We start from the raw sequence: 57066 nt of genomic DNA, 5'->3' as shown, positions 1-57066 counted from the left end.
ACGCCCCGCGAGCCACCGCCGATGACCAGCAGGTCGCCTTCCCGGTCAGCGGCCCGCACCAACAGCGGGCCCGGCAGACCGCGGGCCACCAAGGGGGCGCAGGAGGCGCAGTCGTGCTGATCGTCGAGGACGCTGTCGCAGATGCAGGTCAGACGGTGCCTGGCAGCGCTGGCGAGTTCGCGTTCCAGGTCCGGGTCCGGCGGCCAGAGCATGTCGATGTAGTCGCCCTGCGGTGAGGAGTAGATCATCACCGGGCACAGTTGTGCCTGGTGGCGGCGTGCCTCGTCGGCGGCCCGCCGCAGTGCGCGGGAGCTCCCGGCCGAGCCGTTGACGCCGACCACCACGCGGCGCACCGCAGTCATCGTGTTGTTCATCGTCGGCAGTCCTTCCTCGTCCCTTGCGAGTCCGTGGCGAGTCCGTTGCAAGTTCCTGGCTCGCCGCGTTCCACGATAGGAACGGCTCGACCCCGCGCGGATCGGCCGAGTGGGCCATCGGACGGTCGACGGCCCCTCCCCCGTCCAGCTTTTGTGATCACCATGGCCGACGGTTACGTTGTGCTTCGAGTGCTTGTTTCCGGTTTCCGCACCTGACGGGAGTGGACTCCATGGAGACCGAATCCGGTACGCCGGTGACCGTGGTGATCGCCGACGACCATCCCGTCTACCTCCAGGGACTCGCCCGGGGATTCCAACTCAGCGGACAGATCGACGTGGTGGCCGAGTGCGCGGACGGCGAGTCGGCTCTCCAGGCCATCCGGGACTTGGGTCCTCAGGTTGCCGTGCTGGACTACCGGCTGCCGCGGATGGACGGCATCGCGGTCATCCACGCCATGACCCGGGACGGGCTGCCCACCCGGGCGCTGCTGCTGACCGCCACCACGGACAGCGCGGTCGTGTACCGGGCGGTGGAACAGGGTGCGTACGGCTATCTCGCCAAGGACGCGCCGCGCTCGCGGATCGTGGATGCGGTGGTGAAGGTCGCCCAAGGTGGTCATGTGATCTCGGAGGACGTGTCCGGGGGGCTGGCCGAGGAGATCAGGATGCGGGCCGACCACGACGCGCCGGTGCTGTCCGAGCGGGAGCGGCAGGTGTTGCGCGGTTTCGCCGAGGGCAAGAGCATCCCGCAGCTGGCCGCGGAACTGTACCTGGGAGCGAGCACCGTCAAGACCCATACCCAGCGGCTGTACGAGAAGCTGGGCGTCTCCGACCGGGCAGCCGCCGTGGCCGAGGCGATGCGGCGACATCTGCTTGAGTGACTGCCCCAGGCAGAGCTCTCGCGGCGTTCTCGCGGAGGGCGGCCGCCCCGGGCCGAAGCGGGCCGATCCAGACCGATCCGGCGTCGAGATGAGCCCGCAGACCTGCGCCCGTACGGTGAAATCATGGCCCGAGCCAGGCAGGAAGCATGGGTGACGCGGCAGTCCGGTCAGTCGGACCGGATGCCGTTTGTGCTGGTGACGGCGGGTTTCTGGTCCGCGTTCGACCGGTTCGCCATGACGGCGGTACTGGTGGCCATCGCCGCCGGTTTCCATGTCAGGCTGTCTGCGGCGGTGGCGGTGGCCAGCGCCTATTTCTTGGCCTATGGCTGTCTGCAACCTGTCTGGGGCGTGCTGTCCGACCGGTTCGGCCGGGTCCGGGTGCTGCGTTTCGCGCTGGCGGGCGCCCTGGTCGGTGGGGTGGTGTCGACGGCCGCCCCGTCCCTGACCGTTCTGCTGGTGGCGCGCGCACTGAGCGGTGCCTGTTACGGCGGCGTCAATCCCACCTCGGTCACCTACGTCGGGGACCTCGTCCCTGCGGACGCGGTCAAGCGTGCGCTGTCGCCGTTCTACGCGGCGGGTGGGTTGGGCGTCGCCGCCGGTATCGCCCTGGGCGGCGTCATCGTGAGCGCGGCCGGCTGGCGCTATGTCTTCGCCGTGCCCGCGGTCGCGGCATCGGTCCTGGTCGTGGCGGTGCGACGGCTGCCGGAGCCGGATCGTTCCCCGCCCGGCAGGCCGCTGGCTCAGATGGCCTTGGTGGCGCGTTCCCGGCAGGCCATGCTGGTGGTCCTGTGCGGGTTCCTGGCGGGCGCGGTGGTGCTGGGCTGTGTGACGTTCCTGCCCGCGCTGCTGCAACACCACGGCGCCTCGGCCTCCGTTGCCGGTCTGATCTCGGCCGTCTTCGGACTCGCCGGCCTGGTCTGGTCGCTGGTCTACGGCAGGCTGGCCCGGCGCGTGCCGCGGTGGGGACTGACCACCATCGGCGGTGTCCTGGCCATCGCTGCTTTGCTCGTCGCCGCGACCGGGGGCCGGCTGTCCACGGTCGTGGTGGCCGCAGCCCTGCTCGGTGGCGGGTGGATGTTCACCAATTCCTCGCTCGCCTCCCGGGCGGCCACCGTGCTGCCGAAGGTGCGGGGAACGATGGTGTCACTGTATGTGACCGGCATGTTCGTCGGCGGCGGAGTCGCTCCCGCCCTCGCCACGGACTTGGCCGACCGCGGTGCCTACTCCGTCATCTTTCTCATCGGAGCGGGCGTTGCGGTGCTGGTCACGTTGCTGGCCGGCCTGAGCGATCTGCCTCAACGCAACCACGGGGAGGCCGGAAGGCCCGGGGGACGCCGGCCGGTGTCCGAGCGGCGGTGAGCCATGCCCGGCAAGGCGCCTTCCAGGAGATGTCGCGGCTGTGCTCGTACCGTGGTGCCGTGGTGATCCGCTCGCGAGTTCGCGCGGTGTCGGACGCGGTCGCCGAACTGCTGCGCCCCGAGGGACGGCCGCGGTACGCGGACGGGGTCGCCGCCGGGGTGGCGTTGGCCGGCCCGCTCGCGGTGGGTGCCTGGGCCGGTCATGCGGCCACGGGGGCGTCTGTCGCCGTCCCCGCGGTGCTGGTGGCGATGCCCTTCCCGGCCGGAGCGAGCCGCGCCGAACGGGCTCGCTGCCTGGCGGTCCGTACGGTCGGCGTGACCCTGGCCGGGATCTATGTGGCCCTGGCGGGGAGCGGGGTGGCGGCTCTGGCGCCTGGGGTGGCGGTGGCGGCCTTCATCGGCGCGCTGGTGCCCCGGATGGGGACCACGGCTGCCTTGGCCGTGCTGCTGGTGGGTATCACCGGTGACCGTGGCCATCCCGTGCTGCTGCCGGGGCTGCCCCAGCTGGTGGGATGTCTGTGGACGACCGCACTGCTGTTGCCCCTGCGGCCGGAGGCGGCCCGGAGCGACGCTCCCGGCCAGGCCCATGCGGTCGGCTCGTCAGCCGTCGCCGTCCGCCATGCCGGTCGACTGGCGCTGCTGAGTGGGGCTGCCACGGTGGCCACCGGTTGGCAGGGTTCGCTGTGGGGCGAGGGCCACTGGCTGGTGACCTCGCTGTTGTTGTCGTTGCAGCCCACCCCCGAGGGCACCCGTACCAAGTCCGAGAAGCGGGTGCTGGGCAACAGCCTGGGCGGGGTCGTCGCCGCCGTACTGCTGCTGGCCCGCCCAGGCGCGTACGCGGTGGCGGCCGTCGTCGGCATCTCCGGCGCGCTGGCCTACGCCTTCCGACCTGCCAACTACGCCTACTGGGCACTGGCCTCGCCCGTGCTGCTCCTGCTGCTGAGCGACTTCGACAAGCCGATGCCCTGGTACGCGGCGGTGGTGCGGGTGGTGCTCAACCTGCTGGGCGGTCTGCTGGCCGTGCTGGCGCATCGCTGGCTGTGGCCCGCCGCGAGCCGCGCCGGATGACCGGCACGGTTCGCGGCGGCCTGCGGCCGGCAGCGGGCCCGGTCAACCTGGTGCGGGCAGGCCGGGGACCCGCGCCTCCACCGATCAGCGGACCGCCTGGCCGCCGCTCTCCTCCCTTCGGTCCCCCGCTGGACCCGCCACACGGCCGACACCCGAGCGCCGTCCGTTTTGTACCGTTGACAGGGCAGACCGGTCGACAAACGGAATCCCCCTTGATCCCAGGTGAGGAGCTTGTTGCCATGGATCGCACATCCGCCGTGCTGCACCGCGCCCTTTCATCCCTGCGACTGGCGGCCCAGCACATCGACGAGCGGACCGCCGCCCCACCACAGGACTGCAACTGTCTGCGGGCCGCAGCCATGATCTGGACCGACGAGCTGGCCGCACTCAGCGGAATGAGTGCGCAGCTCGCGGTGGCCCACCCGCGCGGTGTGCAGCTCATCCACCACGTCTTCCGACCCGACAACAGTCCCCAACGACTGGCCACCGGTGACGTACTGCCGCACGACTCCGCGGCCGCGCGAGTGCTGACCGCACCGCACGACGGGCGCTGCGCTTTCGTACGCCAACCGAACTCGCACATCGCCGAGTTGGCGACCGTCGTGCCCTGCCCGGAAGCGCCGCAGTGCGCCGCCGCACTGAGCGTGACCGGGCCGGACGACCTCCTGGACCCGGCTGCTCCCGGATCCATCCGCTACCGCCACCTGCTGCGCCGGACCGCGGCATCGATCCGATCGAGCGTGGTCGCCGGAACGCCCACCCGGGCCTGAGCGGGCCGGCGGACGTCAGTCTCCAGCGCCCTTCCCATGTTCCTGCCGCCGCTCGAAGCGGGCCCGAGCGGCGTCATGGGCGACGCGCAGCAGTTGCGCAACCGTGTCCGCTGTCCTCTCACCGGGACTGACGACACAGACCCAGCCGAGCTCGCCGTATACCGGGTGCGGCAGCACGGTGTCGGTGCTTGCGTGGTCGCGCTGGAGGGTGAGCCGGCGCGGCTGCTCCCCGGTGAGTTCCGCGAACGTCGCGCGGTCGACGTGGAGGTTGACCCGCCAGCGGTCCGGAGCGTCCAGGCCGGACGCGTCGTCGCCGGGGTAGTTCTTGGTGACGATCGTCCCGTAGGGCTGGACGTTACGGGGGACCTGTCCGTCCGGTGCGTAGTAGAAGAACGCGTCTCCCCACACCAGCTCCGGGAAGGCGCCTCCCGGCTCGGCGACGACCACGAGTGCACCGTCGAAGCCTCGTACGGTCGCGATGATCTGTTCCATACTCATGGTTCAAGCATCACCTTCAAGTGCTTATGTGGGGTTGGCGTTGGACGAGCGGATGAGTGGTGCCCAACAGGCACCGCTCCGCACGGTGGATGTCGCGGGCGCGTCGGGGTACTCGCTGCAACAGGTGCGCGACCTGGAGCGACTGGGGGTCATTCCCCCAGCCGCCCGGTCGAGGAACGGCTACCGGTCCTACGCGCCCCTTCACGTGCAAGCCCTTCGCGCCTATCGAGGACTCGCACGTGCCGTCGGCCCCGTCGCGGCCAGGCAGCTGCTGACGGAGTTGCGGACCGCGACGATCGCGGAGGCAGCCTCGGCGGTCAGCGCGGTCCATGTCCGCCTCGCACAGGAACGCGACGAGGCCCTGCGCGCCCAGCAGGCACTGCACGCGATACGGGCAGAAGGGCACGCGCCCACGTTCCGGTCGGCGAGTGACGCGGCCAGTACCGCGGAGCGCGACACGATGACGATCACGCAGCTCGCCGGTGCGCTCGGCGTCCGTCCCTCGACCCTGCGGTTCTGGGAGCAGGAGGGGCTGGTCAGTCCCGAAAGAGTGACCTCACTGCGAGCGCGTCGCTACGGACTTTCCGACATCAGGGCGGCCCGTATCGTCGCGGCGCTGCGCAATGCCGGTTACGGCATTCCCGCGGTGCGCGAGATCATCGGCGGTCTGCGCAGGCTCGACGGCCTGGGAGAGACCGAACGCGTCCTGCAGCAACGCCTGGACCAGATCGCGGCGCGGACCGTGGCACTGCTCGAAGCAGGCACGGACCTGGCGGCCGTCGTCAGGTCCGCCCAACGCCCGCCAGCCGCTGGGTAGTTGACCCAGCCCGCCGCCTCGCCCCCCGCCTCAGGGCAGGTGAGGGGGCCGGTTTCAGGAACGGAAGGCTTGACGAAGCCGCTCGGCGAACTCAGCGGGGTGTGTGGTCGTGCCGGTGTGCCCGCCCGGGAAGTGCAGCAGCGGCGCACCGAGACGCTCGGCCAGGGCAGCGGCCGTGCGGTACGGCAGCTCACCGCGCGAGTCCTGGCCGCCGCCGATCACGAGCCGGTCCGACAGTGCCTGCAGCCGGTCGATGTCCGGGGAATAGGGCATGAAGCTGGGCACGATGCGACTGACGAAGAACGGCAGGTTGGCCATCGTCTGCTCGGCCCGTGCCGCTGCCTGCGGCGGAAGCTTGAGCTCTGCCTCCGGCTCCGGTCCAGTGGTCTCCGCGCCCCCTTTCGTCAACCCCGCGGCGAACACGGCCATCGCCGGCATGAGCCCCTCGGTGCGGAACGTCTCCTGCACGTGGGCGACGAGCGCGCGGTGTTCGGCAGCGTCCGGCAGGACCTCCACCACCGGCGGCTCGTGTGCGACGAGACGTTCGATGCGTTCGGGGTAGGTGGTGAGCAGATGGAGGGCGGTGATCGCGCCCGAGCTGGCGCCGAACACCCGGGCAGGCTCGTCGGGCGACAGCAGTTCCAGCATCCGCGACGCATCGTCGGCGTGCACGGCCACGCGCTGCTCGGCATGGGGGTCGTCCAGCGTGCTGCGGGACATGCCGCGCGGGTCGTAGGTCGCGACGGTGTGTTCGGCGGCCAGGTCGTCGACGATGCCGTCGAAGGCGGCGGCGCCACCCGCCCCTCCCGGTATCAGCAGCAACAGCGGTCCGCGGCCGCGTACTTGGTAGTGCAGGGTCGCGCCGCGCACAGGCAGGCTACCGATGGTCGGGGCGGTCATGAGGGCTCTCCTTCTCGGGACGGGGGCCAGTGCTCCAGGAGGTTGTGCAGGGCGTCGAGGGCACGGACCCAGGACCGCTGCGGCGTACGCTGGTGCGCGAATCCGCCGACGGCCTCCAGGGCGACGAACCCGTGGAAGGTGCTGCGCAGCAGTCGGACCGCGTCCGTCAGGTCGGGTTCGGTCAGTCCGTAGCCACGCAGCATGCCGTAGGTCAGCTCGATAGCGCGCCGCGGTCCGGGTGCCTGTGCGGCCAGCTCGGGGTCGATCTGGATCGGTGTCTGCGTCGCGGTGTAGCGGCCGGGGTGCTCGTGGGCGTAGTCGCGCCAGGCGTTGGCGAACGCGACCAGTGCGTCCTTGCCTGCCCGTCCGGCGGTTGCCTCGGCGATACGGATGGTCTTCTCATCCGCCGCCAGCAGGGCGATCCGTCCGCGCAGGTCCGCCAGATTCCGCACGTGCGAGTAGAGACTCGCGTCCTTCACACCGAGCCGCCGTGCCACCTGCGACATGGTCACCTGGTCAAGCCCGACCTCGTCCGCCAGTTCGGCACCCGCGATCGTCACCCGCTCCGCCGTCAGCCCGGCCCGCGCCATACGTCCTCCCGCAATCCCCTAGGGGCTCTAGTTATAACCTAGGAGCCTTAGGAATGCCAGTCATTTGCGGCGCAGGCCGGCCCGGGACGGACATGTCGTGATGGGGTGGCCGGCGTGAGGTGGCTGAGCGACTGCTCCCCCGAGGCACTTGCGGATGCATTGCGGGTCGTCGCGCCGGAGTTGAGCGTGCGCCCGATCGCGATGCGCCCGCTGGTCGGCGGCAAGGACGACACGCTCTGGCGGTCGTCGAGCGCGGTCGTCGACGGGCGGTTCGTGGTGAAGTCCGCCTGGTCGCGTGACTTGTTGGGGGCTCGCTCAGAGGGGGCGGGTGAAGGTGACGCGGTCGAGGGAGGGGCCGTCGTAGTGAGGGATCGGGGTGGAGTTGGTGAAGCCCATGGCGTTGTGGAAGGCGATGGAGCGGGCGTTCTGGGGGGAGGTGATGGCCTTGACGAGCGTGCGGCCCTCGGCGCGGGCCATGTTGAAGAAGCGTTCGTAGAGGTGGCGGCCGAGGCCGGAGCGGCGCCAGGCGGGGGCGACGCCGCTGAAGTGGATGTACGCCTCGTCGGGCTCGGACGGTGAGAGGAAGCCGATGACGAAGCCGGCCAGTTCACCGTCGCGCTCGGCGATCAGGCTGGTCGCGAAGAAGTGGTTGACGAAGACGCGCGTCAGGGCGCGGGAGGCGGGGCGGCCCCACCAGTCGTCGACCACTTCGACGATGGCGTCGAAGTCCTCGGGCTTCGCGCGGCGGGTCGTGAAGGGCGGCAGCGCGTTGCCCTGGGGCGAGGCGCCGAGTTTCCTGCGGAAGACGACGCGGTGCTGGCCGGGACCGTCGTAGTCGCGGTGGACGGGCAGGCCGTCGGACTCGTGGTCGCCGGCGTACGGCTCGAAGCCCATGGCCCGGTGGAAGGCGATCGAGCCGGTGTTCCGCGGTGCGGTGATGGCACGTACCTCGGTGCGGCCGGCCGCTGCGGCGCGGTCGAAGAACAGGCTGTAGAGCCTGCGGGCGATGCCCTGTTGACGCAGTTGCGGGTCGACGCCGACGAAGTGGATGTACGCCTGGTGGTTGTCGTCGGCCGAGTGGAACCCGATCAGAAACGCGCGGATGCCGGTCTCGTCCTCCAGTACCAGGCTGGTCGCGGCGAAGTGCTGGAGGAACAGCCGCGGCAGAAGAAGTGACAGCTCACGTGCCTGTTCGGGGGTGCGGGAGTCACCCCACCACTGCTGGACACACTCCACGAGAGTGGGGTGATCGGCCGCGCGGGCCCGGCGTATGTGGTGCATGCCTTGCCTTCCGTTGGTTCGGTTGCTGCCGTGCTTGTTGTCAAGGCTGTCGAGGTTGTCGTGGATGTTGTGGATGCCGCGGTTGGTGTCGGCAGCCGTTCCGCCCGGGTGGCTGTGCCTATCGGCTCTCGACGGCTGCGGCGAGGCCGGCGAGCAGGCAGTTCAGGCCGAATGCGAAGCGAGCGTCGGCGTCAGGGTCCTCCGCTTCCAGGATGCGCCGGTTGAAGTGGGGGTATCGCCCGGAGTCCACCACCTGCTGGACATAGGCGCCGACAGACGCCCGCCACTGCTCCTCGGTCATGCCTGTGCTGTGGTGGGCCTCCAGTTCGGCCAGTTCGGTGGAGACCGCGCCGAGTACGTAGGTGTTGACTGCGTTGACGATCATCCCGGCGAGAGTGGCGTCCTCGGTGGCCTTGCCTGCCACGGCGAGCGCCCGGTCGCTGCGTTCGATGACGTTGGGGCCGAGGGCGGGCCGGCGGGATGCCTGCTGCGCCAGCCACGGGTGCCTGAGCAGTGCGGCACGAAAGCGGCGGGCCTCCTCGGTCAGCCCCGCACGCCAGTCGTCGCCGGGTGGTTCCAACGGTGGCTCCTCGCCGTACACCGTGTCCACCATCAACTCGATCAGCTCGTCCTTACCGGCGATGTGGCGGTACAACGACGTTGTGCCGGAGCCCAGTTGGGACGCGATGCGCCGCATGGACAGGGCTTCGATGCCTTCGGCGTCGGCGATGTCGATCGCGCAGCGGACGATTCTCTCCTCGCTGAGCGCCGGCCGACTGCCGGGCCGGCGGTCGCGCATCCAGATCAGCGTCGCGGGCTGTGACTGAGACGGCATAGGCACAGTGTACGTGTTCCCGTACAGTGTTCCCGAAGTGGGAACACTGTTCCCACTTCCTTCCGCACGGCATTTCCCGTGCGGTGCACAGACATGCGTGAAAGAGACATGCGTAAGGGGGAGGAAACCATGTCCAAAGTCCCGGTTCTGATCGTCGGTGGGGGCACCATCGGCCTGGCGACTGCGGTGTTCCTGGGCCACCACGGGATTTCGTCGCTCGTCGTCGAGCGCCGCCCTGAGCCGTCGATCCACCCTCGTGCGCTCGGGTTGAGCCTGCGCACCCTGGAGTTCTTCCGCGAGGTGGGGCTGCGGAAGAAGTTGGCGGATGTCGCCGTGCGCTCGGCCGGTCTGTGGCGGGTCGACGCACGCACCGTCGCCGATATCGACCGCAGCCGCCCCGCACCGGCACAGAACCCGTCCGTCCCCTCCGGCGCCTCTCCCGAGACGGCGGACGGGCACTACCCGCAAGACCGGATCGACGCCCTGCTCCTCCCGGCCGCACGCGAGCGCGGGGCCACCGTCGAGTTCGGCGTCGAGGCGATCGGGGTCGAGCAGGACGCCGAGAAGGTGACGGTGACGCTGTCCGACGGACGCACCGTCAGCACGGACTATCTCGTAGCCGCCGACGGCGTGAACAGCTCGGTGCGCGGCATGTTGGGAATCGGCACGACGGGCCCGGGCGCCATCGGCGATGTCACCTTGAACATCCTGTTCACCGCCGATCTCATCGACCGCTTCGGGTCGGTGCCCGCCATGACACAGATCCATCATCCCGACGTGGCAGGCATCCTGCTGGCCGTGGGCGAGCGGCGCTGGGTACTGCACACCCGTCCGTTCTCCGACGGAAGCCGGTCAGTGGAACACTGCAGGGAAGCGGTGCACACGGCGATCGGAGCAACCGACATACCGGTGGAGATCCTCAGCGTGCTGCCGTGGCGCGGGACCCTGCGGATGGCGGACCGCTTCCGTTCCGGGCGGGCCTTCCTGGTCGGTGACGCCGCACGGGCCGTGACTCCCCTGGGAGCGTTCGGTCTGAACACCGGGATGGCCGACGCCCACAACCTGGCCTGGAAGTTGGCCATGGTGCTGGCCGGCCAGGCGGGCGACCGTCTGCTGGACAGCTACCACGAAGAGCGTCACGCGGTCGCCGAACTGGTGACGCGTCAGGCATGGCTGCGCTGGGAGAATCCTCGGCTGCACTGGGACCCGTCGGCCGCGGACGAGCGCCGGGCCGCAGGCGCATGGAACGCCCCGATGGTCACCATGGGCTACCGGTACGACTCCTCAGCGGTGCACGGCCCGGTCGCGGACGTTCCGTCGACTGAAGATGTCACGGCGAGCCTCGACGGAGCGCCGGGGTCGCGCGTTCCGCACCGTTGGCTGAACGGCTCGGACGTCTCCACCGTGGACCTCAACGCCTCCCGCTTCGCGGTACTGGCCGGACCTGCGGGGGAAGACTGGTGCGCAGCCGCACAGAAGCTCGGCGCCTCGCGCGGCATCGATCTGCGTGCGACACGCCTCGACGCACAAAGTGCCACGGCGATGGGACTTGACGACACGGGCGCGGTCCTCGTACGGCCCGACGGCTTCATCGCCTGGCGCTCCCAGACAGGCGGGGACCCCACCATTCTGGAGGACGTCCTGACCTCGATCACAGGCGCCGGAACGGGAACGGAGCGTTCGTAGCGGACCGATCGGCGCTGCCCGAATCCCCGTTCCCAAAGCGGACGTTCGGCCGCCTGCGCCGCTTCCGCCGCCTGGGAACCGCTGGGAGAAGCACACCGCCCCCATCGACAGTGGACGATGGGAGGAAAGGAAGGGCCCTACCAAGATCAAGATATAGCGCACCGGGGGGCTTGCGGCAAGGCCCGGGTCGTGCCGCAGAATCGCCGACCGAAGCCAAGTACGCAAGGGCAGGGGAGTCGGGAAATGCGTGTGTTGTTGTTGGCGTACGGGTCGCGTGGGGACGTCGAACCCATGGTGGGACTCGCGGTGAGTCTGCGCGCACTCGGCGCGGAGGTGCAGATGTGCGCGCCGCCGGACTTCGCGGAGCTACTCGACGGTTTCGGCCTCCCGTTGGTGCCGCTCGGCCAGTCTGTGCGTGAGATGGCGACCAAGGCGGTGACCGGGGCGACGAAGTCGGCGCCGGCGGTGGGCCTGTCCGAGCGTGCGGCCCAGATGGTCGCCGCGACGTACGAACAGATCGCCACGGTGGCCGAGGGATGCGACGCGGTGGTGGCGACCGGCTTGATCCCGGCAGCGGCCGCCGCGCGATCGGCCGCCGAGAAGCTCGGCATCCCCTACATATTCGTGGCGTACTTCCCGACCTATCTGCCGTCGCCGCACCACCCGCCGCTCGTGTGGCCGGGCCGGCCGCTCCCGCCGGACGTGACAGACAACCGAGAGCTGTGGGATCTCAACACGGAGAACATGAATGCCCTGTTCGGCGAGGCGATCAACACCCACCGCGCATCGATCGACCTGCCCCCGGTGGCCAACGTCCGCGACCACATCTTCACCGACCGCCCGTGGCTGGCGGCAGACCCCAACCTGGGACCTTGGCTGCAACCGGCGGACCTTGACGTAGTGCAGACCGGCGCGTGGATCCGCCTGGACGAACGCCCGCTCCCGGCCGACCTGGAGGCGTTCCTGGACGCCGGCTCACCACCGGTGTACGTGGGCTTCGGCAGCATGCCCATACGCGATGCACGGGACGTCGCCCAAGCGGCCATCGAAGCAGTCCGCGCCCAGGGCCGCCGCGTGCTTCTCTCCCGAGGCTGGGCCGATCTGGCGCTGACCGACGAGGGAGACGACTGCTTCGTCGGCGGCGAGGTCAATCACCAGACACTGTTCGGCCGCGTGGCCGCCGTCGTGCACCACGGCGGCGCAGGCACCACGACGACGGCCGCCCGGGCCGGCGTGCCTCAGGTGGTCGTACCGCAGATGGCCGACCAGCCGTACTGGGCCGCCCGGGTGGCCGAACTGGGCATCGGCGCGGCACACGACGGCCCGACCCTGACCTTCGAGTCCCTGTCAGCCGCGCTCAAGACGGCCCTGTCCCCCGAGACACGCACACAAGCAAGGCGTGTGGCCGGCACCATCCGTACCGACGGGGCAACGGTGGCCGCGAAGCTGCTGCGCGACATGGTGGGCGAAGAGCGGTAGGCGAGGAAGGGCAAGCAGTAGCCCCATGGCAGGGGCGCCAAGACGCGGATGCGAATGCGGATACGGAGGCATCAGGACTCCCCTGCCCTTCTGCCGCTATGGACTTGCCACCCCGCTGGTTTCCACATCTCAGGCGCATTTCAGGCGCAGTGTTCTCCCCGCCTGCGGCTCGGGACCGGAGGCGGGGAGAACACACAGGAGAAGGATGCGTGTGCTCCCCAGCCTTGCCCGGGGCGACACACCCGGCAACTTCGGACCGGCTATGTGTGGACTGTTCAGGGGTGGGCGCGATCGGCCCGATGGGCGTGCAGGAGAACTGACTACCGCCCCCATGCCCTATGCCTCATGCTCTTTCCGCGGGGCGTACCGGGCGGCGGGGAAAGTTATCTTCGTCGCGATATCAATGCCGAGAGCAGCCGGTTCAGGTATCGATCCGGTGCTGCAGTCCCCGACTCGCCCTGTTCGGGAGATTCCAGCGCCAGCCGGGGACTGCAGAAGTGCCCTGTGCCGGCGATATACCCCGAGTACACAGTCCAGCAGGCACTCACGGCCCATGGGACGACGACCAGGCCCGGGCCGCAGGCCAACTCTAGGGGCCCGCTTTACGCCTGGCAGGTAGGGACACGCATATGCCTGCAGCATTGCAGCAGCAGCTTTGCCACTCACTCTGCGGCGATCGAAGCGGGCGTCACCCAGAAATCCGCGAGTTCAAATCCCGGAAAGTCCAGCCCCGCCATAAATCAGATCGATAATATTAACCGACTCATAAGGTGTCCTGGGTGGACAATTTCCCGACAATCGTGGAATGCGGCGCGTCACACCATGGTTAAAAGATAGACGCACTAATGTTTCGCAGCGCAGGGAGTCGGTCAATCGCCGATCGCATCCGCCTCAATCTACGGAGATGAAATGCGCAAGCTTCACAAGGCTGCCGTCGTGCTCGCCACCCTCGGCGCTCTTGGCGCCCTCGGTGCCGGCACCGCCCACGCCAGGATGAGCGGACATGGCGGGGGTCAATCCGGCATCAGCGAGGGAAACCAGTGCCGGTCGCACGACTTGAACGTCGATGTCCTCGGTGAGGTCGGGATTGCCAACGGCTTGCTGGGCGACGCGCTCGGTGGCGAGGGTTCCCCGGGCGCCCAGTCCACCAAGATGGGCTCGGACATGGGCTGCAACGACTCCTTCGGTGGCGGCAAGTCCGACCACGACGAAAAGTAAGTCAGCCGAGTCTGCAAGGGCATCGGCTTCGCGAACCGTCCCCCGTGGCCGCAACTGGTCATTCCGTACGGGAAGAAGGGGCACGGAACGGAGAGGGGCCGCTGTCCATGACGCAGTTCGAGCCCGAAGAGCGGCCCGGCGATGCCGACGGCACAGCGTCGGCATCGCCCTCTGGGCCCGGCGCCGCCAAGCTCCTGTTGACCTTCGGCCACGGCACTGCCGACGCCGCGGAGATGACGGAGTTGTTGCAGGGGGCCGAGGTGCGCCGCCTGGTCGATGTGCGCAGGGCGCCCGGTAGTCGGCACAATCCCGACGCCGGGCGCCTCGCCATGGAGCGGTGGCTGCCACGAGGCGGCATCGCCTATCGCTGGGAGCAGCGGCTCGGTGGTCGGCGAGCCGCCCGGCCGGACACGCCCGATACCGCACTGCGCAACCGGGCCTTCGTCGGGTACGCCGCGCACATGCGCTCTGCGGAGTTCCTCACCGCAGTCGACGACCTGCTCGCCGACGCCGCCGCGGAGCGCACCGCGGTGATGTGCGCGGAAACCGTGTGGTGGCGCTGCCACCGGAAAATGATCTCCGACTTCCTGGTGCTCGCCCGCCAGGTCAAGGTGCTGCACCTGATGCACGACGGCACGCTGCACCCGCATCTGACCAGCCCGGAGGCACGGCTGTGGCCGGAACGCGGGCTGCTCATCTACGAGGCGGGGCAGCAGTTCCTCCCTGGCTGACGCCGGCTGGCGACCGACCCCGCTCTGCTACCGGTCCCGAGCGCTTCGTGCGGCTACTTTGCGTGACGTGGCGGTTGGCGTGGCGTTACGTCCGGCGTGCGAGGACTGGGCTACCGGCCGGTCCGGGGCGACGATGGAGTCAGCGGAGAGCGCGGACGGCGGAATGCGCCGACCGGAGACGGTACGAGCCGAGTGGACAGTTCGTAGCGGACGGCGGAGGCGGGCCTGGGATGAGCACTGCCGGATCCTTGTGGGCGAATGGCGGCGGGGCGGCCTCCGGGCCGTTCGAGCCGAGTGGCCTGCTGGACGTGCTGAGCGTGGCGGCCGTCGTGCTGGACGCCGAGGGGCGCATCGTGCTGTGGAGCCCGCAGGCCGAGGAGCTGTTCGGCTACACCGCTCAGGAGGCGCTGGGCCAGTACGCAGGGCGGCTCATGGTCCACGAGCGGGATTTCGGCACGGTGGTCAAGCTGTTCGACGAGGTGATGTCCACCGGGCAGGGGTGGGCCGGTGCCTTTCCGGTCCGGCGCAAGGACGGCAGCACGCGGGTGGTGGAATTCCGCAACATGCGCCTCCTGGACGATCGTGGGGACCTCTATGCTCTGGGCATCGCGAGTGACCGGGCGGCCGTGCGGAGGGTGGAGCGGGACCGGGCACTGTCGGTGCAGATGGTCTCGCAGTCGCCCTACGGCCTGGCGGTCATGGACACCGATCTGCGGTATGTCGCGGTCAACCCGGCTCTGGAGCGGATCAACGGCATACCCGCCGAAGCGCACCTCGGCCATACGGTCCGCGAGGTCCTACCGTTCCTGGACATCGACGTCATCGAGTCCGCGGCGCGCCAGGTTCTGGAGACCGGGACCCCGCTGATCGATCAGCCCGCCGTCGGCCGCACTCCCGCGGCTCCGGACGAGGATCACGCCTGGTCGGTCTCCTATCACCGGCTGGAGGATGCCGCCGGAACGGTCCTGGGCGTGGTCATCTCCGTGATGGACGTCACCGAGCGGTACTTCGCGGAGATCGAGGCCGACCGCGCCCGCCGTCGGCTCTCCCTTCTCGTCGACGCCTCCGCCCGGATCGGCACCACCCTGCAGCTGGACCGGACCGCACACGAACTGGCCGACGTCGCCGTACCCGACCTGGCCGACATCGCCGCCGTGGACCTGCTCGACGACGTCCTGCAAGGGGATCGTGCCCATGTGACACCCACCGGGCCGATCGTCATCCGGGCCCTCGCCGTCAAGATCGACCACCCCACCGAGGCGCTCCGTGCCGCCGACCCGCCCGGACACATCGCCCAGTACCCCGCCGATCGCCTCGTCACCCAGTGCGTGCACACCGGACGCCCGGTCTTGGTGCGCCACGTGGAGGAGCAGGACCTGAGCCGTATCGCCCGCAACGACCAGGCGGCGAAGCTCCTTTCCCGGGCGGGGCTCCATTCCTATCTCGCGGTTCCGCTCACCGCCCGCGGAGAGGTGCTCGGTGCGCTGGATCTCAAACGCACCCGCAACCCGCTGCCGTTCACCCCGGACGATGCCGTCCTGGCGCGCGAGCTGGCGGCACGGGCAGCCGTGCAGATCGACAACGCCCGCTGGTACCAGAACGCACGCAACACCGCGGTCACGCTCCAGCGCAGCCTGCTGCCCGAACACCCGCCCCACGCCACGGGGTTGGCGGTCGCCTCCCGCTACCAGCCGGCCGGAGCCGCCAGCGAGGTCGGCGGCGACTGGTTCGACGTGATCCCGCTGGACGGCGACAAGACCGCACTCGTGGTCGGCGATGTGATGGGCAGCGGCATAGCGGCCGCCGCGACCATGGGCCGGCTGCGCACCGCGACCAGTACCCTGGCGGAACTCGAGCTGGCCCCCGACCGGTTGCTCGAACAGCTCGACAAGATCACCGCCCGGCTCGTTCACTACATCGCCACGTGCCTGTTCGTCATCTACGATCCCCACCGCCGGCGATGCCAGATCGCCAACGCCGGGCACCTGCCTCCCGTCCGCGTACGTGCCGGCCGGGATCCGGAGTTGCTCGAAGTGCCAACCGGCGCGCCCTTGGGGGTGGGTGGCGTCACCTTCCGCACCACCACCTTCGACCTCGCCCCCGGGGACCAGCTGGTCCTCTACACCGACGGGCTGGTCGAAACCCGGCACCAGCACCTCGACGACCGGCTGAAGAAACTCCTCAGCCTGCTCGACGATCCCCAGCGCCCCATCGAAGACACCTGCGACCATCTCCTACGAGCGCTGCGCCAACCCGACAACCACGACGACGTCGCCCTTCTCATCGCCCGGGCGCGGGACCAGTAGTGGTTTGTTGCAGTGCTTTGTTCGCACGGTGACCGGACCCGGGCCCGGTTGTCGTCAGGTGGTGGGGTCGGCGCGCGGGACCCAGCCGTTGTCGGCTCCGGTGTGGATCAGGTCCTGTGCGTAGCGCCAGAGGTCCGCGGAGGCGTCCTTGATCACGGACTTGCGGGTGAGGACGTCCCGTTCCGTCACTCCGGGTGTGCGCCAAGTCCCGCCGCGGTTCCCGTAGTTGAGGAGAAGGGGTTGGAGGCGGTCCATGGCCTTGGCGAAGCGTGCTTCGGGTGTACGGCGTCCTTCGAACTCGTCCCAGAGGGAGCGGAAGTGGGCCTGCTGGTCGGGGGGCAGGAGGGCGAAGAGCTGGTCCGCTGCGGCCTGTTCGCGTTCTTCCTGGTCGGCGGCGGCTGCGGAGTCGTACAGGAAGGTGTCTCCGGCGTAGATCTCCACCAGGTCGTGGAGGACGACGAGGGCGAGGACCTTGCTGGTGTCGATGGGCTCGTCCGCGTATTCGGCGAGTACGAGGGTCATCAGGGCGAGGTGCCAGGAGTGCTCGGCGTCGTTCTCCTTGCGGTTGGCGGCGAGGAGGGGGCTCTGGCGGAAGACGTCCTTGAGCCGGTCCACTTCGATGATGAACTCGATCTGGCGGCGCAGTCGTTCGGGGGTGCCGTCGGGCTGGGTGATGGACTCGGCGAGCCGGGCGGTGTCGTCGTTGGGCATGGGCTTGCTCCTTGGCGGGTTGTGTGCGCTGTTCAGAGGTTGAGGTACTGGAGGAGCACGCTGGCGGTGAGGACCGTGGTCGTCACCCAGAGCGCGGGGTGGGGTCGGCGGCGGCCGAGGATGCTTGCTGCCGTGGTCACGAGGAAGGCGGCGGCCATGGCCTGGTCGATCGCGAGGGTGGCGAGGGTGACAGCGACGGCGGTGGCCGTGACGGCCAGGTCCAGGCGATGCGCGCGATCCGGTCGTACCGGCCGGTCGGCTCGGTCCGGGTGAGGTGTGGTGAGCATTTTGACCGCTACGAAGACCAGCGCGCCGGTGGTGGCCTCGACGGGGACGTGGGCGAGCAACGGGCTGAGGAACAGGCAGGAGAGCAGGAGCAGTCCGGTGACGAGGGCCGCGATCCCGGTGCGGGCGCCGGCGCGGATGCCGACCGCGCTCTCCACGAAGGCGACGAAGCTGGTCGAGCCGGCTGCGGATCCGGCTACGGTGGCGCCGGCGTCGACGAGCAGTGCCTGGCGCATGCCGGGCACCTTTCCCTGGGCGTCCTGCAGGGGGGTGTGCGCGGACAGGCCGACGACTTTCGCGATGCTGCCGAAGAAGTCGAGGGCGAACAGCACCAGGATCACGCTCCAGGCCCTGGGGTCGGCGATCACGGTGAGGTCGAAGCGGAACAGTGCGGCCCCGCTGCCTTGGACGCTGTCGTGGAGTGTCTGGGTGCGGATGCCGGCGAAGGCACAGTAGACGGCGGCGGCTGTGATGCCACCGAGGATCGCCGCGGCGGGTGCGCCCAGGGCGTCCAGGACCAGTGCGGTGGTGAGGCCGAGGTAGAGGGCGATGGCCGGTGGACCGGTCCAGTCGCCCAGTCCGGACAGTCGGCCGTGGGAGGTGGTGACGAGATGGGCGATCTGCAGGCCGACGAGGCCGATGAAGGTGCCGACCGCGGCGGCGAGGGCCGAACGCATCTGTGGCGGGATGGCGTTGATCACGGCTTCGCGCAGCCGTAGCAGGGATACCGCGAGCATGGCGACGCCGGACCAGAACACCATGCCCAGTGCCTGGGGCCAGGTGTAGGCGAGGGTGCCGACGACGGAGAAGGCGATCATCGCGTTCATCTCCATGCCGGGGGCCACCGCGAAGGGCAGTCTGGCCCACAGGCCCATGGCGATGGTGGCGAGGCCGCCGACGGCCGCCGTGGCGAAGAAGGCGGCGGCGTGCGGAATGCCTGCCTGGCCGAGGACGGCCGGGTTGACGACGACGATGTAGGAGAGCGCCAGGAAGGTCGATATGCCGGCGGCGATCTCGCGGCGCCAGGTCGAGCCTCGGGTGCTCAGGGAGAAGTACCGGTCGACGGCTCCGGCGGCGGACTCGGGTGCGGGTGGGGGCGGTTCGGGGCGGAGCCTGGGCTGTTCAGGCGTGGCCACGTCGCGGTCCGCGGGGTGGGAAGGCGGGGGTGAGGGGGCTGATGGTGTCTCCGACGTCGCCGAGCAGCACCTGTTCGGGGGCGTCGGGTCGGACGGCGTAGAACTTTCCGTTCAGTGTCCCTGAGACATGGCCGACGTGGACGGTGAGGGTGACCTCCAGTTGTTCGGCGTACCTGGCCAGGGCGAGTGCGCCCTGGAGGGTGGAGTGGCAGGTGAAGATCTCGGCGTGGGCTCCGGGGGCGAGGGTCAGCTGGAGCATCGCCATGAGGGTGACGCCGCTGGCCACCACGCCGTCGACGATGACCAGTCGGTCCGTCGGCGAGGGCAGCCAGGCGTCGACGCCGACGAGCAGTCCGCCGTCCACCGGCATGCGTTTGGCGTGCGGTGTCCAGCCCCGCTTGTGGGGGAGGACACCGAGGCGCTCGGCGAGGATGCGGCCCTCGCGTTCGGGTGCGATGACGGTCGTGCCGGGTGCGGACGCGCTGTGCTGTGCCTGGACGGGCAGCATTCCGTAGATGTCGAGCAGTGCCCGGAGATAGCGGCTGCGGTCGGCGTGGCGCTGTTGGGGGAGGTTGGCGACCGCGGTGACGGCGGCCATCCGCTCGACCACTCCGGGACGGCCGGTGGAGGCGACGCGTACGGTGTCCGGCAGCGTGCCCGGGGCGTGCAGCGACGCCAGCAGTTGGGGGTCGAAGTGGACCAGGTGGCTGAAGCAGGTGTCGTGGTGTTTTTCGAAGTCGTCCACGGTGCGCCGGGCCTGCGGGAGGAGTTCTGTCCGGTCGAGTAGGCGGGCAGCGGTCATCGACGGCCTCCGGTCCTGGGCTCTGGGGTCTGGTCTGGTCGGGAGATCGGGGCGGGTGCTCGCCCGGTGCGGACGAGGAGGGAGAGCGCCGACAGCGCGGCCGCCGTGGCGATGACCGCGGTGACGCAGAACGTCAGGACGAAGTCCGGGGCCGTCGGGTGCTCCCCGTGGAGCAGGACCAGCAGCGCCAGGCCGAGGGAGCCGCCGATGTACTGCGCCGTGGTCACCAGGGCGCTCCCGGTCGCGTTGCTCGCCTGCGGGAGGTCGCGGGTCCCGGCGATGAACATGCCGGTGAACGCCATGCCCTGGCCGAACCCGCTGAGCAGCAGGCCGGGCAGGAGGCCGAGCAGGTATCCGGCGTCGAATCCGACGGCCGGGGCGAGTGCCAGGAGGCCGGCCGCACCGGTGAGGAAGGCCGTGGACAGCAGCCGCCGCAGCGGGATCCGGCCGGCGAGTCGGCCGGCCACCGTGTTCCCCACGGTGATGGCGCCGGCCAGGGGGAGGAAGGCCAGGCCGGCGGCGAGCGCGGGGTAGGCGCGGACTTCCTGGAGGTAGAGGGTGACGAGGTAGAACTCGGCGCCGAAGCTGGCCATGTACAACGCGGCGACCAGGCAGGCGACTTGGAGGGTTCGTACGCGCAGCAGGGGCCGGGGGACGAGCGGCCTGCGCCTGGTCTGGCTGAGGGCGAGCAGGCCGCCGGCCAGGACGGCGACGGCCAGCGCGGCGGCGACGACGGGGAGGGCGGGGTGGGTGCGGGAGAGTTCGGTGCAGGCGAGGACGAGGGCGACGACCGCGGTGCAGGCGGAGAGGGTGGCGGCGGTGGCGACGGGGGTACGGGCTCCGGCCGCGGGGGAACGGAGTGCCTTCCCGGCGGTGAGCAGGCAGATCGCCACGATGGGGAGATTGAGCCAGAAGATCCACTGCCAGGAGGCGACCGCGAGGATGGCGCCGCCGGCCGTGACGCCGAGGGCGAGGCCGACGGCGCCCGTGGTGCCCCAGACGCTCACCGCCCGGTCGCGCTGCGGCCCTGCCGGGTAGGCGGAGCTGAGCAGGCCCAGTGTCGCGGGTACCAGCAGGGCCGCGGCCACTCCCTGGCCGACGCGTGCGGCGATCAGTACCGCGGCGGAGGTCGAGAGTGCGGCGCCGGTCGAGGAGACGGCGAAGACCAGTTGGGCGGTGAGGTAGATCCGGCCGGCGCCGAAGACGTCCGCCAACTGCCCGCCGAGCAGCAGGAATCCGGCGAAGAAGATGGCGTACGCGCTCACGATCCACTGGAGGGCGACGGCGGAGAAGTGGAGGCCGGTCCCGATGCCGGGCAGCGCGACGTAGATGATGGAGAAGTCGAGCGCCACCAGGAGTTGTGCGCCGGCCAGTGCCGTCAGTAAGCGGGCGCCGGGCGTCGGAGCGGGGGGAACGGGCACGGTCGGTCAGCCTCCGTAGGTCGACGGTCAGCCCAGGGCGGTGAGCGCCGTCATGAACACGTCCCAGAACCGTTCGGTGTCCAGGCGTGTCGCCACCCGGGCGTTGGGGGTCCTTCCGGTGACACCGTAGAGGTCGATCACGGTGGCGCCGCGGGTGAACTCACCGTGGAGTTCGATGGAGACGGGGGCTTCGACGCATTCGACGAGGGTCGGGTCGAGGACGCGGGCGACGGCGACGGGGTCGTGCAGGGGCGCGTCGGGCAGGTCCCAGATCTGGTCGTAGGTGCTGGAACGGAAGCCGAGGAGGGCTGCGGACGCCTTGCTGATGTGGGTGCCAACGTCGGTGATCCGCCGGAGCACGTCGCGGGTGACGGGTGCCTGGTGGGTGACGTTGAGGCCGCAGTACGTCAGGGGGACGCCGCTGGCGAGTACTTCGTGGGCGGCCTCGGGGTCGACGAGGATGTTGTACTCCGCGTAGGGCTGGGTGTTGCCGCGGTGGGTGGCGCCTCCCATGCACACGATTTCCTTGATCTTGTCCTTGTCCTGTGGGTGGCGGGCGAGGAGCCCGGCGATGTTGGTCTGGGGTCCGGTGACGACCAGGGTGAGGGGTTCGGGGCTGTCGGCGAGCAGGTTGTGGATCAGGTCCACGGCGTGTGCGGAGTGCAGCGGCACCTCCGGTTCGGGGAAGTCCCAGCCGTCCAGGCCGGTTTCACCGTGTACGTCGTCGCCGATCAGCAGCTTGCCGGTGAGCGGTTTGGGGTATCCGGCGGCGACCGGCACGTCGAGGGCTTTGGCCAGTGAGCACATGCGCCGTGCGTTCAGGGCCGTCTTCTCCACGGTCTGGTTGCCGGCGCTGGTGGTGACGGCCTTCAGTTCGACGCGGGGGTCGCCGACGGCGAGCAGGATGGCCATCGCGTCGTCGTGGCCGGGGTCGCAGTCCAGGATGATGGGGGTGGGCATGGGGGCTCCAGGTGTTCGGTCGGGAGACTGTGGCGGGTGGGTTCCGGTGTTGCTGGGGACGGGGGCCGCGTTACGCCTTGTCGGCGAGGGTCTGGTAGTAGGCGAGGTGGCGTTGGCCTGCGGTGGCGAAGTCGTCGCGGAGGCGTTGGGCCAGTGCGCGGTCGCCGGCGGTCGGTACGACCGGGGGGCGGTGCACGGCGTCCCTGAGTGCGCCGGTCAGTGCCTGGACGTCGCCGGCGGGGACGAGCGTGGCGGCCGAGTAGTCGGCCAGCAGCAGCGGCAGGTTGCCGGAGTCGCTGGCGAGGATGCGCCGTCCGCAGATGACGGCCTGGGCGACGGACAGCGAGAACGGCTCTCCGTGCGCGCCTCGGTCGATGGTGGGGTGGATGACGATGTCGCTGGCGCGGATCGCGGCCCAGCTCTGCGGGGGACGGTAGTGGGTGAAGTGCACGCGTCCCTTCTCCTGCCAGGCTTCGGCCCGTTCGAGGAGGGCACGGGGGATGCCCGGGGGCCAGATGAGGTGTTGGGTTCCGGCGTGGACGAAGTGCAGCTCGGTGCCCTCGTCCAGCAGGGTCATCGACGCCTCCAGGCTCAGGTGCGAGCCCTTCCAGCGGGTCATGCGGCTGGGTTGCAGTACGGTCGGGTGCCCTTCTCCGGGGAGCCGGTACGGCTCTTCCTCCAGCGGCAGGGCGAGCGCGAGGGTGGTGACGTCGGCATCGGGCAGCCGGTGCCGGACCTCGTCGGCGACGAAGGCGGAGTGGGCGACGACCGGCCCGGGGAGGGTGGCGAGGAACTCCCACTGTTCCGGCTGTTCGTCGATGTTGTGCAGGTCCAGGACGAGGCGGCCGCGCCATCGGCGCTCCCGCAGCCGTGCCACGACGGCCGTCACGACCTCGGGTTTGTGCCACTGGGGGTTGTGCCAGTGCACGAGGTCCGCGTCCAGGCACCGTTCGGCGAGTGCGGCGGCGCGGGCGGGGACGAAGGGTTCGGCGATGTCGAGGGCAGGATCGTAGTCGCAGCCGGGTGACTGGCGGGTGCCGACCACGGCCCGGACCTCGCGGGTCAGGGCGCCGAGCTGGCGGACGACCGCGTGCAGATGGGTCTCGACACCGCCGGTGACCGGCAGTCCGGTCCAGTGGACGTGGAGGATGCGCACCGCTCGTCACTCCTTTCCGGATGCCTGGGCGTCCTCGGCCAGCCGGAAGCCCATCGCGTACAGCGAGCGTGGGTAGGGGCCGTGCCGGCGCTGGCACCTGGCCAGGTCGCGGAAGCGGTTGAAGGCCCCGCCGCGGGCGATGCGGTAGGCCCCCAGTCTGCGGTACAGGTCGTCGTGGACGACTTCCCCACCCGGGTAGGGGCCGTAGGTGCTGCTGGTGTACTCCTCGACGTTGCCGGCCAGGTCCAGGGCTCCGCACCACGACCTGCCCTCGGGGAAGGCGCCGACGGGGCTGGTCATCAGCAGGCCGGTCTCCAGGGTGTTGGCCGCCTGGGCGCTGAAGGTGTCACCCCAGGGGTGGCGCAGTCCTTCCGGTCCTGCTGCGGCGTACTCCCATTCCTGTTCGGTGGGGAGCCGGAAGCGGCGGCCGGTGCGGCGGCTGAGCCAGTGCGCGTAGGCGTCGGCGCTTTCGGCCGTGACGGTGTAGACGGGGTGGTTGGCGGCGGCGGGATCGAAGCGGCCGTAGTTCCAGTTGCTCGGCAGCTCCGGGTGACCGGTGTCCTTGAGGAAGACCGCGAACTCACCGTTGGTGACGGGGTACTTGGCGATAGCGAAGGCGGCGATCGGCAGCGTGTGGCGGGGGCATTCCTTCGCCACCCAGGACCGCTGCACTCCGAACTGGGCCGAGTCGGCGTGCAGTGCGTCGACGTCGCTGTCCGGTGTGCCCAGGAGTGCGCGGCCGGCGGGGACCGGCAGCATCTCCGGGGCGTCCCAGCGGATTCGCGGGTCGCCCGCGAGGGCGAGGGCGGTGCCTGCTGCCAGGCGGTGTTCGAGCGGGAGTGCCGCGTCCTCGACGAGGCCGGCCAGTCGGGCGGGCGGCTCGCCGGCGATCTGCGCGAAGTGCGCCAGGCGTTCCGCCCGGGGTGCCACGTAGCCTTCGGGCAGCCCCATCGCCGCTCTGTCGGTGAGGGAGTTGATGTCGGCGTCGACCAGGTTGGTGTGCGCGATGTGGGACGTCACGTCGCTCCTACTTCCCGCGGGCGGTTTCCGGTTCCAGTACGGTGCGCAGGTCCTCGCCGAGCCGGCGGGTGGCGATGATGCGGAAGCCCGGCGCTGCGGCGCAGGACGGGATGTCGAGGCCGCGCACGGCGGGCGCGCCGTCCGGTCCGAGCAGTCGGGCGGCGCTGTACCAGATGATCCGGTCCACCAGCGCCTCGCCCAGGAGGGCGCCGGCCAGTGTGGCCCCGCCCTCGACGAGGAGTGACCGGACCCCCCTGTCGTACAGCGCGTGCAGGGACGCGGTCAGGAAAGGCTCCCCGGGATCGACCGTGATCAGTTCGGCTGTCCCGTGGCGCCCCTCCCCCGTTGTGCGGGTGGTGAGGATCCAGGTGGGGGCCGCGCCGTCGGAGGCGAGGCGCGCGTCGGCGGGGGTGCGCAGCCGGCGGTCGAAGACCACCCGGGCCGGTTGCCGCGGTCGTGGGCGGCCGGCCGGGTCGCGGGCGGTGAGCTGGGGGTCGTCGACCAGGACCGTGGTGCTGCCGACGGCGATCGCGTCGGTTCTGGCCCGCAGCAGATGGGTGTCCCGGCGGGCCGCCGGACCGGTGATCCATCGGCTGCTGCCGTCGCGTGCCGCGATCCGCCCGTCGAGGGTGGCCGCGAGTTTGAGGGTGACGTGCGGACGCTTGGTGACCGCGGCGGCCAGCCAGGCATGGTTGACCTCGGCGGCCTGCTCGGCCAGCAGCCCGGACCGGACCTCGACTCCGGCTCGGCGCAGTACTGCCGCGCCTTGGCCGGCCAGGGTGGGATCGGCGACGGCGTAGACGACCCGGCTGATCCCGGCGTCGAGCAGGGCCCGGGTGCAGGGGCCGGTGCGCCCCTGCCGGCTGCAGGGCTCCAGGGTGACCACGGCGGTGCCGCCCTCGGCCAGCGGTCCCGCGGCGCGCAGCGCGTGGATCTCGGCGTGCGGCCCGCCGGCCTTTCGGTGCCAGCCGTCGCCGGCCGGTCGGCCCTCCCGGTCGAGGATCACCGCGCCGACGACGGGGTTGGGTGCCACGGTGCCCAGCCCGCGCCGGGCCAGCGCGACCGCGCGGCGCATCGCGGCCCGCTCCCCCTCGGCGAAGGTCTGTGCGTCCTCGGACGCGTCGGCCGTCACGGTGCCCCCTGTGGCGAGACGCCCAGCGGCAGCCCGGTGAGCGGACGCGTGGTGCCCAGTGCGTCGAGGTGGCCCATCAGACGGTCCTTGACTTCCAGATAAGCCTCGTTGAAGGGGGTGCGGAAGCCTCCGAGCGGGACGCGGTCCTCGACCACGATCCCCTCGGCGGTGAGCTGTCCGACCTTCTCGGGGTTGTTCGTCATCAGCCGGACGCGGGTGATGCCCAGATGCCGCAGGCAGTCGGCGGCCGTCCGGAAGTCGCGGCCTTCCGCGGGGAAGCCGAGGGCGAGGTTGGCGCTGATGGTGTCGTGTCCGGCCGACTGCAGCGCATAGGCACGGATCTTGTTCGCCAGGCCGATGCCTCGGCCTTCCTGGCGGAGCATGTAGACGAGAACGCCGTTGGAGGACTGGACGATGGCGTTCAGGGCCGCGGACAGTTGGGGACCGCAGTCGCACTTCTCGGAGCCGAGGACGTCTCCGGTGAAGCAGGCACTGTGGATGCGTGCCAGCGGCGGGGCGTCGGATTCGCTCCGTGGGGCGAGGGTCCGCAGGGTGACCACTTCTTCGGTCTCCTGACCGTCCGCCCCGACCTGTCCGAAGACGGTCAGTTGCATGAGGGTGGAGCCGACCGGGACGGGGGCACTGGCAAGGCGTGCCACCGCGGTCTCCTCAGAGGGCGTCATCGGGGCGCTCACCTGCTCCGGCGGGAGTTCACGGCGGCGGGCACGGCGATCTCGTACACCCGGCCGTCGTAGGAGGAGGCCAGGAAGCGGCCCGGCGCACCGGCCGCGGTCAGGGCCGAGATGCCGGCGGTCGTCGGCCGCTCGTCGCGCACCCACTTTCCTGAGGCGGGATCGTAGACGGCGACCCGGCCGTGGTAGCCGCCGGTCGCGATCAGGCTGGTGTGCGGGTCGACCGCGACGCACTTGATGCTGTTGCGGTGCGGAGTCGGCACCACTGCCTGGCGTTCCCCGGAAGCGGTCCAGATCCGCAGGGTCAGATCGCGGCTCACGCTGACGAACCGTCCGTCCGGCAGTGCCGCCGCGCCGTTGGCGATGCGGGTGTGCGCCTCGTCGTTGCCGGCGACGAGCTGGAGATCCGGCAGCGAGTGCCACCGTGCGGCTCCGGTGGCGCACACGCTGAAGAGCACCTCGCCCTGGATGGCCAGGCCCTTGATGGCGTTGTCCTGGATGTGGTGCTCGCCGACCAGCCTCAGCCCGGCCCCCGCCTCGTCGCGCAGCACGAGCGCCTCACCGGTGTAGGTGCCGACGACCAGCGTCTCACCGTCCGAAGTGGCGTGTACCGCGGCGCAGTTGAGCGGGGAGCGGTGCTGGTACAGCATCGTGCCGGTGGTCGCGTCGTAGAGGGCACCGAGTTGGCCGCCGCTGACGACCGTGCCGGCGACGGGGATGACGAAGTTGCAGCAGCTGCCGAGTTCGGCGACCGCCTCGCCGTCGCGCCGGACGGTGCCGCTGTCGCCGACTGTGAACCGCCCCAGCGGGGTGCTCGCCACCGCGTTCAGTCCCGGCGTGGGTTCCACGGCGGTCAGGTCCCAGTCACCGGTCTCCCGGTCGAAGACCGCGTAACTGGAGCCGAACGTCCCGAAGACCCAGCGGGTGGCGTCCAGTTTGGCGCAGGACCGCAGCCAGACATCGGCCGGCACCTGGCTGGTGAGGAGGTGAACGGGGTCCGCGCCCTGGTCCAGGCGCCACAACCGCACCGTGCGGTCGTAGCTGGAGCTGAGCAGGATGCCGTTCTCGGCGTCGTAGGCGAGGCGCTTGATCCCGGCGTCGTGCACACGGTGGGGCCTGGTGCCCGACGGGTCGATGAGGATCAGTTCCCCTTCGTCGTTGCCGAGCGCGAAGCGGTCCACGCCCAGGACCGCGACGGTGTCCGTCTCGACCTCCCCGAGGTCGATGACGCTCAGTTGGGATCCGCTGACCGCGTCCCAGCGCCGTACCGTGCCGTCGTCGCTGGTGGTCACCAACTCGGTGCCGTCCCGGACCCATTCGACGGACAGGACGTCGGCCCGGTGCCCTTCCAGGCGGTGGATCAGCCGGCCGTCCAGGTCGTAGATCCGTGCATTGTGGTCGCGCGAGGCGGTGGCCACCCGGGTTTCGTCGGGGGAGACCACGGTCATCTCCACGTCGTCCTTCTGGTCCGTGAGGACCGTGATGAGACGCAGGTCGGGGACGGACCATAAACGCGCGGAATAGTCGCTGCTGGACGTCACGACGATACGGCCGGAGGCGGAGAACCGGCATTGGTTGGCGAGATGGTCGTGGCGCGCCTCGGTGATGGCGGTGCGCCTGGTCGCATTCCAGAGAATGACCCGGTTGTCGTATCCGGCGGTCACTACAAGATCGCCGTGCGCATCGATCCCGCTGATCGGCGAGGTGTGCTTGATCATGGACTCTCCTTGTCGTCACGTGTCAGCCCGCACAAACGGTCAGGGGTAGGCACCCGGACGGAGCGATGACGCCACATTGGTGGTGCGGATGAAGTCCGCCGACCGAATAGTCAGTGAAGGGAAAACGAACGAATCGCCAAGCTTCTTTGAGCCATGCGGAGATGAGAGAGCGCGGCATGAGGGCCGAGGAGGGACTTTAGTTTTGGCGAAATTCCCACGTCAACACCGGAAAGGCAACTGTCTCGTTTTCACAGACATCCACCAGCACGCCACGCTCTCGGAGTCGAGCCAAGATCGCCGCAACGCGGCGGCCACGGGCACCGGTCCGGGCCTGCATAGACCTACGGCATACGCCCCTGCCGCCGAACCCCACGCACCCTGCTGAATCCGTCCGTTGGTGCCCCACGGGTCGAGGGCCGCCGGCACTGCGGCCGCCCTGGAATCAGCCAATGTCCATCGGCCATGTTGCCCACGGGACAGCCGCACCTCACCCTTCCATGGAGAGGAAGCGATCTTAAGGGGGAACAGTGGACGAGCTGGACGGCGCGTTGCAGTACCTCAGCGGCTCCGGGCCGGAGTTCGGCCCCGGCGTCAGCAACCACGGCCCCATGGCTGCGGAGGCGCTGGGAAAACTCGGGCACACCGCGGCGATCGGAGCGTGGGTGTCCTCCTACCGGAAACTCCTCTACGACGACACCTACGGGCACTTCCACGAGATCACCCACGACAACTGGCGACCCGCCCTGGGCAACATGCGACTCCTCGGCGACTGGACCGAATTCTTCCGACGCGAACTCGACGGCGCTGCCTGGACCGATGTCCTCGCCCGCTGGTGGCCGCGGCTGCTGCCGGGCTTCGCCGCCGGCGGCGGCCACGGCGTCATCCGCACCGGGCACGCGGTCCGCATGCTGACCGAGGCCCACACCCCGTGGCGTATCGACGAACTCGCCCACGGACTCGGCTACTGGGCCGCCCGCTACCAGGAACTCCCCGAGGCCCCCGCGACACCCCGCGAACGGGACCTGGTCCAGACCTGGGAGGCCGTCCCGAAACTCCGCAGCGACCAGGGCATGGGCATGATCTTCCGGATCCGCCTCGAATCGGTCTGGCTCGAACCGGACTTCGCGCCGGCCGTGGACTCCCTGCGCCCCGAGGACGACGCGGACAAGGCACTGAGCAGACTCACCCGCGCCGCCGCCGGCAGCTATCTCACCGACGAGCACAAGACACCCATGGCCTTCGTCCACGCGCTCACCACACCCGCGGCGGTGCGCCTGGCCCTGCCGAGCCTGCCCACCGAGCTGCACTGGCCCAGCGTCGCGGCCGCCGTCCGGTTCTCGGCGGCCATCCGCAGCGCCTATGGCACCGGACGGCGCGAACACCACCCCGAGGAGCCGGTCCGGGACTACGTCACCCTCGCCGAACGCGCGGTGAAAAGCGAGGACCCGCATGCCATCAAATACGTGGAAGCCTGCCGGCGCGAAGACGCCCTCAGCCCCGATCCGGTATATGCCGTCGCAGCGACCGACTGGGTCCGCCGCTGCGAAACCGGCTCCTTCTGAACGCGGCAGGGATTACCGGCCGATGACACAGCGTTCCTGGTGGAACGGCGCCGTGATCTACCACGTCTATCCGCGGAGTTTCCTCGACACCGACCAGGACGGCGTCGGAGACCTGTGCGGTATCAGCCGCCAGGTCCCCTATCTCGCCTCCCTCGGAGTCGACGCGCTATGGCTCTCGCCGTTCTTCTCCTCCCCTATGGAGGACTTCGGCTACGACATCCGGGACCACACCGCCGTCGACCCCCTCTTCGGGAATTCCAGGGACTTCGAGGCGCTCATCGACACCGCGCACGGCCACGGCCTACGCGTACTGATCGACTACGTTCCCAACCACACCGCCAGTGAACACCCCTGGTTCCAGGAATCGAGAAGGGGACCAGGAAGTCACCGGCGCGACTGGTACACATGGCGAGATCCGGCACCGGACGGCGGACCGCCCAACAACTGGATCACCCTGTTCGGCGAACCCGCATGGACCCGGGACACCGAAAGCGGTCAGTACTACCTGCACTCGTTCCTGCCGTCCATGCCCGACCTCAATTGGCGAAACCCGGCCGTCCGCAATGCCATGTTCGACGTGGCGCGCTACTGGCTGGACCGTGGCGTCGACGGATTCCGCGTGGACTGCGCCCCGCTCCTGGCAAAGGACCCCGAACTACGCGACAATCCCCCCGCCGCCGCGGGAACCCTGGCCCATCACCGTCCCATGGGCGACTACGACAGTCAGCAACACCTCAACGACCAGAGCCATCCCGATATCCACGAGATCTACCGCGACTTCCGCAAACTGCTCGACTCCTACGGCGATACGTCGGGCGAACGTATCTCCCTGGGAGAAATCCACGAATACGACTGGACCGCCTGGAGCCGCTACTTCGGACGCGACCTCGACGAAATCCATCTCCCCCTCAACTTCGGCCTGCTCCAGACACGTTGGCAGCCGCAGGCCGTGCGGGAACTCGTCCAGGCCGTCCTCGGCGCACTCCCCCACGGCGCGGTGCCGACCTGGGTCATGGGCAGTCACGACGACCCGAGGGTCGCCTCCCGCGTCGGCACGGCACAGGCCCCCAACGCCATGATGCTGCTGCTCACCCTGCCCGGGACGGCCATCCTCTACAACGGCGACGAACTCGGCCTGCCGAACGCCGACATCGCCCCCGCAGACATCCGAGACCCCTGGGGACTGCGCAACCCCGGCCTCAGCCGCGATCCCGCCCGCTCCCCCATGCCGTGGCACGACGGCCCGAACGCCGGATTCACCGCACCAGGCACCCGCCCCTGGCTCCCCCTGACGCTTCCTCCCGGAGGCACCGCGGCAGCCCAGGAAACCGACCCCCGATCCCTCCTCTCCCTCACCCGCACCCTGCTGACCCTGCGCCGCAACCACCCGGCACTCGGCACCGGCACCGGCACCGGCACTATCGAATTCCTCGACGGCCCGACCGAAGTACTGGCCTACACCCGCTCCACACCTCGGCAAACCGGGCCCGAAGGCCAACCCCTCCTGGTGACGCTCAACCTCACCGACCGCGCGATCCACCTCGGGCGGCTGCTCGCCGGCCGCCGCTGGGAACGACACCTGACCACCATCCCAGCGGCCTCACCAGGCGCCGGCTCCCCTGTACTGGCCCCCAACGAGGGGGCCATCTGGAAACCCCGGCCCCCCGGCCCCCATCAGGACGCGTCGGCCACCAGCGCGCGCTCCCAGTGCTGAGTGTCGGCGTACTCGCGCATGTTGACGATCCTCCCGTCGCGCACGGTGAAGATGCCGGTGTTCTTCTGCTGGTACGGCCTGCCGGTCCGGCCGGTCGCCCAGGAGTCCCACTCGACGAGCACCTGCTCGCCCTCCCCGAAGACATTGGTCACGCGCACGCCGACCTCCCGCTCCGGGTCCAGGTGAGCGAAAGCGGTCGCCAGAAAACCGTTGATCACCTGCTCCCGGCCCTCCCAGGTACCGGAGATCGGCAGGTCACCGCCGTACCAGCAGCTGCCGTCCGCGGCCCAGGACTCCCGGATCACGTCCTGGTCGCCGGCCGCCAGCGCGTCGAAGTAGCGCCGCACCACGTCCTTGGGCTCAGTGCTGTTCATGAGGAACTCCTGTCATTCGTTGCCTGCTGCGGGCGGCCCCTCCGCCCGATCCACAGTCAACCCGCAGGCACCACACCAACCAAGATTCACTCCACGAACGCACCCTTCACGAATGGCGATCAATCAGTGCCGCGGCCGGAAAGGTCCGTCGGCGTATACACACAAGCGCGCCTGCACGACTCCACGCACTCCTGCACGGCTGCGGTCAGATACGCCAGGCACGGAGACGGCCGGCCGTCTCGTAGATGGTGGCCTTGCCTGCCTGGATTTCCCGGACGAGGTCGACCAGGGCGCCGTAGGGCGGGTCGATGCCCTCGCCGGCGGCATGCATATAGGCGACGGCGACCTGGCAGGCGTACAGCGCGTTGCGGTGCGGCAGCGGCTGCAGCCGCACCAACGTGTCCAGTAACGACGCCGCCCGCCAGGCGGCATCGGGCTCGGCCGCGCTGGCGCGGGGAATGCGGGTCTTGTGGCGGGCGACGGCGGCCACCAGGGCGGAGTAATCGGCCACCGAGACGTCCTCGGGGACGGCCTGCTCCTGAACGTCGAGGAGCCAGGCAACGTCGATATGCAGGGCCATCAGGCGGCGCGGCCCTCGCCGCGCCGGGCGGCCGGCGGCACCTCGTCCGGGAAGGCGTCGTCGAACTCCGCACGATGGTCCGCGCCCCAGCTCACGGCATAGCGGACGAACTGCAGGCGGTGCCTCTCGCGCAGCGGCAAGTCGTGAAGATACTGCTTGAGGGACTTGCCTTCGGCCGCGGCGGCTGCGCGGACCTCCTGCATCTCGTCGTCGGTGAACGTCACATTCAGCGATGGCATACGAGCAAGGTACCGGATTGGTACCTTGCCGGTCCATCGCGCACCGTCTCCGGGTACGGGCTTTCAGCGCGGTGCGGCGAGGTCCTGGGTCCACCAGGGGCCGCCTGAGCCGTGGGCGACGCCGATGCCGACCGCGGTGAATCTGCAGTCGAGCAGGTTGTCGCGGTGCATGGCGTCGCCCATCCAGTCACGTACGACCGTGGCGGCGCTGTCCGGGCCCCGGTCGAGGTTCTCGCCCCAGCGGCTCCACTGGTATCCGGTGGCGGTGATCCGTGCATCGGGGCCGACGCCCTCGGGTGTGAGGTGGTCGAAGTAGTCGCGGGCCGCCATGTCGGCGGAATGCCGTTGGGCCGCGAGGTGCAGTCTGGGGTCGATGTGGAGTGGGCCGCAGCCGGCTTGTGCACGCCTGTCGTTGACCAGGGCGGTGGCCTGTTGTTCCAGGTCGGGTGGGGTGGTGGTGGGGGAAGGCGGGGCGGAGGTCATCGAGGTCGTCGGGGTGGTGGCGAGGGTGTGCGAGGGGGTGGGGGTCGGCGTGGGGGTGGGGTGGGGTGCGGGGGCGGTAGTGGTGGTGGTCGCGGATGGTTCCGCGGTGGGCGTTGCCTTGGGCGCGGGGTGGTCGTCGTCGCGGGGCGCGCCCGGGTACCACCACAGGGCGGCGATGGCAGCCAGTGTGAGGGCCGCGGTTCCAGCGATGACCGTTGTCTTGGCAGCGGCCCGGCGTGGGCCGGGAGTTCGCCGCGGCGCGGTCGGCGCAGCAGAGGAGGTATGCGGTGCCGTAGAGGTGGTCGGCGCCGTAGACGTAGCCGGTGCCGTTGTGGAGGTGGTCGGTGCCGTCGTGGAAGTGGCTGAGGCTGCCGCAGCGGGGGCGTGTGGGATGGCGATGTGTGGGGTGAGGTGGGCGGGGAGCGGGAGCATGGCGAGGCCGGCCAGCAGTCCCTCGGCGGGCAGCAGGTCGTTCCAGTGCTCGGAGCAGGCCCTGCAGTCGCGCGCGTGCCTGGCTATGCGTTTGCGCCACAGCGGCGCGGGGGCGTGGTCCCAGGCAGCGGTCAGCTCCGTGAGTCGGGGGCAGGGTGGGTTTCCCGCAAGGGCGCGGACGACGACGCGTCCGGTCTCCAACTGCTGCTTCATCCGCTGGACGCGTACCGCCGCGTGACGCGTCCCGCAGCCGATGGCGGAGGCGAGTTCCGGCCTGGTGATCTCGCCGGCGGCCTCCAGCCACCACAAGGACAGCAGTGACCGGTCGTCTTCGTCCAGCCAGCGGGTGGCTTCCGCCACCTCGCGACGCTGGCCGGACAGTCCCAGTCGCAGGATCGTGAGGTCGACGAAGTCGGCGGAGCGGTCGGGCCGTTCCGCTGTCTGGTCCAGGCCGACCGTGGGGGCCCTGTGGGCGGCGGTCCAGCGCCGCCGTACCTGGTTCATGGCAATCGCGATCAGCCAGGACCGGAAGGCCGCCGGCTCCCGCAGTTCCGCCAACGACTCCAGCGCACGCACCATGGTCTCCTGGACCACGTCGTCGACGTCCGCATGGCCGTCCAGCGCCCGGCCGACGACGTTGTAGATCAGGGGCAGGTACGCGGAGGCCAACTGCTCCCGGGCATCGTCGTCTCCCGCCCTGGCCGCCTCGACGGTCGCCGTACCGTTTTCCCACTTCACGCCTGTTCGGTCCTGTTCTTTCGCGTACACGTTCATGGCCCCCGTGCTCAGGAGACCCGTCCGGAGCCCGGCGACAACACAAAAACTACGGGGAAAAAAGCCAGGGACTTTCTGTTGTCCGGGTCCGGTTCAAGGGTCTCCCCCAGTGCGGGCCGTTCACCAGGCGGACCGCACGGACCACCCCCGGTCGACCGACATCGCGGAGCGCACCGCCCCACGACCGGGGTGCCAAACGGAATCAAACGGAACGGAACGGAAACATGGAGCGCAACGAGGGACTTGAGCCCGGCTCGTACGAGGAGCCGACGGTCGGCAGTGGACGGCGGGCCGACGTACCCACCACCGCCCCTCGGCGTCACGCCGCGTCGCGTCCCGGCCGCCGGCCGGGGAAGAGAGGGGGGAGCCACCGCGCCGACGCCGCCCGTCCGGCCGTGAAGGTGGCGGTGCCGGCCGTGGCGGCCGTCCTTGCGGTGGGCGGGACCTGCCTGGTGTTGATACGTCCCGGATCGGGGGCCGAGCAGACGCTCGTGGCCGATCTGGCCACACCGCGGCGGCCCGCCCCGATCTCCTCCGTCGCGCCGACGCCGAGCAGCACCTGGCACTCTCCGCGCCGCCACAAGCCGTCGCCCACTCCGTCAGCTTCCCAGCAGCAGGACGACAGGCACACACCGTCCCCGACAAACACCGCTGCGGAACGCTCGCACGCGGCTCAGAAGACGACACCGCGCATGACGTCCGGTGCCGGCCGAGCCACCGTTCCCAGCCGGTCCGGGGCCGCGACCGGCGCCGCCTCGGAGTTCGCCCAGAAGGTGGTCGATCTGGTCAACGCCCAGCGGGCCCAGCATGGTTGTGCGCCCCTCAGCGTCGATTCCCACATACAGGCCGCGGCCCAAGCACACTCCGACGACATGGCCGCCCGCGACTACTACGCCCACGAGACCCCGGAGGGCGTCGATCCGGGCACGCGGATGACCAACGCGGGTTTCCACTGGCAGAGCTGGGGCGAGAACATCTTCAAGAGTCCCAAGGACGCGGCCACTGCGGTGGACGGCTGGATGAAGAGCCCCGGTCACCGGGCCAACATCCTCAACTGCTCCTACAAATCCACCGGCGTGGGCGTCAACCTCTCCCCCAACGGGCCTTGGTGGACCCAGGATTTCGCAACCGGCTTCTGACGCGCGAGGGCGTCCACGCCGCGCGGGCCCACGATCCTCCGTGGGCGCCCTTCCCCCGGAAAACGTGCCGACGCCCGGCGTGCGCCGCTTCTTCCGGCGCACGCCGGGCACGATGAGATCCGCCTGATCAGGCGGTCGTCTTCGACGTTGTACTCAGACGTAGCACTCGGTGTCGGTCGAGTGCGGTCCCAACGAGCCAGGTCGTCAACGGATGATGACGATGACGCCGCCGTCACCACGCCATCCCCCACGGCGCCAGTGGCCGTAGCCACCGCATCCGCGTCCGCGTCCCCAGTCGTCGCAGTCCCCGTCCCAGTCGGTCTTGCGGTTGCGGGGGAAGAACACCTTGAAGGTCATCTTCGCCTCCTGTGATCGAGCCTCGTCGCAGCTTTCCGGATCGTCGTCCGGCGGCGATTCAGTGCGTCCGCGAGGTTCGCCGTTGGAGGTTCGCCCGGCTGGAACGCCTGGCTGCGGCGTAGTCGACACTACGTCGCCTCAGCAGTTCAAACAAGGATTTTTATGAAAATTCAGGAAAAGGTACGTTATTGCCCTTACTTTTCGCGTGCCGACAGTGGCCAATCGGTGACGTGCCGTACTCCACCACTACGCGTCGGGTACCGAGAAGCAGAAGAGCCTGCCGGACGAACTGGCGAAGAAGCGGCCGTCGGCGGGGAACGCCGACCAGGAGCCGGAGCCGCCGGTGACCGGGTAGCGCCAGACCTGCTTGCCGGTCTCGGCGTGGAAGCCGTACAGGCCCTGCGTCCCTGCGGCGAGGAAGAGGTTGCCGGCCGCACCCAGGAACTGGAGCGTGCCGAGGCCGGAGCCGGCCGTCCAACGGGCCGCCCCGGTGTGGGTGTCGACGGCGTGCAGGACCTTGTCGAGATAGCAGACGGTCGCGCCGGACCGGTCGTAGCCGCGGTTTCCCCGGGCTGCGGTCCGCACGCTCCACAGGGTCCGTCCCGTCGCGGGGTCGAAGGCCGCGAGCAGCCCGCTGGTCGCGCCGCCGGCGCCGGTCCCCGGGTAGCAGAAGAGAACGTCGTCGCGCAGCCGCAGAGATCCTTCGTACATGAGGAACTGGCTGTTGGTGGGCGGCAGTTGGGTGGGTTTGCGCCAGAGGGTTCGGCCGTCGGCGGGGTCGAGGGCGAGCAGGTTCATCCCGCCGTCGAGGGCGTAGAGCGCCTTGGCCTTGGGCGGTGGCGGGTAGAGGGCGACGAGGTCACTGGACCACAGCCGGGTTCCGGTGTCCGGGGCCAGGGCGGTGTATCCGTTGAGGGTCGCGGTGGTGGAGGTCGTCGCGGCGCCGCCCCAGACGATCAGCTGGTCCGCCCGGGTGGTGCCGACGACCGCGAGTCCGCCGGTGAGCTGGGATTTCCAGCGCAGCCGGCCGGTGGATGCGTCCAGGCATTGGAAGCGCCCGGTGTTGTCCATGGTCACCATCAGTGAGCCGTTGGCGAACTCCAGGTGGGGCGCGCCCCTTCCGGTGGGGGACGCGGCCCACAGCGGCTTTCCGGAGCGGACGTCGACGGCGTGGACCTTTCCGTCGGTGCGTACGGTGTAGACGCGTTGGTTGTCGGCGAGGGCGGCGGTGTTCTGGCCGCTGACGTCCTTCCACAGGAGCTTGCCGGTGGTGCGGTCGAAGCAGGCTCCCGTGGTCTTGCCGGCGCACAGCAGCGTGGCGGGCGTCATCGCCGCCAGCGCCATGTCGGGCTGTGGGAGGCCGGCGGTCCAGGCGAGCTCGGGGGTGGCCGGCGGGTCTTCGTCGCGCGGGCGGAGCAGCAGGACGGTGCCTGCGGTGGCGGCGGCCGCGGCGAGTACCGCGCCGCCGGCCAGTATCCGGCGCCGGCTGGGCAGGGCGGTGCGCACCTCGTGGTGGAAGCTGCGTTCGGACTCGGCCACCTGGAGCTCGACCGCGCCCAGCCAGCCTGTGGTGTGGGTCGGGCGCAGCCACTGCTGCAGCTGGGCGATGGTGGGGCGCCTGGCCGGGTCCTTGTCCAGGCAGGCGGCGACGATGCCGAGCAGGCTGTGCGGGACGCCGTCCAGTTCGGGCGGCTCGTGGGTGGCGCGGTAGAGCAGTGCGTGGACCGCGCCGGTGCCGAAGGGCGGGTTGCCGGTGGCGGCGTAGGCGAGTACGGCGCCCAGGGCGAACACATCGCTGACCGGGGTGAGTTGACTGCCCGTCGACTGCTCGGGCGACATGAAGCCGGGCGATCCGATGATCTGGCCCTGCGCGGTGAGTGCGGTGCCGTCGATGGCCCGGCTGATGCCGAAGTCGATGACGCGGGGCCCGTCGAAGGTGAGCAGGATGTTGGACGGCTTGAGGTCGCGGTGGATCAGCCCGGCACGGTGGATGGCGGCCAGTGCCTCGGCCAGGCCCGCGCCGAGCACGCGCAGGGTGGTCTCGGGCATCGGGCCGTGTGTCTCGATGGCGTCGTCCAGTGCGGGGCCGGGGATGTAGGCGGTGGCCAGCCAAGGCTGTGCCCCTTCGGCGTCGGCGTCGACGACCGGCGCGGTGAAGGCGCCGCCGACGGCCCGTGCCGCGTCCACCTCGGCCTTGAAGCGCCGCCGGAAATCGGGATCGGCGCTCAGTTCGGGGCGGACGACCTTGAGGGCGACGGCGCGGCCGCTGCGGGATGCGGCCAGGTAGACGCGGCCCATGCCGCCGGCGCCCAGTTCCCGGATCAGCCGGTACGGCCCGATGTGGGGGGCGGGGGCGGTGGCGGGCCGCGTGGTCGGCGTCGTCATCGGGGGGTGCTCCGGAAGGCGTAGAGGGTGGTGTCGGATGCGGCGTAGAGCGTGGTGCCGGTGGTCTGCACCCGCCAGGCGATGCCCTTGTTCGTAGTTGCGGCGCCGGAGTCCTGGTGTGCCCAGAGGACCTTGCCGTCGCCGGCGCGCAGGACGACGAAGCCCGGGGTGACTGCGCTGAACAGCGGGTATGCCAGCAGGGACGAGGAGACGGAGGGGCCTGGATCGGTCGCGCCGGAGGGGCTCAGGGACAGCGGGCTCGCGGTGTGCCACAGCTGTTCGCCGGTGCGGGTGTCGAGGGCGAAGACGGTGCCCTGGCCGTCCACGACGTAGGCCGATGTGCCCAGGACGGTGGTGGGGTTGAGGGTGGTCGGCTCGTCGACGGCGGTCCACAGTCTGCGGCCGTCGGCCGCGCTGAACGCCTGCACCTTGGTGCTGGTGACGAGCAGTGCGTTGCCGTCGGTGGCCAGGTGCGGATAGTCGCCGGGCCTGGCGACGTCCTGGACCGTCCAGCGCACCGTGCCGGTCCGCAGGTCCAGGCCGTGGAGGGTGCCGGCGTCGTGCAGGAAGCAGCGGCGGCCGTCGGAGTGGGCCCGGAAGTCGCTGCCGGCCACCTTGCGGGACCACAGCACCTGCCCTGTGGCGAGATCCACGGCGTACACGCCGTAGCCGTTGTCGCTGCTGGTGCCCAGGAGGGCGACCGAACCGGCGGTGCAGAAGACGTCGTGGATGTGGGCGGCGAAGCTGCTGCCCGCCTCCGGCCGGGTCACCGCGTGGCTGAACTTCAGTACGCCGTTGCCGTCCAGGCCGAGCAGATAGCCGTGGTCGCCCCAGGCCGTGGCGTAGAGCGTCGGGCCCTGCACGCCGAGCCATTCGGGCCTGCCGTTGGCGCCGGAGGGCAGGCGGGGTGCGGCCGTCCAGCGTTCCGCTCCGGTGGTGGTGTCGTAGCCGAGCGCCGTGGTCTGGTCCCAGCGCACGAGGGTGTGGCCGAGCAGCCGCAGCTGTCCGTTCTGCAGCTTCCGCAGCGGGCGCGACCACTGCGGCGCCGGGCCCGCGGGGACCTTGGTGCGGGGGCGGATGGTGGCGCCCGTGCTCCGACTCGGGGTGCGGTCGGGCTGCGCGCCCCACCCGGCCAGGGCGGCGGCGGTGCCCGCGACCGCCGCGGCGCTGCCGCCGGCCACAGCGAGCCGCAGGAAGCGGCGGCGGCTCGGCGGGCTCGGGGTCACGGTCTCCAGCGGGGTGTCGGGCAGCGGGGGTGCGGTCACCAGGACGGCGGCATGTGCCTGCCGCGTGGCGAGGTTCTCCCGCAGGCCGGGCGTGAGCAGGGCGGCGGGCTCGGCGGGGCTCAACGCGGACAGGACTTCGGTGGCGGGCGGCCGTTGGTCGGGGTGCTTGTCCAGGCAGGCCGCCGCCAGGGAGCGCAGCGGGGCGGGCAGGCCGGTCAACTGGGGCGGGGCGTGCACGACCCGGTAGAGGACCTCGGTGGGCGTGCCGGCTCCGAAGGGCCCCTGCCCGGTGGCCGCGAAGGCCAGGAGGCAGCCGAGGGAGAAGACGTCGGCCGGCGGACCGGCGTCGTGGCTGGAGACGAGCTGTTCGGGGGCCATGAAGCCGGGCGTTCCCATCACGGTGCCCGTCCGGGTCAGCTGGGTGGCGTCCACGGCCCGGCTGATGCCGAAGTCGATGACGCGGGGACCGTCGTCGGCGACGAGCACGTTGCCTGGCTTGAGGTCGCGGTGGACGACGCCGGCCTTATGGATGGCGAGTAGCGCCTCCGCGAGGCCCATGCCCAGCGCCCGCAGAGCAGGCTCCGGCAGCACACCGAAGCGGCGTATGACGTCGTGCAGGGACGGTGCGGGGATATAGGCGGTGGCCAGCCAGGGTTGGGGCGCGTCGGCGTCCGCGTCGAGCACCGGCGGGGTGTAGAAGCCGCTGACCCTGCGGGCGGCGTCGGCCTCGCGCCGGAAGCGGCCGCGGAAGGCCGGCAGCTCGGCGTATTCGGGCCGGATGACCTTCAACGCGACCAGGCGCGAGCCGGGTGACCTGCCCAGGTAGACCCGTCCCATGCCGCCCTCGCCGAGGAGTTGGAACACCTCGTAGGGGCCGATCCGGCCCGGGCCCTGCTGTTGCGGGCCCGGGTGGTGCGGGTGCGGGAGGGTGGTGTGCGGAGGGGTCTGCCGCGGCGTCGCGTCGCCGCCGCGGCCCTGCCGGAGTGCGTCCACTGCGTCGCGGCGGGGTCAGCCGAGGGAGCCGAGCACGTCGTGGGCGGCGGCGACGGCGGCGTCCTCGGCCTGCTGCTGGTTCACGCCGGAGCGGCCGGTGTCGTAGGTGTAGCTCACGGTGTACGAGGCGTTGCCCGCGCGGACGATCACCGTTGCCTCGGCCAGCCGCATCGGTTCGTTGTCGACGGCATGGACGACGTGCGCCTCGTCGCCGAGGCCGCTGAGCGGCCGGGAGTCGGTGGTCTTGCGCATCTTGCCCAAGGCGGTGAGCGCGGTCTTCTTGTGCATGTCGTACAGGCCCTTCGCGCCCGGGCTGACCGAGAGGTTCACCCCCAGGTTCCGATACGCGCCGCCCGAGCCGAAGGGCGTTCGCCAAGTCGGCATCCTGGTGATCATCGCCGCCATGGTGGCGTTGTCGAACTGCGACGGCTTGCACTCGGTGCCGGGTGCGATGCGGGCGATGGTGGACGCCTTGACCAGCTGACAGCCTTCGGGGACCTTGGTGTAGGTCTTCCCCTCGGACGCCCCCGGCCCCGCCTCGGGCGATGTACCGGCTCCGCCCGCGGCGGCCGGCGGCTTCCCCGACGCGTCGCTCGCGCCCTCGCCCCCCGACATCGCGATGACCACTCCGACGACCGCGGCCACGGCCAGCGCGGCGCCGCCACCGATCAGCCACGGCCGGGCACTGCCGCGCATCCGCCCCGCGCCCGGGGCACCGTTGTGCGCCGGCGTCGGCAGGCCGGGCTGCGACCACGCCGAGGGTGTCCCCGGCGTCCGGCCCGGGACCGGAGGCGGTGCCTGTCCCGGCATGGGCGGCACTGCCTGCGCCGGGTCGGGGGCCTGGGCCGCGGGTCCCCAGCCAGGCGTTCCCTGCCGGAGAGGCTGGGTGGGGCGGCTCTGGCCGAACCCCACTCGGGGGTCCGGCGGTGACATCTCACTCACGGGGCAACTCGCTTTTTTCCGTCCGGTCTTCGCCGCCGGGACGCCACAGACAACTCCCCTGCACCCACGTCCCATGCACCGGACCCTGGGCAGGCGCACCCGCGGGCCCGAAGCGGCGTGCGGGAGTCTTGCGCGAGGCGATGTAATGCCGATGAAATCCTGCTGATGTGCGGAGCGCCGGACCCACGACCCAGCAGGGTCCCACCCCAGTCCGCCAGGCCAGGCGTCATCCCATACACCTGGCTACCCGTCTACCCGGCTTCCCGGACGCGACCGCGAGAGCCCACGGTCAGCGTCGGTCAACAACCCATGGTCAACGGCAGTCATTGGACTTTCCGCTGAGGTTATTCAGCATCCATGGTCAGGAAAGCGCATTGCATATGAGGGCGTTGAGAGGCTGGACTGCCGTGGGACTTCCAGATCAAGGCGGTAGTAAGGAAACGAATGACAACCATGCTCGACGGCTGCACGCCCTGGCCCGAGGTGTTCGTCGACCGCTACTGGGCGGTCGGGCACTGGCGTGGCACCACGCTGGACAACCTGCTGCGCGGTTGGGCCCTGGAGTACGGACCGCGGACCGCGCTCGTACACGGTGGCAACCGCCTCACCTACGCGAACCTGAACCGGCGGGTGGACCGCATGGCCGCCGGCTTCCGGCTGCGTGGCCTCCGCCCCGGTCAACGGGTCGTCGTCCAGCTGCCGAACGTTCCGGAGTTCGTCCTCTCCGTGTTCGCACTGATGCGGGCCGGCGCGGTCCCCGTGCTCTGCCCGGTCACGCACCGCGGCGCCGAGGTGTCCCACATCGTGCGGGTCACCGAGGCCGTCGGCTACGTCGGTCCCTCAAGGCACCAGGGCTTCGACCACACCGCGATGGCCGCGGACATCGCGGCTCAAGGGCCCTTCCTGCGACGGGTGTTCACTCTGGAGGATCCGGGCGCCACGTCCCCGTTCGGCGGTGGTCTCTCGACCGACCCGTCGGGCTGCCACTACTTCCCGCTGGGATCGATCGACGCCCCGCCCGAGCGGACGCTTACGCAGAGCGCCGACCAGGTGGCGTTCTTCCTGCTCTCCGGCGATACGACCACGGCGCCCAAGCTCGTTCCGCGCACCCACAACGACTACGCCTACCAGGCACGGGCCGCCGCCGAGCTGATGTCGCTCACCGAGAACGACGGGTATCTCGCCGCACTGCCCGCCGTGTCCAACTTCGCCTTCGGCGGCCCCGGCATCGTCGGCACCCTCTCCGTCGGCGGCACCGTCGTCCTGCCCGAGGCCCCGGAACCCGCCGCATGCCTCTCGGCCATCCAACGGGAACGGGTCACCGTCACCTCAGTCGATCCCGCGCTCGCCCGCCACTGGCTCGACGCACTTCCTTCCATCCAGGCCGACTTGAGCAGTCTGCGCCTTGTGCAGATCGGCGGCGCACCCCTGGACCGGGCAACCGCCGCACGTGTAAGCCCCGAACTGGGCTGTCGCCTCCAGCAGGTCTTCGGTATGGCCGAGGGACTGCTCACTCTCACCCGGCCCGCCGATCCGGACGAGACCGTGCTCACCACGCAGGGCCGCCCGCTCTCGCCCGACGACCAGACCCGCATCGTCGACGCCCACGGCAAGGACGTGCCCGACGGGGAGCCCGGCGAACTCCTCGCCCGCGGCCCGTACACCGTCCGGGGCTACTACCGGGCACCCGACCACAACGCCCGCTCCTTCACCACCGACGGCTACTTCCGCACCGGCACGCTCGCACGGCGCACCCCGGACGGCAACCTGATGGTGCTGCCTCGGCATTCCCACCAAAGCGAACATCCAGGACCTCGTTGACCTGTTGAACGTCAAAATCCAGGACGTCCCCGTCCTGTCCGCACCACAGAACCAGCAGCGCGCCGACAACTCGACCCAGGCCAACAGCACTGACCGCTTTGCCGCCGCTCGCTTCTTCTCCGAGCTCGTCGACGGCCCGGAGCCTGAGGTGAACGGGCCGTTCGCCGCGATCCGCCTGGACAACGGCGTCACGCTCGACTGCCCGCGTGGTGGAGAAGGAACTCGAATTCTGGGCCGATCCCTACCACAGGCGTTCCGGCCAGCTGAACGACATGCACGGTGGCCGCGGCTGCTACGTCAACGACCCCGACGGTCACAACCTGGAGTTCTTCACGCGTACCGCGGCCTGACCGCGCTCCGGCGCAGAGCCGGCTGCGGCCAGTCGGTTCGCGATCTCCTCGGCCGTCAGCACCAGCGCGAAACCCTTGCGCAGGACGGCGAGTTCCGGTTCCTGCCGGGACTCGTCGTCGGTGGCCGTGACGTCCGATCCGAAGACGACCTGGTAGCCGCGTTCGTATGCCTGGCGGGCCGTGGTACCGCAGCAGTAGTTGGTGAGCGTTCCCGTGACGATGACCGTGTCGCAACCGAGGTTGCGCAGCATGGTGTCGAGCGGGGTGTCGTAGAACGCTCCGTAGGAGGGCTTCCGGATGACGACCTCGTCGGGGCGGTAGCCCATCTGCCGCCAGACCTCGGCGGGGCCCGGCCGGCGCCAGTCGGTGTCGACGTGCGGGAGGAAACGCAGGGCGTGCGGACGGTCCAGTCCGAGATGGGTGTCGTCGAAGATGGTCCAGATCACCGGGACGGAGACGGCCCGGCAGTCCTCGACCAGTTGCCGTAGCCGCGGAGCCATCCGGGTGGCCGCGGGCACCCAGTAGGGGCTCCAGCCGGGCCGGACGAATTCGTCCTGCATGTCGATGACCAGCAGTGCCGTTCGTTCCGGCGGTATGTCGAACGATGCCCGGCCCTGCTCGTAGGCAGTGCGCGCCCGGGTGGTCACCCACTCCTCGGTGTACGTCATCGCCATCCTCAGCTCCCTCCATCGATTCGAGGTACCTCGTTTCGATGTGTGAGACTAGCAGCATGCTCGAACTCGCGATCCTGGGATTCCTCGCCGAAGGCCCCCTGCACGGCTACCAACTGCGCCACCGCATTGCGCACTTGTCCGGCCACGCCCGGCCGGTCAGCGACGGCAGCCTCTACCCGGCGATCAACCGGCTGGTGGACGCCGGTCTGTTGGAGCGGCGCACCGAACCGGGCGCCTCGGCCGCCCAGCGGCACACCCTCAGTCTGACCGGCGCCGGCCGCGGCGAGCTGCTGCGCCGGCTGCGGGACGCCGACGGCCTGGACATCAGCGACAGCACCCGGTACTTCACGGTCCTGGCGTTCCTCTCCCACGTTCCCGACACCGCCGATCGGCGCGCGGTGCTGCGCCGGCGGCTGGACTTCCTGGAGCAGCCCGCGAGCTTCTTCTACGACGGCGAGCGCCCCCTGCGCGCCGAGCAGACCGACGACCCCTACCGCCGCGGCATGCTCACCATCGCCCGCGCCACCAGCCGCGCGGAACGGTCCTGGCTGCGGCAGATGCTGGCCTGACGCACGGCCCGCATCGGCTGTTGCCTGCTTCAGTCCAGTCGGATCGCGGCACCGACGCAGCGGGTGTACTCCCAGGGGTGCCCGAACGTGCCGTACCCGAAGTCGGGGCTCACATTGATCGCGTAGTCGCCGTCCGGCACCAGCATGTTCAAGCCGGTGGGAGAGTTGGAGGAAGAGCTGAGTGAAGAATCGGCGCCGAAGCCAGTCCATGCGGGCGTCCCGCGGGACCGCAGCCGGGCCGTCGGCGTACTGCGCCGGGCGGTGTCAGCGTCGCAGATACGCCTGGCCCGGTGACCGCGGCGAGCCGCTCCCGCTCCCTCCACGCCGCTCCGCCACCACATGCGAGGCTCCCGGCACGCCCGCCCGGCCAGCGCCGGGTGGGCCGTGCCAGGAGCCTCGCGTCTGGTGTTCACGGCTCTGTGTTCGTCCCGTGTGCGGTGCGGTGCTCGGTATCGCTCAGTGCGACGCTGTTGTCACCCTCATGGTCACCGTCACTGTCACGGTGATTACTTGACCTTGCAGGCGCCGGAGGCGCAGGCCGTGAGCCAGGTGTCGAAGTCGTCGTCGTAGCGGGTGCCGATGTCGTTGTTGTAGACGGCGTAGCCGCCCGCGTAGTCGCCGGTCCTGAAGTGCCCCAGCATGTTGGCGATGTCCTGGGGGTGCTTCTCGAACATGTAGCGGACCGCGAGGTAGCCCCAGGGGTAGGTGCGGGTCACGTCACTGTTGGCGTAGGTGCTCTGGAAGAGCGTGCTCAACTTGTAGGTGTGCTTGCCCGCTTCGGTGACCGCCTCGGTGTCGGTGACCTTGCGGTAGCTGTAGGAGACGTACTCGGCCAGTCCCTCGATCCACCAGACGTCCGGGACGGTGGTCTGCTGGTTGAAGTCGCCCTTCATGTCGTCGCGGGCGTCGAGGTAGTGCGTGTACTCGTGGTTGAGGTTCCAGATCCCGGCCGGGAAGCCGTCGTCGGGGCCCTTCTGGTACTCGATGGACATCGGCTGGTTGTCGGGCTTGGTGGGGTCCCCGACCAGTGTGATGCCGCCGTTGTTGGTGTCGACGCCGTAGATCGCCCCGGCGTAGGTCTGGTAGTCCTCGCGGCTGCTGAACACGACGATCTGGACGGTCGACTCGTACTGGCCGGGTATTGGACCGTTGTCCTTCACGGTGTTGTGGAAGAACGGGTCCTGGCCCAGGAGGCTGCTGCAGGCGGCGTCGAGGTCGGCCGCGTTCAGCGCCTGTGCCCTGATGGTGTGCGTCTTGTCGCAGGAGTGGCTGACCGGAAGTGCCGCCTTGGTGAGTTGGTCGGCCAGGTCGCACACTCCGTAGTACGAGCAGTTGCCCTTGTCGTAGGAGTCGGCCTGGGAGGCGACCGTGACCCAAAGGGGTGCGGTCGGGCCGGTGATCTTCGAGGCGTCCAGCAGGCCCTTCATGAGCGGGCGGACCTTGGCCTGGAGTGGCTGGTGCTCGACGTAACGGCCCACGTTCATACCGGCGTTGGAGTCCAGGTAGGACTTGTCGGTACCGAGCAGCTTCAGGTGGTCCCGGGCGAACGCGTCGAGGGTGTCGATGATGCTCGGGTCGGCCGTGACCGCCTTGACGTAGTCCTCGTTCCAGTTCCCGCGCCAGAGCGGGGTGTAGACGTCGTTGACGGCGGCCACCATGCTGGGGATGGCGTCGTAGGAGCTGTTGTAGCCCGTCAGTACCTGCTTGTAGACGTTCAGGTAGCGGCCCTGCTCGTTGGCGCTGTCGGAGAGGACGAGGACCTCGCCGAGGACATCGCCGTTGCCCGCTGACACGTCCTTGGAATGGGCGTTGGCGAAGAAGGCGTCCAGGCCGCCTTCCGTGGCCGTGGCCAGGTTCTTGCCGTACTGGCCGACGTCGGCGGGGTGGTTGGACTGCACGTAGTAGCCGGCCCGCAGGAAGAGCACCAGCTGCCACACCTTGGTGGAGTCGTCGCCGGGATACGACGCCGCCCCGTCCTTGAAGGCGTTGGCTATGGTGACCATCTGCTCCTCGCGGAACACGTCGTGCGCGTCCTGGCCGGTGACCGAGAAGAGGGTGTTGATGCAGTCCATGGGCGCGGCCTTGACGGCCGTGACCAGCTCGTCCCCGGTCCGGCCGCCGAAGTCGCCGGGGGCGCAGGACGCCGGGGCGGGGTGCTTCTTTCCCTTGTGCTCTGCCGCCGCAGTCGAAGAAGTGGGGGGATTCTTCGCGCTGAGCGGGCGGAGTTGGGCGGGACTGAGCGGGCGGCCCTGTACTGCCGGACGCTCGTTCGCGGCGGTGAGCGGGCCGGTCGGCGGCGGTTTCGGGTGAGTGGTGGCGCGCGGCCCGGCCGGGGACGTGGGGGCGTCCGCCGGTGAGGGTGTGGCCAGCGCCGGCGTCGCCACGAGACTGGCGATCGTCGCGCAGGCGGCCAGGCCGCCGACCACACATCTGGGCCAGGTGAAGCGATAGCGCATCCCTGCTCCTTTGTGGACAGATGCACCTCGGGAGGTTGAGGCGTGATCGGCACCTTCTCAGGGCGCTCCGGCCGCCGACAATGAGGTGTGACATAGCACATGGGACTGGCCCGCCATAACATCACCGACGGGCGAACTCGGCCGCGTCGGCCGGCGACAGCCCCGCGCGGCCCTCGACAACACGCCCCCGCCGCCCTTATGGCCTGGACACGCTCCAGGTCCGCGAGGCCCAGGTCCGCAGATGCGGCGACTGGGCGATGAGCGCGCGGTACGCGGCGGAGGCCGAGCCGACGAGGGTGTCCGCGATCTCGTCGGCAACGCTCCCCCGCCGCCAGGCCAGGACATAGCGGCACCACAGCGGCGTGCCGATCAGCGGTTTGACGACGACACCGGAAATCGGCCGGAGCGTCGCCTGCACGACCGCAACCCCCAGACCCTCGGCGATCATGCTCTGCAACTGCAGCTGATCGCCGAGGAATTCATGGACCGCCGCCGGGGTGAAGCCCGCCGCCTCACAGGCCGCGTAGAACACTCCCGGCCAGCCGGCCCCGTCGTCCGGCGTCACGAACCAGGCGCTGTCGGCCAGGTCCGCGAGTCCCACCTCCACGCTGTGCCGGAGCCGGTGCCGAGCCGACAGCGCCACGAAGGACGGCTCGGTGACGATGCCCCGGTGCGCCACCGCGGCCGAATGCCGCAGCTCCAGCCCGGGGTAGTCGGCGGCGATCGCCGCGTCCACCGCACCGTCTTCCAGGAGTTGGACGATCTCCGAGGACGGGTAGACGCTGCTGACCGTGAGCGCGACGTCGGGCAGCCGGCTCCGCAGCCGGACGACCATCCCGGACAGCACCGGGGAGTTGGTCGCCGCCAGACGGAGCGGCCGGCGTGTCGCGGCATCGCTGCCGGCCGGGCGGCGCCCTATCGCATCCGCGCGGGCCAGCACGTCGCGGGCCTGCGCCAGCACCTCCGCGCCGTACGGGGTCAGCTCGACGCCGGACATGTTCCGTTCGAACAGCGGCATGCCGAAATGCCGCTCTATGCGGCGGAGTTGGGTACTCATCGCCGGCTGCGAGTAGCCCAGTTCGGACGCGGCCCGGCCCACGCTTCCGGCATCGGCGATCGCGCACAGCACTCTCAGGTGCCGAAGCTCCAGCTCCACGTGCACACTCCTCCCGTTCGGCCGGCGCATGACGCGGATGCCGCGCGCAGCGGGCACATCGTGCACGAGGCGTGGGCCGTACGTGCGTTTCATGCCCCATGCGTCCGGCACGGGGCCGGACCGTCCAGGCGGAATTATTGGCGATCTCTTGTGGAGGGCAAATACGTGGGGGGTGAGGCGAGCCATCCAGGCGAGGCGTGACCTATGTTCCGTGCCGAGCCGACCCGTCCTGCCCGCGGGCCCCGTCCTGCCCGCGGTCGCCTGACCTGTTGAGCGCCATCGGGAACACGTGCCGGAGGATCGTCCGGCACACCGGATTGCTGTGCGTCACGGCATGTTCGAACCGGACGAGGTGGCACCCCATCTTGCGTTTCGCCTCATAGGCGGTCTGTGTGAGGTTGATGTCGGCCATTCCCAGCCGAATCGCCTCTTCGATGCCGCGGTAGTAGGTGACCTGGTAGAGGCGCAGTTCCCGCGAGCAGTCGTAGTCGATGCCGATCCGGATGGCCACCGCGTTCTTCGCCCCGAACAGGCAGACCAGGAACCCCACCAGGCGGTCCTTCTCCCAGCAGGTGACGGCCTTGGCCGAAATCCTCGGGTCGGTGGAGAGCAGGGAGAAGAATTCCGGTGTCCACACGTCCAGCCGGCTCTCCGCATGGTCGAGCACCGCCTCGTAGAGCGGCATCATGGCCGGTACGAGGTCGTCGAAGCGCTCGCGTACCTCCATGGTCACGTCGTCGTGCTCGGAGAACCTCGCCAGATTGCGTCGGGTGGTGCTCCGGTTGTTCCTGGACAGGGTGGAGACGTATTCCTCAAAAGTCGTGGTGTGCAGGGAGATGTGGGCGTCGGGCAGCCCGGGGGCTCGGAAGTATCCGGCTCTTCGCAGTGCCGGGTCCAGCCACTCCAGGTCCGCCTGGGGGAAGTCCTTGAAAACGGTCCACCGAGTGCCCATCGAAGCCGACAGTCGGCGCACCGCTTCGATCAGGAGGTGTGGTGCGGATTCATCGAGTGCGTCCGCGCGCAAAACCCTCCCTTCGCCCAGCAGGTGTCCGCACAGCAGGAGTCTGATATGCAGCGGTCTGCCCATGAGGCGGTGCAGCGGCCGCAGCGCTCGTCGGCCCTCGTTTCCCAGTGCGTCTTCGAGTGCCAGTGCGCGGTAGGCGCAGGTCGGCAAAACGGCCCTGATCTGCTGCCCTTGTCTGAGCAGGAGGTACCGATAGGCGTCCGGGCCGATTCCGGCCCGTTCCATGGCCTGGAACAACGCGTACTCGTAGATCGGGTCGTCGGGCGGCGCAAGTTTGCGCCACACTTCCGGCGGGATCTCGGAGACGCTGTCGACCACGTCGATCTGCCAGGGGGCCGGTGCGCCGACTACCGTGCGTTCAGGGCTGACCACCGCCACCCTCCAAAGGTGCGACGGCCAGGTCCTGGCACTCGGTGACCTCTGCGGCCGGGCCGAAGACCCCGTGCATCATCTTGGTCACGGTGTCCGTCATGGCCCGGCCGGCGACGGGCTCCAGGAGGTCCGCCATGCCGGGCACCCCCAGGTCGAAGCGGGCGCCGAACCGGAGTGCGCTGCCCTCCGGGAGCGGCGCGATCGACCAGTCACCGGCCAGGGCGAGCAGGTCGCCGTCGATGAGTTCGAAGTCGATCCGCAGGCGCCGCTCGTCCAGGCGGTCGCGTTCCCGCCACCTGAGGATTCCGCCGGCGAAGTCGACTTCCCAGGTGGAGATCCGGTCGTGGTCCGGGCCTTCCTCCAGGGAGACGGAGTGCACCACATCGGAGTGCCGCGGAAAGCTGGCGAAATCCGAGAGTGAGTCGAATACCTTCCTCGGCTGTGCACCGGGAATGTGAAGAGCAACGCGGACCTCGCGCACTGCGCCCCCAAATTTTCCGAGCCATGGATGAAGGGAAGGCGTGATGTTCGGCAGTCCGGTACGAGTCAGCGGTACCCACGCGAACCGGGTGCAGCGTTCCCACTGGAATTGCGGTCGATGTGTCGGCTTCTGTCCTCTTCGGATACGGCGGCGACGCTCCCACGACAGTGGGGCAACGCCAGGCATTGCGTACCGTCATGCTAGGTCGCGAAGAGGTGGGCACGCCTGCCGAGAGCTGCGGTCTTCCGCCATCCGGGGACGGTCGCGACGGGCGCGGCACGAGGGACGGGGAAAAGCGCCGCATCCGGATAACGGATGTGCCGGGTGAACACGCATTCCGAGGGGCGGGCGAGCGTGATGCTGTCTCCGGTGGTGGGCGCTCCGACACCTCCATAGCATGTTCCTCGGTTCCTGACGTAACGGTGCGCTACGTCCGACAGTTTTCCGGCCGCCTCGACGGGCGGAGGTGAACCGTGGGTATCTCTTCTCCCAGCGCCCCGGGCCGGCACCGCCGGCTCGTTCTCCCGTGGAGAACTCCCGATGGAAGGACACAACACCCATGTGGCAGACCGAAGTCGGGGGCCGACCACTGAATGTGCTCCTCACCGGCGCGACCGGAGTGGTGGGCAGTGCCCTGCTGCCGCACCTGGGCACGCACCACGTCACCTGTCTCCTCCACGAGACCGCGCTGAATGCGCCGAGGGTGAAGACCGTGCGCGGCGACATCAGACTGCCCTACCTGGGACTGTCCCATAGTGAATTCAAGGAAGCCTGCGCGGTGATCGATGTGATCGTGCACGCCGCGGCCAACACCAGCTTCGGCGCCGGGCCCGCGCTGGCCGAAACCAATGTCGCCGGTACCCAACGGATCATCGAACTCGCCCGGGAGGCCAAGGCGCGACTGGTGTACGTCAGTACCGCGTTCTCCGCGCTGGGCGCCGACGGTGGCTCCTCGGCACCGGCCTACGCCAGGACCAAGGCGCAGGCCGAGGAGCTGGTGGGCGCCAGTGGCCTGCCGGCGGTCGTCGTCCGGCCCTCGATCATCGTCGGCGACTCCCACACCGGCCAGATCGCCAGGCATCAGGGGTTCCACAAGGTGTGCGGCGCGGTCCTGGGCGGCCATCTCCCCCTCATCCCGCTGGATCCCACCCGGCTGGTCGACTTCGTGCCTCAGGACGTCGTGGCGCGGCACATCGCCGACCTCATCGAGGAGGAGTCCGACCGGACGGAACTGTGGTTGACCGCCGGATCCCGGGCCCTGCACATCAGCGAGGTCGTCAGCGAGATCCAGGCCGCCGCGGAGGAACTGGGCCGGCCCGTTCCGAACACGCGCTTCGTCGACGAGGACCTGTACGAGCGGCTGATCGTGCCGGTGTTTCTCACGTCCATGCCGGAGGACACCCGGAGGCTGATCCAGGCCCTCGCCGAGCAGCTGACCCCTTACGTGTCGGTACGCAACCCGTTCCCCAGTGATGTGGCGGAACTCCCCGACCAGAGGGAGACGCTGCGCGCCTCCCTGCTGAGGTGGGCGAAGGCGAGCGGATTTCATGCGCGCGACGCCTCGGGAGCGGTGCGGTGACCCCGGCGGGTACCGGCCGGGCGCGGGAGGTCGCGCTGGACCACCTCCGCGACCACGTCAATCGCGGCCACTCCCGCATCGCCGCGCTGCTCGGCCTGCCGTTGGAGGTGCGCTCGGACGGCGCCCTGGTGTACGACGAGGAGGACCATCCCTATCTCGACTGCGGCGGGTACGGGGTGTTCCTCCTGGGGCACCGCCACCCGGACGTCGTCGACGCCGTCACGGCGCAGTTGGGCAGGCATCCGCTGTCGACGCGCGCCCTGATCGAGCCGAACGTGGCATCCGCGGCAGCGAGCCTGGTCTCGGTGGCGCCCGCCGGTCTGCAGTACGCCTTCTTCACCAACTCCGGTGCGGAAGCAGTGGAGTTGACGATGAAGCTCGCCCGGGCGAACGGCTGCCACCGGCTGATCGCGGCCGAGGGCGGCTTCCACGGGAAGACGCTGGGGTCGCTCAGCGCCACCGGCAACGCCCGCTACCGGACCGGTCTCGAACCGCTGCTGCCGGATGTGGAGTTCGTTCCGTTCGGTGACGCCGACGCCCTGAAGGCCGCCCTTCGCGGTGCCCCGGCACGCGCCTGCGTGCTGCTGGAACCGGTACAGGCCGAGGGCGGGGTGCGCATTCCCCGCGAGGGCTATCTCCGGCAGGTGCGCGAGCTGTGCGAGGAGTTCCGCGCGCTGCTCGCCCTGGACGAGATCCAGTCCGGGCTCGGCCGCCTCGGCGCCTGGTGGGGGTGCGATGCGGACGGGGTGCGCCCGGACCTGCTGACGACGGGGAAGGTGCTCAGCGGCGGGGTCGTTCCGGTCGCCGCGACACTGGCCACGCCCGAGGTCTACGAAGTGCTCAACCGGGACCCGTTGTTCCATTCCTCGACCTACGGCGGCAATCCGCTCGCGGCCGTGGCGGCGGCCACCACCATCGAGGTGCTGCGGCGGGATCGCCTGATCGAGCGGGCGAGAGAACTCGGCGGCCGGCTCCTGCCGCTGATTTCCGACGCGCTCGCCGCCGCCGGCCCGCAGCTCATCCGGGAGGTCCGGGGACGCGGGCTGCTCATCGGGATCGAGTTCACCTCCGAGGCGCCGGCCGGGCTGTTCCTGACCCATATGCTCCGCGAGCGGGTGCTGACCTCGTACACGCTCAACGCCAGCAGGGTGATCCGGCTGACCCCGCCGGCGATCCTGGAATCCGACCACATCGACTGGCTGCTGCATGCCCTGAAGCGGTCCGCCGCGGCGCTGAACGGCGCCTGAAACCCGGGGCATCGGGCGGCAGCCGGCGGGTCAGCCGTTCAGCCGGGCCTGAATGGCCGAGGCGAGTTCGGTGACGCCGGCCTCTTTCAGGGCGCTGTAGTGATCGGTGTCGAGGTCGATCACGGTCGGGGGTGTGGCGGAGTAGCCGGACCAGGTGTCGATGAACGAGGAGTCGTCACCGGTGGCCCTGAAGACGGTGACCGGCGCATGGAGCTGCCGTGCGGCGAGTTCGCGGAGGTTGTACTGGAACTCGTAGGTCAGCGCGACGATCCGGGTGATACGGCGGATCAGCTGCTCGTCCAGTGCGGGGAGCAGATGGTGGATGAAGGCGACGAAGCTGTTCTCGTCGCGGACCGCCGCTGCACACTCGTCGAGGTCGGGCCCGGTGATGGAGCCGGTGAAGACGGAGTACAGGATCGTCAGATACGCCGGGTTGGTGTAGGACGCCTGGCGCCCGTGGCGGTCGGCGTTGGCGTGGTGGACCTTGGGGTTGCCGGGGCAGAGCAGCAGCAGGTTGTCCACCGGTTGGCCGGCCTGCTCCAGCTGCCATGCGGCCTCGAAGGCGACCCGGGCCCCGAAGGAGTAGCCCCACAGGGTGTACGGCCCCTCGGCCTGCACCCGCCGGATCTCGGCGAGGTCGGCGGCAGCCATCTCCCGGATGGTCGGGTAGGGCTCCTCGCCGGAGTTGACCCCGTGTGCCTGGATCCCGTGGAAGGGCCGTCCCATGCCTGCCTGGCGAGCCAGCAGGCGCAGGTTCATCGGGTAGCCGCCCAGTCCTGGCCAGCAGAAGACGGGCCGGCCGAGGCCCGCGTCGTGCAGGGGTACCAGGCGGGAGGAGGGGTGGGCCGTGCAGTCGGCGATGCGGGCGGCGAGGTCGGCCAGCTTCGGGTGCTCGAAGACGACCTGGAGCGGCAGCCGGGTACCGAACTCACGGTTGATCGTCAGAACCAGCTCGACGGCGGTGAGCGAGTCGCCGCCACAGGCGAAGAAGTCGTCCTCGGTCGAGACGTGGTCGTATTCCAACGCCCTGCCCCACGCCTCGGCGAGCCACTTCTCGTGCCTGGTCGCGGGGGCGAGGTAGGGAGTGCTGCGGTCCGCCGACCGCACCTGGTCGGAGGCGGTGAGTGCCTTGACGTCGACCTTGCCGTTTGCCGTCAGCGGCAGCCGGTCGAGCACCAGGACCCGGTCGGGGACCATGTAGTCGGGCAGCAGGCGGATCAGCTCGTCCTTGATGATCTCGGCCGGGCCCTTCATGTGGACGATGTCCTCGCGCATGCCCTCGCTGCGGATCTGCTCGTCGCCGACCTTGCCGCCGAGGAAGAAGTACGAGGGGCCGGTGGGCAGGCCGCGGGCGGCCAGGATGTCGTCGATGCGTTGGGCGGCGGGCAGGGGGTGGCCCGTTTTCGAGCTGTATCCCGAGGACATCAGGCCGAGGCGCACGCCGTTGCGTTGCAGGTGGTGGAGTTTTCTGCCCAGGGCCACGTACTCCAGCCAGGGCTGGTCGGCGCGGCTGACGGCGGTGATGCCGAAGCTCGCGCGCCGGTAGACCTGCTGGTTGATGGCAATGACATGCTTGGGCAGCACGAGTTCGTCCGAGAGGTGGATCAACTCGCCACCGGTGTAGTGGTATTGGCCCGTGGGCAGGTCCTGGATGCGTCCCGGGTGGGACTGCACGTAGATCTCCGTGGGGTCCTCCCAGGCTGCCCCGTCGGCGGGGCCGATGGCGAACGTGCCCAGGTAGTAGTCCTCGACGGAGACGTCCAGGAGGTCCTTGACCGACTCGTCGTGGGCCAGCGGCCGGATGGTCAGCCCGTACTCCGGCAGCACGTCCTCGAAGAGCGCGACCATGTGCCCGGCTTCGATTTCCAGCACTTCCTGGATGTTGTTCCTGTACACCGGTTCCATGGCCCGTCTGCAGCCGAGGAGATGGACCGAAAGACAGCCGTCGGATCGCTGGGAAGGCGGCCCGATCCGTACGACAGTGTGGTCGACGGGGTGGTAGTAGTACACGCCTGGCGCAAGTCCCGCCACGCCGCCGCCGGTTTCCAGGTACAGCTGTGCGGCGTACAGGGCGCCCGGGGAGGCGTAGGCGTACTTCGGCAGCAGCCGCTGGTCGCTGTGGTACGCGCCGAACCACCGCAGCAGTTCGCCCAGCTCCGCGAAGGTCAGCTCGTCCAGTGCGCGGGACCGGCCGGCGACCGGGCGTTCGGCGAGCAGGGCCAGTACGTCGGTGCGGGTGACCGGCCCGCCGTCGTAGAAGCGGTACGTCTTGCGGGCGAAGACCTCCCTGCGCTGCCTGGGTGTCTCCTGTCTGCCGGGCAGCTCCACCGCGGGCCGGCCGGCGAGCTGTTCGCGGCGGCGCAGCCCCGGGTTGGACAGCTGCGCCCTGACCTGGAGCCGGCTTTCCTTGGACTGGTGGTGGGCGCCGTGGTTGCCCTGGTCCATCAGCGCCGCTTCCTTGGGGTTCAGCTCGACGCAGGCAATCAGGTGTGCCGAACCGGTGCGCTGGTTGTCGGTGACGACCACCGCCGCGTGTCTGACCCAGATGTGCTCCTCGATGGCCAGGGCGACCTCGTCGAGCTCGACGCGGCAGCCGCGCAGTTTGACCTGGTTGTCGGCCCGGCCGGCGAACTGGATGGTGCCGTCCCGGTTCCAGTACGCCAGGTCGCCGGTGCGGTACAGGCGTTCGGCGCGGCTGAACGGCGAGGTGATGAAGCGCTCCTGGGTCTGCTCGGGCTGGTTCAGATATCCGCGTGCCAGTTGGATGCCGCCGATGTACAGCTCGCCGGTCTCCTCGATGCCCACCGGCGCCAGGTTGGCGTCGAGGATGAAGCACTCGGTGTCGCCGACCGGCGCCCCGATGGACACGCTGCCCGTGCCGGCACCGGCGGCGTGCGGGTCCACCAGGCAGGCGGTGGCGTTGATGGTGGCCTCCGTCGGCCCGTACAGGTTGACCAGCGAGACCCACGGCAGCTCGTCGGCCAGCGCACGGGCGAGCCGCCACGACAGTGCCTCGCCTCCGGAGAACACCCGTCGCAGCGAGGTGCACCGGCCGAACTCCTCGGTGTCCAGGAGGGCTTGCAGCAGTGTGGGCACGCACTGCAACGCGGTCGCCTGGTGCCTGACCACCGCAGCGATCAGTGCCTGCGGGTCCCGGTGGATGCCTGGTGTCCCCATCGCCACCCGGCCGCCGACGGCCGGGGCCAGGATCTCCCACTGCGCCGCGTCGAAGCTCATCGGTGTCTTCTGCAGCACGGTGACGTCCTGGCCCAGGTAGCCGTGGTGGTGCATCCAGCGCATCTGGGAGGCGATGCTGCGGTGCTCGATCATCACGCCCTTCGGTCTGCCGGTGCTGCCGGACGTGTAGATGACGTACGCCAGCGAGTCCGGCCGCACCGCCACCGGGGCGAGTCGGGTGCGGCAGTTGCTCAGCACGTCGGCCGGGGTGACGATCCGGGTGCCTGTGGGGGCCAGTTCGGCCAAGCGGGCTGCCAGGTGGTCCTGGGTGACGATGACACGTGTCCGGCTGTCGTCGATCATGTAGCGCAGCCGGCTCTCCGGGTACTCCGGCGACAGCGGCAGATACGCGGCTCCGGCGAACAGGATGCCCCACACCCCGGTCATCAGCTCCAGGGACGGTTCGACGAACAGTCCGACGCTGTGCTCCACATCCGCACCGACCTGGCGGAGGTACGCGGCCAGTCGGCGCGCCGCCTCGTCCAGTTCGCGGTAGGTCAGGCACCGGTCGCCGCAGACCACCGCGACGGCGTCGGGCCGTGCCTCGACCTGCTGCCTGAGCAGCTGGGGCAGGCAACCCATGCCGCTGTGGTCGATCGGTGCGCGATGCGGTGCGGTCTTCACGGTCTTCCTCTGCGTCCTCATGACACCGATGTACGCGAGCCCGGCCGCGGTGGCGCCGGAGAGGTGGCTCGAACAGCCCCGCAGGAAAGGGTGATGTGACCACGGCCCCACCACGTCACCGGCCGTCAACTGCCACGGACGGCAGCCACTCCGCCTACGGCGGCCGCAGAGCGGGAGCGGCGCCGGATCCAGTGCGTCCCCGAGCGGGTGGCAGCCGGCCACGAGCCGATGCCGCCGCGTCGACGTCGACACCGGCGCCGCCGGGCCGCCGCCGGAGCCCTGCCGGTTGGGCTGTGCCTGGCCCCGCATCCACGAGCGGGCCAGGCAAGTACGTGACAGACAGTACACAGGCGTGCACGACACCATCTCCGATTCGCTGGGTGTGCGCCGGGGGCGGCGGTGCGGCCCTCACCAGCTCTCCAGCCGATCAGCCGGGTTTCCGTTCCCTCCA

The 57066-nt window shown here is 70.0% G+C and carries 49 protein-coding genes (1 of these 49 only partly in view); 18 read left to right on the top strand and 31 right to left on the bottom strand.

Annotated features, from left to right (window positions below; translation table 11 throughout):
- A protein-coding gene (locus tag B073_RS39750) for a universal stress protein (protein WP_018538159.1) crosses the window boundary here: on the bottom strand, positions 1-374 show its 5' portion. It extends 148 nt beyond the left edge of the window; only the first 374 of its 522 coding nucleotides appear in the window; it begins with the start codon at positions 372-374; the stop codon falls past the left edge of the window.
- Positions 375-604: 230 nt separating this feature from the next.
- Between B073_RS39750 and B073_RS0111050 the strand changes: the two genes are divergently transcribed.
- The 4 genes from B073_RS0111050 to B073_RS0111035 all read left to right on the top strand — a co-directional run bounded on the left by B073_RS0111050 (position 605) and on the right by B073_RS0111035 (position 4451).
- The gene (locus B073_RS0111050; RefSeq protein WP_018538158.1) at positions 605-1255 is read left to right on the top strand and encodes a response regulator transcription factor; all 651 of its coding nucleotides are present in this window, start codon (positions 605-607) and stop codon (positions 1253-1255) included.
- Between the two features lie 123 nt (positions 1256-1378).
- Positions 1379-2614 (top strand): MFS transporter, encoded by a 1236-nt coding sequence (locus B073_RS39745; protein ID WP_063740870.1) that lies wholly within the window; start codon positions 1379-1381, stop codon positions 2612-2614.
- Positions 2615-2673: 59 nt separating this feature from the next.
- The gene (locus B073_RS0111040; protein ID WP_158690113.1) at positions 2674-3681 is read left to right on the top strand and encodes an FUSC family protein; all 1008 of its coding nucleotides are present in this window, start codon (positions 2674-2676) and stop codon (positions 3679-3681) included.
- 239 nt (positions 3682-3920) lie between these two features.
- Positions 3921-4451 (top strand): hypothetical protein, encoded by a 531-nt coding sequence (locus B073_RS0111035; RefSeq protein ID WP_018538155.1) that lies wholly within the window; start codon positions 3921-3923, stop codon positions 4449-4451.
- Positions 4452-4466: 15 nt separating this feature from the next.
- Here the strand turns inward: B073_RS0111035 and B073_RS0111030 are convergent, their stop codons facing one another.
- Complete coding sequence (locus B073_RS0111030) at positions 4467-4943, bottom strand: DUF6194 family protein (protein ID WP_018538154.1); 477 nt, start codon at positions 4941-4943, stop codon at positions 4467-4469.
- Positions 4944-5001: 58 nt separating this feature from the next.
- Between B073_RS0111030 and B073_RS0111025 the strand changes: the two genes are divergently transcribed.
- Positions 5002-5766, top strand: coding sequence for a MerR family transcriptional regulator (locus tag B073_RS0111025; RefSeq protein WP_026247261.1), 765 nt, complete (start codon positions 5002-5004; stop codon positions 5764-5766).
- Between the two features lie 54 nt (positions 5767-5820).
- On the opposite strand, the gene B073_RS0111020 is transcribed toward B073_RS0111025, so the two are convergent.
- From B073_RS0111020 to B073_RS0111005, 4 genes are all read right to left on the bottom strand, one after another.
- Positions 5821-6666, bottom strand: a complete 846-nt coding sequence (locus tag B073_RS0111020; RefSeq protein WP_018538152.1) for an alpha/beta fold hydrolase — start codon at positions 6664-6666, stop codon at positions 5821-5823.
- Positions 6663-7256, bottom strand: a complete 594-nt coding sequence (locus B073_RS0111015) for a TetR/AcrR family transcriptional regulator (protein ID WP_018538151.1) — start codon at positions 7254-7256, stop codon at positions 6663-6665. Before B073_RS0111015 ends, B073_RS0111020 begins: the two co-directional genes overlap by 4 nt.
- A gap of 315 nt (positions 7257-7571) precedes the next feature.
- Positions 7572-8537, bottom strand: a complete 966-nt coding sequence (locus B073_RS0111010) for a GNAT family N-acetyltransferase (protein WP_018538150.1) — start codon at positions 8535-8537, stop codon at positions 7572-7574.
- Positions 8538-8655: 118 nt separating this feature from the next.
- Positions 8656-9372 carry a TetR/AcrR family transcriptional regulator gene (locus B073_RS0111005; protein ID WP_018538149.1) on the bottom strand — a complete coding sequence of 239 codons (717 nt, stop codon included), beginning with the start codon at positions 9370-9372 and terminating at the stop codon, positions 8656-8658.
- 129 nt (positions 9373-9501) lie between these two features.
- Here B073_RS0111005 and B073_RS0111000 point away from each other — a divergent pair, with 129 nt between their 5' ends.
- The 5 genes from B073_RS0111000 (at position 9502) to B073_RS0110980 (ending at position 16792) form a co-directional block, all read left to right on the top strand.
- Complete coding sequence (locus B073_RS0111000) at positions 9502-11058, top strand: FAD-dependent monooxygenase (protein ID WP_018538148.1); 1557 nt, start codon at positions 9502-9504, stop codon at positions 11056-11058.
- Between the two features lie 243 nt (positions 11059-11301).
- Positions 11302-12537 carry a glycosyltransferase gene (locus B073_RS0110995; protein WP_026247260.1) on the top strand — a complete coding sequence of 412 codons (1236 nt, stop codon included), beginning with the start codon at positions 11302-11304 and terminating at the stop codon, positions 12535-12537.
- A gap of 909 nt (positions 12538-13446) precedes the next feature.
- A complete protein-coding gene (locus B073_RS0110990; protein WP_018538146.1) occupies positions 13447-13755 on the top strand; it encodes a hypothetical protein in 309 nt (102 codons plus the stop codon).
- A gap of 107 nt (positions 13756-13862) precedes the next feature.
- Positions 13863-14486, top strand: coding sequence for a DUF488 family protein (locus B073_RS0110985; protein WP_018538145.1), 624 nt, complete (start codon positions 13863-13865; stop codon positions 14484-14486).
- 230 nt (positions 14487-14716) lie between these two features.
- Positions 14717-16792, top strand: a complete 2076-nt coding sequence (locus B073_RS0110980) for a SpoIIE family protein phosphatase (protein WP_051093978.1) — start codon at positions 14717-14719, stop codon at positions 16790-16792.
- Positions 16793-16846: 54 nt separating this feature from the next.
- On the opposite strand, the gene B073_RS0110975 is transcribed toward B073_RS0110980, so the two are convergent.
- From B073_RS0110975 to B073_RS0110930, 10 genes are all read right to left on the bottom strand, one after another.
- Positions 16847-17503, bottom strand: a complete 657-nt coding sequence (locus tag B073_RS0110975) for an HD domain-containing protein (RefSeq protein WP_018538143.1) — start codon at positions 17501-17503, stop codon at positions 16847-16849.
- A gap of 32 nt (positions 17504-17535) precedes the next feature.
- A complete protein-coding gene (locus tag B073_RS39740) occupies positions 17536-18924 on the bottom strand; it encodes an NCS2 family permease (RefSeq protein ID WP_018538142.1) in 1389 nt (462 codons plus the stop codon).
- On the bottom strand, positions 18911-19726 hold the full coding sequence (locus B073_RS0110965) for a hypothetical protein (RefSeq protein ID WP_018538141.1): 816 nt from the start codon (positions 19724-19726) through the stop codon (positions 18911-18913). Before B073_RS0110965 ends, B073_RS39740 begins: the two co-directional genes overlap by 14 nt.
- Positions 19723-21147 (bottom strand): MFS transporter, encoded by a 1425-nt coding sequence (locus B073_RS39735; RefSeq protein ID WP_018538140.1) that lies wholly within the window; start codon positions 21145-21147, stop codon positions 19723-19725. The genes B073_RS0110965 and B073_RS39735 overlap by 4 nt, the downstream gene beginning before the upstream one ends.
- A gap of 27 nt (positions 21148-21174) precedes the next feature.
- Positions 21175-22107, bottom strand: coding sequence for a nucleoside hydrolase (locus tag B073_RS0110955; RefSeq protein ID WP_018538139.1), 933 nt, complete (start codon positions 22105-22107; stop codon positions 21175-21177).
- Positions 22108-22177: 70 nt separating this feature from the next.
- Positions 22178-23263, bottom strand: coding sequence for a glycosyltransferase family 4 protein (locus B073_RS0110950; RefSeq protein WP_018538138.1), 1086 nt, complete (start codon positions 23261-23263; stop codon positions 22178-22180).
- Between the two features lie 6 nt (positions 23264-23269).
- A complete protein-coding gene (locus B073_RS0110945) occupies positions 23270-24283 on the bottom strand; it encodes a formylglycine-generating enzyme family protein (protein ID WP_018538137.1) in 1014 nt (337 codons plus the stop codon).
- Positions 24284-24290: 7 nt separating this feature from the next.
- On the bottom strand, positions 24291-25415 hold the full coding sequence (gene ribD, locus B073_RS0110940; protein WP_018538136.1) for a bifunctional diaminohydroxyphosphoribosylaminopyrimidine deaminase/5-amino-6-(5-phosphoribosylamino)uracil reductase RibD: 1125 nt from the start codon (positions 25413-25415) through the stop codon (positions 24291-24293).
- Positions 25412-26098: a GTP cyclohydrolase II RibA gene (gene ribA / locus B073_RS39730; protein WP_078507975.1), complete on the bottom strand. Its 687-nt coding sequence runs from the start codon at positions 26096-26098 to the stop codon at positions 25412-25414. The genes ribD and ribA overlap by 4 nt, the downstream gene beginning before the upstream one ends.
- A gap of 8 nt (positions 26099-26106) precedes the next feature.
- A complete protein-coding gene (locus tag B073_RS0110930) occupies positions 26107-27825 on the bottom strand; it encodes a WD40 repeat domain-containing protein (protein WP_018538134.1) in 1719 nt (572 codons plus the stop codon).
- Positions 27826-28352: 527 nt separating this feature from the next.
- Here B073_RS0110930 and B073_RS39725 point away from each other — a divergent pair.
- Together B073_RS39725 and B073_RS39720 are read left to right on the top strand one after the other, a co-directional pair.
- Positions 28353-29387, top strand: coding sequence for a questin oxidase family protein (locus tag B073_RS39725; protein ID WP_018538133.1), 1035 nt, complete (start codon positions 28353-28355; stop codon positions 29385-29387).
- Between the two features lie 22 nt (positions 29388-29409).
- Positions 29410-31101, top strand: a complete 1692-nt coding sequence (locus B073_RS39720) for an alpha-amylase family glycosyl hydrolase (RefSeq protein ID WP_018538132.1) — start codon at positions 29410-29412, stop codon at positions 31099-31101.
- Here B073_RS39720 and B073_RS0110915 read toward each other — a convergent pair.
- From B073_RS0110915 to B073_RS0110900, 4 genes are all read right to left on the bottom strand, one after another.
- Positions 31062-31475, bottom strand: a complete 414-nt coding sequence (locus tag B073_RS0110915; protein ID WP_018538131.1) for a nuclear transport factor 2 family protein — start codon at positions 31473-31475, stop codon at positions 31062-31064. The two genes, B073_RS39720 and B073_RS0110915, sit on opposite strands and share 40 nt — an antisense overlap.
- A 205-nt stretch (positions 31476-31680) precedes the next feature.
- A complete protein-coding gene (locus B073_RS0110910) occupies positions 31681-32055 on the bottom strand; it encodes a hypothetical protein (protein WP_018538130.1) in 375 nt (124 codons plus the stop codon).
- A complete protein-coding gene (locus B073_RS0110905) occupies positions 32055-32294 on the bottom strand; it encodes a hypothetical protein (protein ID WP_018538129.1) in 240 nt (79 codons plus the stop codon). The genes B073_RS0110910 and B073_RS0110905 overlap by 1 nt, the downstream gene beginning before the upstream one ends.
- Before the next feature lie 63 nt (positions 32295-32357).
- Positions 32358-33947, bottom strand: a complete 1590-nt coding sequence (locus B073_RS0110900; RefSeq protein ID WP_018538128.1) for a sigma-70 family RNA polymerase sigma factor — start codon at positions 33945-33947, stop codon at positions 32358-32360.
- Positions 33948-34207: 260 nt separating this feature from the next.
- Here B073_RS0110900 and B073_RS46320 point away from each other — a divergent pair, with 260 nt between their 5' ends.
- Positions 34208-35122, top strand: a complete 915-nt coding sequence (locus B073_RS46320) for a CAP domain-containing protein (protein WP_158690112.1) — start codon at positions 34208-34210, stop codon at positions 35120-35122.
- Positions 35123-35326: 204 nt separating this feature from the next.
- On the opposite strand, the gene B073_RS46315 is transcribed toward B073_RS46320, so the two are convergent.
- The 4 genes from B073_RS46315 to B073_RS0110870 form a co-directional block, all read right to left on the bottom strand.
- Positions 35327-35479, bottom strand: a complete 153-nt coding sequence (locus B073_RS46315; RefSeq protein ID WP_018538125.1) for a hypothetical protein — start codon at positions 35477-35479, stop codon at positions 35327-35329.
- 246 nt (positions 35480-35725) lie between these two features.
- A complete protein-coding gene (locus B073_RS42735) occupies positions 35726-37864 on the bottom strand; it encodes a serine/threonine-protein kinase (protein WP_051093977.1) in 2139 nt (712 codons plus the stop codon).
- Positions 37861-40083: a serine/threonine-protein kinase gene (locus B073_RS42730; protein ID WP_018538124.1), complete on the bottom strand. Its 2223-nt coding sequence runs from the start codon at positions 40081-40083 to the stop codon at positions 37861-37863. The genes B073_RS42735 and B073_RS42730 overlap by 4 nt, the downstream gene beginning before the upstream one ends.
- Positions 40084-40098: 15 nt before the next feature.
- Positions 40099-40779, bottom strand: coding sequence for a hypothetical protein (locus B073_RS0110870; RefSeq protein WP_018538123.1), 681 nt, complete (start codon positions 40777-40779; stop codon positions 40099-40101).
- A 690-nt stretch (positions 40780-41469) separates the two neighbouring features.
- On the opposite strand from B073_RS0110870, the gene B073_RS39705 reads away from it, so the two are divergent.
- Together B073_RS39705 and B073_RS49020 are read left to right on the top strand one after the other, a co-directional pair.
- Entirely contained in the window at positions 41470-42846 is a 1377-nt protein-coding gene (locus tag B073_RS39705; protein ID WP_106731823.1) for a (2,3-dihydroxybenzoyl)adenylate synthase, read from the top strand.
- Between the two features lie 206 nt (positions 42847-43052).
- On the top strand, positions 43053-43196 hold the full coding sequence (locus B073_RS49020; RefSeq protein WP_018538121.1) for a hypothetical protein: 144 nt from the start codon (positions 43053-43055) through the stop codon (positions 43194-43196).
- Here the strand turns inward: B073_RS49020 and B073_RS0110855 are convergent.
- Positions 43160-43870, bottom strand: coding sequence for a cysteine hydrolase family protein (locus B073_RS0110855; protein ID WP_018538120.1), 711 nt, complete (start codon positions 43868-43870; stop codon positions 43160-43162). The two genes, B073_RS49020 and B073_RS0110855, sit on opposite strands and share 37 nt — an antisense overlap.
- 56 nt (positions 43871-43926) lie before the next feature.
- Between B073_RS0110855 and B073_RS0110850 the strand changes: the two genes are divergently transcribed.
- Positions 43927-44439 (top strand): PadR family transcriptional regulator, encoded by a 513-nt coding sequence (locus B073_RS0110850; RefSeq protein ID WP_018538119.1) that lies wholly within the window; start codon positions 43927-43929, stop codon positions 44437-44439.
- A 29-nt stretch (positions 44440-44468) separates the two neighbouring features.
- On the opposite strand, the gene B073_RS48745 is transcribed toward B073_RS0110850, so the two are convergent.
- From B073_RS48745 to B073_RS0110825, 5 genes are all read right to left on the bottom strand, one after another.
- Positions 44469-44780: a DUF2716 domain-containing protein gene (locus B073_RS48745; RefSeq protein ID WP_078507973.1), complete on the bottom strand. Its 312-nt coding sequence runs from the start codon at positions 44778-44780 to the stop codon at positions 44469-44471.
- Between the two features lie 165 nt (positions 44781-44945).
- Positions 44946-46895: a collagenase gene (locus B073_RS0110840; protein WP_018538117.1), complete on the bottom strand. Its 1950-nt coding sequence runs from the start codon at positions 46893-46895 to the stop codon at positions 44946-44948.
- 196 nt (positions 46896-47091) lie between these two features.
- Complete coding sequence (locus B073_RS0110835; protein WP_018538116.1) at positions 47092-48051, bottom strand: LysR family transcriptional regulator; 960 nt, start codon at positions 48049-48051, stop codon at positions 47092-47094.
- A 202-nt stretch (positions 48052-48253) separates the two neighbouring features.
- A complete protein-coding gene (locus tag B073_RS0110830) occupies positions 48254-49447 on the bottom strand; it encodes a GNAT family N-acetyltransferase (RefSeq protein WP_158690111.1) in 1194 nt (397 codons plus the stop codon).
- Positions 49434-50114, bottom strand: coding sequence for an SRPBCC family protein (locus tag B073_RS0110825; protein WP_078507972.1), 681 nt, complete (start codon positions 50112-50114; stop codon positions 49434-49436). Before B073_RS0110825 ends, B073_RS0110830 begins: the two co-directional genes overlap by 14 nt.
- A 373-nt stretch (positions 50115-50487) precedes the next feature.
- On the opposite strand from B073_RS0110825, the gene B073_RS39695 reads away from it, so the two are divergent.
- Both B073_RS39695 and B073_RS0110815 read left to right on the top strand, forming a co-directional pair.
- The gene (locus B073_RS39695) at positions 50488-51507 is read left to right on the top strand and encodes an SDR family oxidoreductase (RefSeq protein WP_018538113.1); all 1020 of its coding nucleotides are present in this window, start codon (positions 50488-50490) and stop codon (positions 51505-51507) included.
- Entirely contained in the window at positions 51504-52754 is a 1251-nt protein-coding gene (locus B073_RS0110815; RefSeq protein ID WP_018538112.1) for an aspartate aminotransferase family protein, read from the top strand. The genes B073_RS39695 and B073_RS0110815 overlap by 4 nt, the downstream gene beginning before the upstream one ends.
- Positions 52755-52784: 30 nt before the next feature.
- Here the strand turns inward: B073_RS0110815 and B073_RS0110810 are convergent, their stop codons facing one another.
- A complete protein-coding gene (locus B073_RS0110810) occupies positions 52785-56636 on the bottom strand; it encodes an amino acid adenylation domain-containing protein (RefSeq protein WP_026247257.1) in 3852 nt (1283 codons plus the stop codon).
- Positions 56637-57066: the final 430 nt, after the last annotated feature.

The organism is Streptomyces sp. MspMP-M5, from assembly GCF_000373585.1.
Taxonomy (GTDB): Bacteria; Actinomycetota; Actinomycetes; order Streptomycetales; family Streptomycetaceae; genus Streptomyces.
The sequence above is the reverse complement of the archived record's forward strand: the minus strand, read 5'-3'. Positions and strand labels throughout refer to the sequence as shown.

What these genes read in the sequence shown, in the direction of transcription:
- B073_RS0111010 (WP_018538150.1), bottom strand. Translation starts at nt 8,537, where the DNA reads ATGCACCACATACGCCGGGCCCGCGCGGCCGATCACCCCACTCTCGTG.
- B073_RS39705 (WP_106731823.1), top strand. Translation starts at nt 41,470, where the DNA reads ATGACAACCATGCTCGACGGCTGCACGCCCTGGCCCGAGGTGTTCGTC.
- B073_RS0110930 (WP_018538134.1), bottom strand. Translation starts at nt 27,825, where the DNA reads ATGATCAAGCACACCTCGCCGATCAGCGGGATCGATGCGCACGGCGAT.
- B073_RS0110810 (WP_026247257.1), bottom strand. Translation starts at nt 56,636, where the DNA reads ATGAGGACGCAGAGGAAGACCGTGAAGACCGCACCGCATCGCGCACCG.
- B073_RS0110980 (WP_051093978.1), top strand. Translation starts at nt 14,717, where the DNA reads ATGAGCACTGCCGGATCCTTGTGGGCGAATGGCGGCGGGGCGGCCTCC.
- ribA (WP_078507975.1), bottom strand. Translation starts at nt 26,098, where the DNA reads ATGACGCCCTCTGAGGAGACCGCGGTGGCACGCCTTGCCAGTGCCCCC.
- B073_RS0110975 (WP_018538143.1), bottom strand. Translation starts at nt 17,503, where the DNA reads ATGCCCAACGACGACACCGCCCGGCTCGCCGAGTCCATCACCCAGCCC.
- B073_RS0111005 (WP_018538149.1), bottom strand. Translation starts at nt 9,372, where the DNA reads ATGCCGTCTCAGTCACAGCCCGCGACGCTGATCTGGATGCGCGACCGC.
- B073_RS0110965 (WP_018538141.1), bottom strand. Translation starts at nt 19,726, where the DNA reads ATGACCGCTGCCCGCCTACTCGACCGGACAGAACTCCTCCCGCAGGCC.
- B073_RS0110840 (WP_018538117.1), bottom strand. Translation starts at nt 46,895, where the DNA reads ATGCGCTATCGCTTCACCTGGCCCAGATGTGTGGTCGGCGGCCTGGCC.
- B073_RS0110870 (WP_018538123.1), bottom strand. Translation starts at nt 40,779, where the DNA reads ATGCGCGGCAGTGCCCGGCCGTGGCTGATCGGTGGCGGCGCCGCGCTG.
- B073_RS39745 (WP_063740870.1), top strand. Translation starts at nt 1,379, where the DNA reads ATGGCCCGAGCCAGGCAGGAAGCATGGGTGACGCGGCAGTCCGGTCAG.
- B073_RS0110955 (WP_018538139.1), bottom strand. Translation starts at nt 22,107, where the DNA reads ATGCCCACCCCCATCATCCTGGACTGCGACCCCGGCCACGACGACGCG.
- B073_RS0110910 (WP_018538130.1), bottom strand. Translation starts at nt 32,055, where the DNA reads ATGGCCCTGCATATCGACGTTGCCTGGCTCCTCGACGTTCAGGAGCAG.
- B073_RS0110990 (WP_018538146.1), top strand. Translation starts at nt 13,447, where the DNA reads ATGCGCAAGCTTCACAAGGCTGCCGTCGTGCTCGCCACCCTCGGCGCT.
- B073_RS0111015 (WP_018538151.1), bottom strand. Translation starts at nt 7,256, where the DNA reads ATGGCGCGGGCCGGGCTGACGGCGGAGCGGGTGACGATCGCGGGTGCC.
- B073_RS0110825 (WP_078507972.1), bottom strand. Translation starts at nt 50,114, where the DNA reads ATGCCTGGCGTTGCCCCACTGTCGTGGGAGCGTCGCCGCCGTATCCGA.
- B073_RS0110905 (WP_018538129.1), bottom strand. Translation starts at nt 32,294, where the DNA reads ATGCCATCGCTGAATGTGACGTTCACCGACGACGAGATGCAGGAGGTC.
- B073_RS0110995 (WP_026247260.1), top strand. Translation starts at nt 11,302, where the DNA reads ATGCGTGTGTTGTTGTTGGCGTACGGGTCGCGTGGGGACGTCGAACCC.
- B073_RS0110850 (WP_018538119.1), top strand. Translation starts at nt 43,927, where the DNA reads ATGCTCGAACTCGCGATCCTGGGATTCCTCGCCGAAGGCCCCCTGCAC.
- B073_RS0110915 (WP_018538131.1), bottom strand. Translation starts at nt 31,475, where the DNA reads ATGAACAGCACTGAGCCCAAGGACGTGGTGCGGCGCTACTTCGACGCG.
- B073_RS0111035 (WP_018538155.1), top strand. Translation starts at nt 3,921, where the DNA reads ATGGATCGCACATCCGCCGTGCTGCACCGCGCCCTTTCATCCCTGCGA.
- B073_RS0110985 (WP_018538145.1), top strand. Translation starts at nt 13,863, where the DNA reads ATGACGCAGTTCGAGCCCGAAGAGCGGCCCGGCGATGCCGACGGCACA.
- B073_RS0111030 (WP_018538154.1), bottom strand. Translation starts at nt 4,943, where the DNA reads ATGGAACAGATCATCGCGACCGTACGAGGCTTCGACGGTGCACTCGTG.
- B073_RS0111020 (WP_018538152.1), bottom strand. Translation starts at nt 6,666, where the DNA reads ATGACCGCCCCGACCATCGGTAGCCTGCCTGTGCGCGGCGCGACCCTG.
- B073_RS0111025 (WP_026247261.1), top strand. Translation starts at nt 5,002, where the DNA reads ATGAGTGGTGCCCAACAGGCACCGCTCCGCACGGTGGATGTCGCGGGC.
- B073_RS0111000 (WP_018538148.1), top strand. Translation starts at nt 9,502, where the DNA reads ATGTCCAAAGTCCCGGTTCTGATCGTCGGTGGGGGCACCATCGGCCTG.
- B073_RS46315 (WP_018538125.1), bottom strand. Translation starts at nt 35,479, where the DNA reads ATGACCTTCAAGGTGTTCTTCCCCCGCAACCGCAAGACCGACTGGGAC.
- B073_RS46320 (WP_158690112.1), top strand. Translation starts at nt 34,208, where the DNA reads ATGGAGCGCAACGAGGGACTTGAGCCCGGCTCGTACGAGGAGCCGACG.
- B073_RS39695 (WP_018538113.1), top strand. Translation starts at nt 50,488, where the DNA reads ATGTGGCAGACCGAAGTCGGGGGCCGACCACTGAATGTGCTCCTCACC.
- B073_RS42735 (WP_051093977.1), bottom strand. Translation starts at nt 37,864, where the DNA reads ATGACGACGCCGACCACGCGGCCCGCCACCGCCCCCGCCCCCCACATC.
- B073_RS48745 (WP_078507973.1), bottom strand. Translation starts at nt 44,780, where the DNA reads ATGTGGTGGCGGAGCGGCGTGGAGGGAGCGGGAGCGGCTCGCCGCGGT.
- B073_RS0111050 (WP_018538158.1), top strand. Translation starts at nt 605, where the DNA reads ATGGAGACCGAATCCGGTACGCCGGTGACCGTGGTGATCGCCGACGAC.
- B073_RS0110855 (WP_018538120.1), bottom strand. Translation starts at nt 43,870, where the DNA reads ATGGCGATGACGTACACCGAGGAGTGGGTGACCACCCGGGCGCGCACT.
- B073_RS39720 (WP_018538132.1), top strand. Translation starts at nt 29,410, where the DNA reads ATGACACAGCGTTCCTGGTGGAACGGCGCCGTGATCTACCACGTCTAT.